The organism is Capnocytophaga sp. oral taxon 336 str. F0502 (assembly GCF_000411575.1).
GTDB lineage: Bacteria > Bacteroidota > Bacteroidia > Flavobacteriales > Flavobacteriaceae > Capnocytophaga > Capnocytophaga ochracea.
The window spans coordinates 524043-581713 of record NZ_KE150488.1 but is presented as its reverse complement, the minus strand read 5'-3'; the positions used below and the strand labels follow the sequence as shown (position 1 = coordinate 581713).

42 protein-coding genes (2 of these 42 cut by a window edge) are annotated in these 57671 nt (G+C 39.7%); 29 read left to right on the top strand and 13 right to left on the bottom strand.

Annotation, left to right across the window (positions count from 1 at the left end; translation table 11 throughout):
• From HMPREF1528_RS02525 to HMPREF1528_RS02495, 7 genes are all read right to left on the bottom strand, one after another.
• On the bottom strand, positions 1-2726 hold the 5' portion of the coding sequence (locus HMPREF1528_RS02525) for a triple tyrosine motif-containing protein (RefSeq protein ID WP_034567774.1). It extends 79 nt beyond the left edge of the window; 2726 of the gene's 2805 nt are visible here — the first part of the coding sequence; it begins with the start codon at positions 2724-2726; the stop codon falls past the left edge of the window.
• A gap of 310 nt (positions 2727-3036) precedes the next feature.
• Positions 3037-4419 (bottom strand): glucoamylase family protein, encoded by a 1383-nt coding sequence (locus tag HMPREF1528_RS02520; RefSeq protein WP_016478516.1) that lies wholly within the window; start codon positions 4417-4419, stop codon positions 3037-3039.
• Between the two features lie 727 nt (positions 4420-5146).
• Positions 5147-5920 carry a prolyl oligopeptidase family serine peptidase gene (locus HMPREF1528_RS02515; protein WP_016478515.1) on the bottom strand — a complete coding sequence of 258 codons (774 nt, stop codon included), beginning with the start codon at positions 5918-5920 and terminating at the stop codon, positions 5147-5149.
• Positions 5910-6746, bottom strand: coding sequence for a LamG domain-containing protein (locus HMPREF1528_RS02510; protein WP_016478514.1), 837 nt, complete (start codon positions 6744-6746; stop codon positions 5910-5912). The genes HMPREF1528_RS02515 and HMPREF1528_RS02510 overlap by 11 nt, the downstream gene beginning before the upstream one ends.
• A gap of 71 nt (positions 6747-6817) precedes the next feature.
• The gene (locus HMPREF1528_RS02505) at positions 6818-8353 is read right to left on the bottom strand and encodes a RagB/SusD family nutrient uptake outer membrane protein (RefSeq protein ID WP_016478513.1); all 1536 of its coding nucleotides are present in this window, start codon (positions 8351-8353) and stop codon (positions 6818-6820) included.
• Between the two features lie 9 nt (positions 8354-8362).
• A complete protein-coding gene (locus HMPREF1528_RS02500; protein ID WP_034567772.1) occupies positions 8363-11374 on the bottom strand; it encodes a SusC/RagA family TonB-linked outer membrane protein in 3012 nt (1003 codons plus the stop codon).
• 719 nt (positions 11375-12093) lie between these two features.
• The gene (locus HMPREF1528_RS02495) at positions 12094-13491 is read right to left on the bottom strand and encodes an alginate export family protein (protein ID WP_016478511.1); all 1398 of its coding nucleotides are present in this window, start codon (positions 13489-13491) and stop codon (positions 12094-12096) included.
• 185 nt (positions 13492-13676) lie between these two features.
• Between HMPREF1528_RS02495 and nrfH the strand changes: the two genes are divergently transcribed.
• The 22 genes from nrfH to HMPREF1528_RS02385 all read left to right on the top strand — a co-directional run bounded on the left by nrfH (position 13677) and on the right by HMPREF1528_RS02385 (position 42508).
• The gene (gene nrfH, locus HMPREF1528_RS02490; RefSeq protein WP_016478510.1) at positions 13677-14294 is read left to right on the top strand and encodes a cytochrome c nitrite reductase small subunit; all 618 of its coding nucleotides are present in this window, start codon (positions 13677-13679) and stop codon (positions 14292-14294) included.
• 28 nt (positions 14295-14322) lie between these two features.
• Entirely contained in the window at positions 14323-15789 is a 1467-nt protein-coding gene (nrfA, locus tag HMPREF1528_RS02485; RefSeq protein WP_016478509.1) for an ammonia-forming cytochrome c nitrite reductase, read from the top strand.
• A gap of 83 nt (positions 15790-15872) precedes the next feature.
• Complete coding sequence (locus tag HMPREF1528_RS02480; protein WP_016478508.1) at positions 15873-17087, top strand: cytochrome c biogenesis protein ResB; 1215 nt, start codon at positions 15873-15875, stop codon at positions 17085-17087.
• A gap of 46 nt (positions 17088-17133) precedes the next feature.
• Complete coding sequence (ccsA, locus tag HMPREF1528_RS02475) at positions 17134-17928, top strand: cytochrome c biogenesis protein CcsA (RefSeq protein WP_016478507.1); 795 nt, start codon at positions 17134-17136, stop codon at positions 17926-17928.
• Between the two features lie 478 nt (positions 17929-18406).
• A complete protein-coding gene (locus HMPREF1528_RS02470; RefSeq protein ID WP_016478506.1) occupies positions 18407-19819 on the top strand; it encodes a lipopolysaccharide biosynthesis protein in 1413 nt (470 codons plus the stop codon).
• Positions 19816-20937 (top strand): EpsG family protein, encoded by a 1122-nt coding sequence (locus HMPREF1528_RS02465; protein ID WP_016478505.1) that lies wholly within the window; start codon positions 19816-19818, stop codon positions 20935-20937. Before HMPREF1528_RS02470 ends, HMPREF1528_RS02465 begins: the two co-directional genes overlap by 4 nt.
• Positions 20938-21768: a glycosyltransferase family 2 protein gene (locus HMPREF1528_RS02460; protein WP_016478504.1), complete on the top strand. Its 831-nt coding sequence runs from the start codon at positions 20938-20940 to the stop codon at positions 21766-21768.
• Entirely contained in the window at positions 21749-22918 is a 1170-nt protein-coding gene (locus tag HMPREF1528_RS02455) for a glycosyltransferase family 4 protein (protein ID WP_016478503.1), read from the top strand. Before HMPREF1528_RS02460 ends, HMPREF1528_RS02455 begins: the two co-directional genes overlap by 20 nt.
• Before the next feature lie 46 nt (positions 22919-22964).
• Entirely contained in the window at positions 22965-24335 is a 1371-nt protein-coding gene (locus HMPREF1528_RS02450) for a DUF262 domain-containing protein (RefSeq protein WP_016478502.1), read from the top strand.
• Positions 24332-25396 carry a DUF3696 domain-containing protein gene (locus HMPREF1528_RS02445; protein ID WP_016478501.1) on the top strand — a complete coding sequence of 355 codons (1065 nt, stop codon included), beginning with the start codon at positions 24332-24334 and terminating at the stop codon, positions 25394-25396. Before HMPREF1528_RS02450 ends, HMPREF1528_RS02445 begins: the two co-directional genes overlap by 4 nt.
• Positions 25393-26205 carry a hypothetical protein gene (locus HMPREF1528_RS02440; RefSeq protein WP_016478500.1) on the top strand — a complete coding sequence of 271 codons (813 nt, stop codon included), beginning with the start codon at positions 25393-25395 and terminating at the stop codon, positions 26203-26205. The genes HMPREF1528_RS02445 and HMPREF1528_RS02440 overlap by 4 nt, the downstream gene beginning before the upstream one ends.
• Before the next feature lie 23 nt (positions 26206-26228).
• Complete coding sequence (locus tag HMPREF1528_RS02435) at positions 26229-28472, top strand: GH92 family glycosyl hydrolase (protein ID WP_016478499.1); 2244 nt, start codon at positions 26229-26231, stop codon at positions 28470-28472.
• 201 nt (positions 28473-28673) lie between these two features.
• A complete protein-coding gene (locus tag HMPREF1528_RS02430; protein ID WP_016478498.1) occupies positions 28674-29453 on the top strand; it encodes a hypothetical protein in 780 nt (259 codons plus the stop codon).
• 87 nt (positions 29454-29540) lie between these two features.
• Complete coding sequence (locus HMPREF1528_RS02425; protein ID WP_016478497.1) at positions 29541-31697, top strand: PepSY domain-containing protein; 2157 nt, start codon at positions 29541-29543, stop codon at positions 31695-31697.
• A gap of 11 nt (positions 31698-31708) precedes the next feature.
• A complete protein-coding gene (locus tag HMPREF1528_RS02420) occupies positions 31709-32356 on the top strand; it encodes a CBS domain-containing protein (protein ID WP_016478496.1) in 648 nt (215 codons plus the stop codon).
• A 38-nt stretch (positions 32357-32394) separates the two neighbouring features.
• Positions 32395-33183 carry a porin family protein gene (locus HMPREF1528_RS02415; RefSeq protein ID WP_016478495.1) on the top strand — a complete coding sequence of 263 codons (789 nt, stop codon included), beginning with the start codon at positions 32395-32397 and terminating at the stop codon, positions 33181-33183.
• Between the two features lie 17 nt (positions 33184-33200).
• The gene (locus HMPREF1528_RS02410) at positions 33201-33965 is read left to right on the top strand and encodes a porin family protein (protein WP_016478494.1); all 765 of its coding nucleotides are present in this window, start codon (positions 33201-33203) and stop codon (positions 33963-33965) included.
• Positions 33966-34542: 577 nt separating this feature from the next.
• The gene (locus tag HMPREF1528_RS02405) at positions 34543-35679 is read left to right on the top strand and encodes a hypothetical protein (protein ID WP_016478493.1); all 1137 of its coding nucleotides are present in this window, start codon (positions 34543-34545) and stop codon (positions 35677-35679) included.
• A 9-nt stretch (positions 35680-35688) separates the two neighbouring features.
• On the top strand, positions 35689-37125 hold the full coding sequence (locus HMPREF1528_RS02400) for a glycosyltransferase family 2 protein (RefSeq protein WP_016478492.1): 1437 nt from the start codon (positions 35689-35691) through the stop codon (positions 37123-37125).
• A 12-nt stretch (positions 37126-37137) separates the two neighbouring features.
• A complete protein-coding gene (locus tag HMPREF1528_RS02395) occupies positions 37138-39894 on the top strand; it encodes a tetratricopeptide repeat protein (protein WP_016478491.1) in 2757 nt (918 codons plus the stop codon).
• Positions 39881-42019 (top strand): DUF4838 domain-containing protein, encoded by a 2139-nt coding sequence (locus tag HMPREF1528_RS02390; protein WP_016478490.1) that lies wholly within the window; start codon positions 39881-39883, stop codon positions 42017-42019. The genes HMPREF1528_RS02395 and HMPREF1528_RS02390 overlap by 14 nt, the downstream gene beginning before the upstream one ends.
• Positions 42020-42031: 12 nt before the next feature.
• The gene (locus tag HMPREF1528_RS02385; RefSeq protein WP_002674963.1) at positions 42032-42508 is read left to right on the top strand and encodes a DUF1573 domain-containing protein; all 477 of its coding nucleotides are present in this window, start codon (positions 42032-42034) and stop codon (positions 42506-42508) included.
• Positions 42509-42588: 80 nt separating this feature from the next.
• Here the strand turns inward: HMPREF1528_RS02385 and HMPREF1528_RS02380 are convergent, their stop codons facing one another.
• From HMPREF1528_RS02380 to polA, 4 genes are all read right to left on the bottom strand, one after another.
• Positions 42589-43635 (bottom strand): endonuclease/exonuclease/phosphatase family protein, encoded by a 1047-nt coding sequence (locus tag HMPREF1528_RS02380; RefSeq protein ID WP_016478489.1) that lies wholly within the window; start codon positions 43633-43635, stop codon positions 42589-42591.
• A gap of 139 nt (positions 43636-43774) precedes the next feature.
• The gene (locus HMPREF1528_RS02375; RefSeq protein WP_016478488.1) at positions 43775-46498 is read right to left on the bottom strand and encodes a penicillin-binding protein 1A; all 2724 of its coding nucleotides are present in this window, start codon (positions 46496-46498) and stop codon (positions 43775-43777) included.
• 877 nt (positions 46499-47375) lie between these two features.
• Positions 47376-47894: a class I SAM-dependent methyltransferase gene (locus HMPREF1528_RS02370; protein ID WP_009422277.1), complete on the bottom strand. Its 519-nt coding sequence runs from the start codon at positions 47892-47894 to the stop codon at positions 47376-47378.
• Between the two features lie 149 nt (positions 47895-48043).
• Complete coding sequence (polA, locus tag HMPREF1528_RS02365; RefSeq protein ID WP_016478487.1) at positions 48044-50842, bottom strand: DNA polymerase I; 2799 nt, start codon at positions 50840-50842, stop codon at positions 48044-48046.
• Positions 50843-51095: 253 nt separating this feature from the next.
• Between polA and HMPREF1528_RS02360 the strand changes: the two genes are divergently transcribed.
• From HMPREF1528_RS02360 to tsaB, 7 genes are all read left to right on the top strand, one after another.
• Complete coding sequence (locus HMPREF1528_RS02360; protein ID WP_002674885.1) at positions 51096-51356, top strand: thiamine-binding protein; 261 nt, start codon at positions 51096-51098, stop codon at positions 51354-51356.
• 36 nt (positions 51357-51392) lie between these two features.
• Positions 51393-52064 carry a nicotinamide riboside transporter PnuC gene (gene pnuC, locus HMPREF1528_RS02355; RefSeq protein ID WP_009410835.1) on the top strand — a complete coding sequence of 224 codons (672 nt, stop codon included), beginning with the start codon at positions 51393-51395 and terminating at the stop codon, positions 52062-52064.
• On the top strand, positions 52028-52576 hold the full coding sequence (locus HMPREF1528_RS02350; RefSeq protein ID WP_016478486.1) for an AAA family ATPase: 549 nt from the start codon (positions 52028-52030) through the stop codon (positions 52574-52576). The genes pnuC and HMPREF1528_RS02350 overlap by 37 nt, the downstream gene beginning before the upstream one ends.
• Positions 52577-53578: 1002 nt before the next feature.
• On the top strand, positions 53579-54469 hold the full coding sequence (locus HMPREF1528_RS02345) for a fructose bisphosphate aldolase (RefSeq protein WP_016478485.1): 891 nt from the start codon (positions 53579-53581) through the stop codon (positions 54467-54469).
• Between the two features lie 119 nt (positions 54470-54588).
• Positions 54589-55461 carry a hypothetical protein gene (locus HMPREF1528_RS02340; protein ID WP_016478484.1) on the top strand — a complete coding sequence of 291 codons (873 nt, stop codon included), beginning with the start codon at positions 54589-54591 and terminating at the stop codon, positions 55459-55461.
• Positions 55461-56138: a 16S rRNA (cytidine(1402)-2'-O)-methyltransferase gene (rsmI, locus tag HMPREF1528_RS02335; RefSeq protein ID WP_016478483.1), complete on the top strand. Its 678-nt coding sequence runs from the start codon at positions 55461-55463 to the stop codon at positions 56136-56138. The genes HMPREF1528_RS02340 and rsmI overlap by 1 nt, the downstream gene beginning before the upstream one ends.
• Before the next feature lie 51 nt (positions 56139-56189).
• Entirely contained in the window at positions 56190-56825 is a 636-nt protein-coding gene (tsaB, locus tag HMPREF1528_RS02330) for a tRNA (adenosine(37)-N6)-threonylcarbamoyltransferase complex dimerization subunit type 1 TsaB (RefSeq protein ID WP_016478482.1), read from the top strand.
• A 9-nt stretch (positions 56826-56834) separates the two neighbouring features.
• Here tsaB and HMPREF1528_RS02325 read toward each other — a convergent pair whose 3' ends face one another.
• Together HMPREF1528_RS02325 and HMPREF1528_RS02320 are read right to left on the bottom strand one after the other, a co-directional pair.
• Positions 56835-57554 (bottom strand): 3'-5' exonuclease, encoded by a 720-nt coding sequence (locus tag HMPREF1528_RS02325; RefSeq protein ID WP_009421820.1) that lies wholly within the window; start codon positions 57552-57554, stop codon positions 56835-56837.
• Positions 57555-57597: 43 nt separating this feature from the next.
• Positions 57598-57671, bottom strand: the 3' end of a protein-coding gene (locus HMPREF1528_RS02320; protein ID WP_016478481.1) for a serine hydrolase domain-containing protein. Its footprint extends 1081 nt past the window's final position; the window shows 74 of its 1155 coding nt (coding positions 1082-1155); its start codon lies off the right edge, out of view; it ends in the stop codon at positions 57598-57600.

Genomic DNA, 57671 nt, shown 5'->3' with positions numbered 1-57671 from the left:
TCTATACTTTGGGTAGAGATGTTCAGTAGTGGAGCAATTTCTTTACTCGAAAGGTTCAAACGCAGGTAAATACACAGTTTAATATCATTAGGAGTAAGGTCAGGGTGAAGTGATTTAAGCCGATTAAGGAAGTCGCGGTCAGTTTGATTAAAGATTTCTTGAAAATGCTCCCAGTCACCTTCGCTGTTAATATTATCTTCCACAATATGCAATACCTGTTTGCTATTACCACTGCTCAAAAGTGCCTCTTTGATGCTCATTAGCAGTTCATTCTTGCGCACGATGTTCATCGTAGTCACCGCCAACTCGCGGTTCTTGCTCTCCACTTCACTATGGAGCTTATCGTTTTGGAGTTTCATTACCGTGCGGTCATTTTCTAATTGCAATAGGGCGAGTTCTTTCTCTTTTTCTTGTTCTACCTTCTTCTTATGACGCTTGTAATGAACTCTATACACTCGGTGAATTATAAAAAGCAAAAGCAGTAAGAGTCCTATATAGGTAGCTATCATCACATTAGTGGCATACCAAGGCTTTTCAATTACAAAGTGAAAAGTACACGTATTGGTCGAAACAGCATTTCCCACTCTGGCTCTTACCAAAAAGGTATAATCACCCGCAGGCAGATTATCAAACTGCACACTTGCCTCCTTGCTCCAGTCGCTCCAGTGCTCGTAAAGTCCTTCCAATTTATATTGATATACAGTTTGAAACATCGCATTATAGGCAGGTACACTATAGCTAAAACGCAGATTGTTTTGGTTATGTGCCCAGCGGTTATCAGTACTATTAAGAGCAATAGGTTGCCATACGCCTTCCACTTTGCTTTTATCTATATGGTCTATATGCACCTCATAAGCGGTATGGTGCGACGGATTAAACACAAAATCCATAAAGCCGGTGCTCGTACCTAAAAGGCAATCACCTTCTCGGTACTCATTGAGGTTCTCAAAACCTACCAAATCCTTGCGAAAAGTAGCCGAGAGAGGCATCTTTTTCAGCTGAAGCGCCTTGTCTAACTTACCCTGACTCACCTTCACTATATTGTATTGGGTAAAAAACCACAATCCGTCCTCTTTACCCCGTAACATAGTGCCCGATAAGTAGGCATCTTGGTCGAATAGCCGATGGGTAAGGCTTTCATCTTGCACAAACTTACGTGCGGTAATATCATATTTAAACAAGCCTTTTTCAGTAAAATACCAAATCTCATTGCGGTATTTAGCAATCGCCGACTTGCGCCCCATTGGAGCAGAAGTCTCTTTGTGCACTTGGAGTACTCTGGTAAAATCAGGGGAGAGTTGCAACCGGAACACGCCTTTGTACTCGTGGCTTACCAATAGTTCAGTAGGCGAAATAAACTCAAAAAACCTACTCGATACGTTGAATCCTGTTATCTTATTGCGGTATTGCCAACACCCTTCTTTCAGTTCCAAAAGGTATAAACCTTCATAATTGCCTTGCAAGAGCCAATTAGGGTGTCTTTCCACAGGTTTAATATCCCAAGTACCCAAAAGATTACACACCAACTGTGCACGATGGTTGTTTATCACAAACGTACCTGAATTATGCCCACAAAACAAAGTGCCTTGTAGTTCTTTCAGTTGCCACACTTGCCCTTTAGTCCCTTCAACCAACTGAAATGGCTGACCTGCTTTCAAAGGAAAGGACGCATAAAAAAGCCCCTGATTGGTACCCAAATACAAATCACCTTGGTAAACAATAGAGGTATAAACGGCTCCTAGCACTCCTTCGTTATCTTTATACTGGCGGAAAGGCGAAAAGAAATTCACCATACTAATGCCATTGTCTAAGCCTAACCACACATTGTGTTCTTTGTCCTCGAAGATAGAAAGCACCGTGTTGTTTTGCAAGCCTTGTTTCTGATGAAGGTGCTCCCACAGTTGTCCTTCTGGCGATAATCGGTATACACCATTGGCAATCGTCCCCAGCAAGATAGAACCGTCAGAGAGTTGTTCGCAACTATAGATATTTAAAGAAGAAGTAAGCGCCCCAGTACTCACTTGCCAAGGTCTCACCTCAGCAGGTGTTCCTTCGTAAATGCCTTTGTCTTGGGTAACAAATAGAAACTTACCTTTATAGGGGAAGATATTAATAACAATATGCTCACGGAAAAGAGATGCTCCCGAACGCAACTCTTCTTTACCATTCACAAGAGCAAAAAGCCCCTCATTCATCTTTTGAAAGAAGATATGCTCGCCCACTTTGAAGATTTTAGGTAGGTTGTTTTGCGAATGCACAATGTGAAAGCGGTCGTGCTGAGAGTCGTAAATATAAAGTTTGTGCAACGACTGGAAGAGTACCCAATGGTCAAAAAAAACAATTTTCCATACCTCTTCGTCTTCTATATCCTTAGACGGCAAGCGTTTACTTAGTGAAGTGTATTGCAAACGGTTGAAAGCATCTGCTTGCCAATAACCAAATTCAGCAAAACCTCCCGTATAGATAGTGTTACCTTTGGCGTTTACGGCGCGCACTATAGCTCCATTGGGCAAGGGGTAATGTTGCCATACCACCCCATTGAACTCCAATAGACCTATATTGTTAGCAAAATATATCTTTTGATTTATCGCTTGACATATTTTCCAATTCTGACTCTCACCCGAGTATACCGAAGGAGCGTAGTTATAGATAGGTGGCAATAACTGAGCGTGTATCGTCCCTACAAACCACCCCATCAAAACACACAGAAAAACACGCATACGCATAAGGTATTAAAGTTTAGTTGCTGGCAAAGATAACTATTTTATTTTGAATATTCCAAAAAACATCCTCTATTTTCAATGAAAGTCTCTTTTCGCATATTTCTCCCTCATCATTCGTCTCTGAATTGGTATTATTAGCATTTTTGGTATTATTGTATTAAAATTGGTATTCTTTATTTTTAGTCATTAATCAAACAAAGGGCGATGTTCACACATCGCCCTTTGTTAAAACCCAATTTTCAAAACACTGTTAGTAATAAACTTCTGGTTAGGTTAGATATAAGATAATGCTGGGCTTTACCTTTTATCTTTTTTACTGCACCTTAAAATTTAGTTTTTTGAGTCCTTGTTGTACTTCGGGGCAACTCATAAACAGTTTCCAAATGAGACCCGTGCGGTGGTTTTCTATCATCGGGGCAATAGTGAGCTGGTCGATAGCCAAATAACGCTTAGGATACCATACCGCTTGCTGGCTGAAAGCGTCGTAAAAGCCGTATTTACCCCAAATAGTATCGCCCAAATCGTAATAGAAATGCTTGAGCGCAGCCATAGATTCTTGGGGCGTATAAGGGAAACTGGAAAGTGCAGCGGTAGGTGCTATCACCCCTAAATCGTTACTAGGGCTGTGGGCTGAGTACCCTTTCACTGAATAACTGGCGGTAAGTCCCCAGCAGTTCGCCCCATAACCTTTATAACCTTTGGGGTTTTCTAGGCAATATTTGTAGTTGATAAGGGTGTGATTGCGATTCAAATCCCAATAATTGGCATAATCATCACTGAGCCCTTTGGGGTTCAACCCTATGTACGAATAATGTGCCCAAAATAGCGGACCTCCGTATTGTTCTGCTCCGTTGTGTTTGAGAATCAATGGCAAATTGTAAGTTACTTGAGTGCTTTTAATAGCTCCTCCGCGTGCCCAACCGTTGTGATAAGCCGAAGCAGGAATGGTGTGGGTTGGCGAAGAAGCTGCCAAAATATAGGTAATCAGGCACTCGTTATAACCTTTCAGAGGAAAATTCATCTGCCAAGCATAATCAGGACTCCAATGCCAATAGAGCACATCTTGTCCGTTTAAGTACCAATCCCATTCCATTTCACGCCACAGTTTATCAATGCGCTGGGCTAAGGCTTTTTCGGTATCGTTGCCATCTTTGAAATACTGACGTACACAAAGCAATCCTTGCATCAAGAAAGCACTTTCTACAAGGTCTCCCCCATTGTCTTTTTGTCCGAAAGGTTTGGTTTTACCCGTACGCCCGTCTATCCAATGCGACCATACACCGTGATAACGGTCGGCTTTCTCCAAGAACGTTACGATTTTAGTAAATCTCTCTACTGCTTGTGCACGAGGGATAAAACCGCGTTCTACCCCTACCAATAGCCCTGCAATACCAAAGCCCGACCCCCCCGTAGTGATGATATGAGCATCATCGGAAGGCACGTCCATATGATTGCGCTCAGGGGCTAACCCCGAGTTAGGTTCGGCTCCGTCCCACATATAGTTGAGGTGCGAACGCTGAATATAATCCAAGAAAGCATCGTCGGAAGCAAATTCCATTGGACGGTTCTTTTCAACAGGTGGTTTAGGGGTAGGCGTATTACCCCCTTTCTTACTGTCCTTACTGCAACTGCACGACGCGCAGAATGCAATAAGAAGCACAAAAAATGTTCTGTTTATCTGTTTGAAATGCTTCATATTTTGTATATTTTTCTATTTTAACATCAATTCAATATAATATTAATACTGATTTACAGTTATATTTATATTGCAATCTGTGCAATTTAGCAACATCAGCTACTTATCTCCCCGCTAGCGCAAGCTTGTAGCTCGTGCTCCTATCCATCACTAATTTCCCCCTTTGAAGGTATCCAGCGACAGCTGGGTATGTACCCCACAAGAGCGGAGTATGTGAGTAGGGGGAGGTTTGTCTCCTTTTACAGCTTGTCCCCTTTCGGGGGTTCGGAGGCTTACCAAATAAATGACTCGTCACATTCCCCCTCATTGAAGGGGCTAGGAGGAGGTTTCTTTTGATTTTCCGTCGCCACATTCCCCCTTTGAAGGGGGCTAGGGGGATGTTTTCCCCTAGTGCCTATGGCCTAAGGCCTATCACCTATTCCTCTTTCTTTCGCCTCGAAACCCCGTTTTTAACATTTTTTACATCGCTGTATTATACTATGAGTCAATAACTTATATACCCTTCCTATACCAATCGTCCAAGATTCGTATAAGCTTCCTATAAGCTCTCTATAAGCTAACCCCACCCTCCTTACAGCCTTTTTTCGCCAAAATCTCTCTTAACTCTCTTCCGAACTTTTCCGTTTCCTTCCGATAGCTCATATATGTCACTTTTAAGGATATACACTTTGCCAAAGTTTTTACCCGTGTAGCTCACACTGCCTGTGTGGCTCGCACCTCATTTCCCTTACCTAAAACTCCATTCTAAAAAGTCTTTGGTGTTAAAAGCAGGGTGCCAAGCGTTGTGATTAGCTCCGTAGAACTCTATGTATTCTACTTTCTTGCCAGTGCTTTTCAACGCCTCATAGGCTTCGCGCGAGTAAGTCACCGGTATCACATCGTCAATATCACCGTGATAGAAACGGAATTTTGTCTTCCCTTTGAACTCACGCATACGCTCTATATTAGTCGCCCCACATATAGAAACAGCTTTGTCAAACGTATCGGGGAAGCGATACACCATATCCAAAGTAGCAATCGCACCCATCGAAATGCCCATAATGTACACTCGTTTAGGGTCGATAGGATATGTAGCCAAAGTCTCGTCTAAAAGTTCCTTCACCAACCGCAAATGACTGGTAATAGGAGCGTCCTTTGGTAGAGGATTACCGCTTTTGTAACCTTTTTCAGGACGCTTTTCAAGCGACCAGTAGGCACCCTCAGGGCACTGCGGAAAGAGCACAAAACAAGGGTATTTATCTCGGTTTGCAGGATTGCTAAACACTGTACCCCCATTGCGCAACTGACTTTCATTATCGTTCCCTCTTTCGCCAGCTCCGTGCAAGAAGAGCACCAAAGGGTATTTCTTGCCTTTCTCCATTTTTTTAGGTTGAAGAAAGCGATAAGGCATACTGTTCTTTTGCTTATCCACATATACGCCTTTGGTATACGCCTCATTCTGAGCACTGATACTGATGCTGTAAAGAAAGATGATAAAAATTATTAAATATCTATTTTTCACTTGCTAATGTTTTTATCTGAACATCATTAATAGGTTCATTAAAGAAATAAAACTGGTCTAACTGACCTTTGTAGAATCCTGCCCATCCTTGTGCACCAGCTCCAGTGGTGAGCGGAGGAGTAGTTTGAAAAGGAAGCGTTCCTATTACAAGAGTACCTAAGTTGGGGCACGCTATGCCTCCCAAAGTCTTAAACTCTTGCGAATGTACCTCTGCTCCATTCCGAAAAATAGTAAACTTACCTGTGGTAGCATCATAACGAAAGACCAAATGTACCCATTTGCCTAATGTTTCTGGGATTATCTTATCTACCCAACCATCTTTGGTACCGTTGCTCAAATGCAGTTTAAAACGTCCATTGGTTTGTGTTGAATTACCTGGCTCCATAAATAGGTCTATATAACTCCAAAAACCTTTGTTATTAGTTAAAGAAAATAATCCTGTTGCCTTAGTAGGTTTTTCGGCATTCATCCAAAAAGCGATAGAAAAACTACCTAAGTTACCCAATACATCGTGCAACGATTTACCACCATTAAGTGGAGTAGTAGGAGGCGTGATAAGTATATAGCTATTATCAGCTCCTTGATAAGCTTTCTTTACTTTTCCTTGTGTATAAGAAGCATTTCCTACTACTTGAGTAGTTGCTTTATACACACTCATATCCTCACTATTATCTTCAAAAGTAAAAGCTAATTTAGGCTTTACATAGTCTAAGATAGGAGGTTGCTTTGGATAATCAAACGCAGGGTCTTGGTCTAAGTCTTGGAAACAGCTGGTAAGGGCTGTCAGACTCACCATAAAACTGATATATAATACATATTTTTTCATTGTAGTAAATTTTAGATTTTCAACTTAGCCGAAGTTTGAAACTTTGGCTAAGTTTAGACCTGTTATCTCAATTAATAATTAGGGTTTTGAACGAGTACTCCATTAGAACGGTCTATCTGTGTTTGTGGTAAAGGAAACAAACGATGTTTTACTTGATAAGAGGCTTTTCCTGCATTATGAAGAGTTTCTACATCTATATCCCAACGTACTAAGTCATAAAAGCGGTCAAACTCCATACCCAGTTCTACACGGCGCTCGTGACGAATAGCCTTACGCAAATCACTTTGATTGGTGGTAGTAACAGCAGGAAGCACAGGGGTGCTACTAGTTCGTCTTGCACGGGCGCGCACTTGTTCCAAGTAGGTAAGGGCTTCGGCGCTGTTGCCAAGCTCATTAGCTGCTTCGGCAGCCATTAAGAGTACATCGGAATAACGAATAAGGCGAATATTGAACCAATAACCAAACTTGCTATTGGTGCGACGCAAAGCAGGATCAGTATATACTTTCTTGTTGTAATACTTATTCACTACATCATTATTAGCGATAGGCTTTTCGCCATAGGGTGTATTAGGCTGCATAGCGTTAGCTTCTGCTATATTTTTAGCAAAATAAAGCAAGGTTTCATCTTTGCGAGGGTCACCTGCTTCAAAAGCATCAGCTAAGTATTGAGTAGGACAGTTGAAACCCCAACCGAAATCCCATTGTCCAGAACCGCGTACTCCTTGTACTTGGGCAAAAGTACTTCCTACTTGTTCTGCTCCGTATGCCTTATCAAAAGTGCATTGCAATTCAAAAATAGAACCGGGTCCATTCTCGCCTGTCTCACGGAAAATCTTATTGTAATCGGCACTTAGATTATACAATCCTGAGTTAATTACATCCACAGAAGCGGTATACATTTCTTGCCAATTACTACGCATCATATAGGTGCGAGCGTGCAGGGCGCGAGCAGCTCCCCAAGTAAGGCGTCCTACAAACATCGTAGGCCACATACGCGGTAAATCGCGCTCGGCAATAGCGAGGTCAGCATCAATTTGTGCGTAAATGTTTTCTAGTGATGCTTTTGGTTTATTGGCTTCATCTCTACTTTTCACCGAGAAGTTAATAAGAGGTACTTCACCAAAGGCGCGCACCAAATTGAAAAAAGCATAAGCACGGAAGAAATGAGCTTCTCCTCTGTTAACTTTATCTGTTTCTGCCAAAGAGGCTTGATTGGCATTATTAATCTTATCAATTACGGTATTGGCTGCGAAAATCAATTCATAGTTTCCGTCGTAATACAGTGATACAAGAGCATTGGTAGCTACGTAATTGAATTCGTCTACATTCTTAGAATCAGCTGAGTCTCCTGCGTTAGAGCCTTTTTCGGCATCTTCACTGCGGAAGCTGTGTACCGCCAAAGCTGGCAATCCTGACGTGATAGAAGAAGCTCGTATTTTACCATACATCCCGAATACTTCGGCTTCATAAGTACCAGCTGCTCCTTTTTGTTCTCCTTCATACCATTCGCCTTGAGGCTCTTGGTCGAACTTGTTGCAATGGGTGAAGAGGGCAACACTTGTTACCATTAATCCTATTGCTATAATATGGTTTATTTTCTTTTTCATAATTGTTAATTAAAAAGTGATATTTACACCGTAAGTAATAATCATTGGCATAGGGTAGGTACCCGTATCGATACCAAAAGATAAGGCACTACCTCCTATTTCAGGAACATAGCCTGTGTTTTTATGCCAAGTTTTAAGGTTTTGCATATTGGCATAGAAGCGCAATTTCTGTACTCTTAGACGTTGTAATACGTCTTGTGGCAAGCTATAGCCTAACTGCACATTGCGCAAGCGGAAAAAGCTACCATCTTCTATATAGTATGAAGAGTTCATACGATTGATGGGGCGACTGTTATCTACAATAGGCTCCCAGTTAGAAGTACCTTCGCCGTGCCAACGGTTCAAGCGGTGTGCTTGGTAGTTAAGAGTCGCATAACCACTTTCGCCCCAACCGCGATAAATTTCGTTGCCATAAGCTCCCATAAACTCTGCTGAAAGGTCGAAGCCTTTGTAGCCGAGATTGAGACTGAAACCATAGGTAAGGTCTGGGGTAGGGTTACCTATCATCTCACGGTCTTTGGTGTTTATCACGCCATCACCGTTGAGATCGGCAAATTTAAGGTCACCAGGTTTAGCTCCAAAAGAATTTACTGGAGAATTGGCAATGTCCTGATAATTTTGATATACACCAATCACTCTGTAGCCGTAAAAATGACCAATAGGATAACCTTCCAAGCTACGCGCTACGTCGTTTGGACCACTATAAACGGCATACTCAGCATTACGACCTAATGAAAGCACTTTGTTATCAATAGTGGTAATATTGGCACTTACACCATAACTAAATCCGCTTTCTTTGAGTTGGTCTTGCCAAGAGGCTGAAATCTCCCAACCTTTATTCTCTATCTCTCCGAGGTTCTCCAAAGAGTTTTGTGTACCTGCAAGGCTAGGCAGATTTACAATAAGGTCTTTAGTTTTCTTATGATAGTAGACAGACTCTACACTGAGACGATTACCTAAGAAACGAAACTCGGCACCGGCTTCCCACGCATAGGTCTTTTCCCAACCTAAGTTTTGTACTAAATAGGCAGGTACATAGCCTGTAATAATACGGTCGCCAAAAACAGCACTACTTGAACTTACTAATCTAGGGTAAAGAGGGTAGTCATTGCCTGTGTTTTGGTTACCCAGGACGCCCCAAGAACCTTTTAGTTTGAGATAATCTGCTACTTTTTGTTTTTTCATAAAGGCTTCTTCACTGAGTACCCAACCTGCCCCAAAGGAGTAGAAGTTGTCCCACGTATTACCCAAGCGATGAAATACTGAAGCTCCATCACGGCGATAAGAAGCGTTGAGCAAATAACGATTGTCGTAATTATAAAGAGCTCTAAGAAGGTAAGACATAGTAAAACGTCTGTTTTGTGAAGAACCATTAGAAGAATTCTTAGCTCCAAAAGAAGAAAGCCACCATTTATCGGTATTGCCGTTAGGAGAAAAGATAATATCGTCCATATGCTGACTACGCGCTCCATTTAACTTAGAATATTCTTTATAATCAGTAGTAAGCCCTGTCATTGCATTGAGGTTGTGTTTTCCCCATTGCTTTTTAAATGAAAGTATGTAATCTTGCTGAGTGCGCAAAGTGGTTGCCTTAGATTGTGAAAGGGTTTCATACTGTCCTCCTATGTGTTTTTTATCGCGAGTTAAAGGACTATACACATAGGTAAGAGGGTCGAATCTGCGTTCTTCGTGCACGTTATAATCGGCGGAGAAAGTGGCTTTGAAAGTAAAGTCTTTCAAGAACTTCAATTCTCCATAGATGTTCCCTGTTAAACGGTGAATAGAAGCTTTGGCATTATTAGCTTGTTCTTCTACACGTATCATAGGATTGTATACCTGTGCATTTTGGAAGTTAGGCATATCGTAAAACAAACCTGTATTTTCATCTTTCACAGGGGCAATAGGAACCGCTTTGAGCGCTGCTTCTACACCGCGTCCGTCGGCAGGGAGGATACGTGAGCCGTTAGCTTGGAAACCAAAGCGCAGAAAGTCGGTTACGTTGTAATCGCTGCTGAGGTTGAGGGTGAGTTTAGAGAGCTTTTCGTGCTTGATAGAGCCTTCTTCATCGGTATAGCCTGCCCCCATATAAAAGCGCCCCTTCTCGCCTGAGCTAGCTACGCTCACGTTATGATTGGACACCCACGCACGGCGGAAGATTTCATCTTGCCAATCGGTATTAGCTTGCCAATGGGTATAATCAAACGGATTGGCGCCTTTATTGGCTAACTCTTCGTCATAAAGAGTTTTAAAGCCTTCGGCATCAGTCATTGCAACACGGTCGTTGATGATTTTTAATCCTACGGAAGAATTGATATTTACGATGGTTTGTCCTTTTTTGGCTTTCTTGGTAGTAATGATAATCACCCCATTGGCACCACGAACCCCGAAGATTGCGAGGGACGAAGGGTCTTTGAGGATTTCCATAGACTCGATATCCTGCGGGTTGAGGTAGTTGATATTATCGGTAAAGAGCCCATCGACTACGTACAGAGGTGTATAGCCGTTGATAGAGTTTGTACCGCGGATACGAATTTCGGGGTCTTGTCCTGCACGCCCTGTATTGACGATTTGCACCCCAGCTACCTTCCCTTGGATAGAGGCTAAGGGGTTGGTAGACGGACGGTCAGCAAATTCATCGGTTTTAAGACTGACAATAGAACCTGTAAGGTCTCGTTTCTGAGCTGCCCCATACCCAATCACTACTACTTCTTTGAGCTCTTGGGTATTTTCTCTTAAAGTAACATTAATGCGGGAGCGTCCTGCTACTTTTACATTTTGGGTCTGCATACCTACGAAGCTGACTTCTAAGACGGCATTGGAGGGCACATTGGGAAGTGTATAGTGCCCTTCGAAGTCGGTAGAAGTACCCTGGGTAGTACCCTTTACAATTACGTTTGCTCCTGGAATGGGGTTTTTAGTCCCTTCTTCATAAACGGTACCTTGTACGGTAATTTGCTGAGCGTGCAGGGTAACGGTTAGAGAAAACATCAGGAAGAAAAACAATATTTTCTTTATTTCCATATGTTGTTGATTTTTTTTCACCGCAAAATTGCTAAAAGTTTCTTTTGTCTCCAAAAAAAGAGCTACGTCAAAACTACTACAATGAAAAATTAACGAAATGACGTACTACGTCAAAAGTACTACAAGAAAATGCAATATTTTGATTGTTAGATATTTCTGAGAGTAAAAAAGAATAAAAAATTGAGGGAATTAGAAAATGAGAGAATTAGAAAATGGGTAGTGATAAAAAAGGTTTTTGACAGGTCTGGCTTGTCAGACAAATTGGACTGGTTAGGATTTTCGGAAGGAAACGGAAATTTTCAGAAGGAGACTAAGGGGTCTTTTGATGAAAAAAGGCTGTAAGGAGGGTGGGGTTAGCTTATAGAGAGCTTATAGGAAGCTTATACGAATCTTGGACGATTGGTATAGGAAGAGTGTATAAGTAGTTGACTCATAGTATAATACAGCGAGTATAAAAATGGTAAAAACAGGGTTTCGAGGCGAAAGAAAGAGGAAGAGGCACTAGGACTTAGGCCATAGGCAATAGGGGGGATATGACGGAAAAGAGAACGAATGACGAGGAACGAATAACGAATGACGGAGGTAATAGGGGAATGTAGCGACGGAAAGGTAAAAAGTAAAGCGAAGGTAGGAGAGAGATGTAGTGAACAATATAGCAAAAAAGAAGAGGTAAGAATGCTATGGCAATTCTTACCTCTTTTTATTATAGTTCAATACAATTAAAATATCGCAGAGAACAATTTAGGATTGATGTTTAGGCTACACCAGAACCAGTCTTGGTACCCGCGTTGGTTAGCAGTACCTTTGAGGGCTTTAGTGCCATCGTTAGCAAAATAAGTAGAGTAACCTACTTGTAACCCTATAAAAGGTTGTACTTTTAAGTTGTACACCAAGTCGATTTCACTACCGAGACTACTATGTTTCTTATCAGTTTCGAACTTAGCAGCGGGTGCAAAGAAGTGATAAGTAGCGCTGAGGTTGCTCTTTTCGCCAGTGCGCACATTGGCAGTGAGATAAGGATTGAGCAAACCTACAGAAGGAGTGAAACCTACATAGTAATAATCCATAAAGCCGTAGAACTTGTGGTTGGTACCGCTGAATGGATTAAATACCTTATCCTTACCCGAAGTGTCATCAGAGGCGTTGCCACTGAGGTAGTCTACACCAGCGGTTAAGCCAAAGATAGGAGAGAACTTGTAGCCTGCGTTCACTGCAAACATATAAGCGCTTTTATCGGCTCCTGTAGCATTTTTACCGGTTTGCATATAAGCAGAAGCTCCATAGGTCAACTGGTTACTTTTGCCAGTGTAGTGCGCACCGAAAGTTTGCATATTTTGGTCAGCACTATCATTAGTACGGTAACCTAAGTTAGCAAACAAGAGCGACAATTGGTGTGCTTCACTGATGTTGTAGTGTGCGTGAAGGGCTTGCAAGTGTTGATAATCCTGACCCAATCCTGGAGTAAAATTCTGTCCGCTGGGAGTATTTACATTTAGCGTAGGGGTCGTGGTACTTCCCGATTGGTTATAAGCAAAGAAACCGCGAAGTGTCCACTTTTCAGAAGGTGTCCAATTGAGGTTCACTGCATCGTGGCTACGTCCGGCAGGGTGCCAATCGAGAGAGCCGAAAATACGGTCGTCGTCCAACGCAATCACTTGTCTACCTACTTTTGCGCTAAGGGTATTCACAAGAGGGAATTCGGCGTAAGCCTCGAAAACTGACATACCGCCTGTTTTATCGACGGCTTGTATTTGTTGCGCTTGCCCCCAAACGTTCACGTTTTGGAGAGAAACGTACAAATGTAGACGGTCGCTATGCTTATAGTCGAAGTTTAAACGCACGCGGTTGTTGGTGAGGATAGCAGGCGATTCTCCTTCTACTAAAGGGCGATATGCCCCATTGCGGTACTCAAAACGCGGACGAATTTGTGCTGATAGCGTGAACTCGTTATCGGCAGGTGGCGGAGGAGGAGGTGTCATCATCTCTCCCATAGGAGGTTGAGGAGGAGGAACACCTTCATTAGGGGCAGGAGGATTTTCTACCTGCGCAGTTGCTAAAGAGGGGTACAAAACGAAAGCGGTACCCAAAGCAAAAAATGATAATAAATGTTTTTTCATTGGTATAGTGTTTTTAAAATGTTTTACGTTTAAAATAGGTTAAAATGCTGAAAATAAGACATAAGAGCAAGGTTTCTTATTTAGAATAACAATAAAATAAGGATATATCTTTATTTTCTTTTGCAAATGTAAGGAAACATTTTACATTTGCAACGAAAAGCAACGAAAAAAATATTTTTTATATAATGGCGACAACAGATAACAACACCCCATCTACTAAAAAAGGACGATGGTTTCGTTTCTTAATTCCCTCGTTAGTAGGGATACTGATAGGGCTTTGTGGGTATATTTTTTATATATCCAAAGCGCATTCCTATCTGTCTGACGACCCTAAGGCGTGTGTGAACTGCCATATTATGGAGCCTGAGTACGCTACGTGGATGCACTCTTCGCACGGTCGCAATACCGTGTGTAACGATTGTCACGTGCCTCACGACAACGTTTTTCGCAAATATTATTTTAAAGCGAACGACGGTCTGCGTCACGCCACGATGTTCACCTTCCGTATGGAACCACAAGTGATTAAGATGCATTCTCCAGGGCAAAGAGTGGTACAAGAAAATTGTATTCGTTGCCATAGTACTTTGGTAAGTGAAGTGCAAGCGGGCAAGGTGACTGCTAAAATGGCACACGCTGATAACGGTAAATTGTGCTGGGACTGCCACCGCGAAGTACCTCACAGCCGTGTGAGAGGGCTTAATGCTGCTCCTCATTCGCCTGTGCCTATTGTGGACAATATGCCGAACAACACTCCCGATTGGCTTGACAAAATGGTGAAAAACAGAGAAAAATCAAATAATTAAAAAAAAACGAAATATAATTTATACAGCGATGAAAAAGAAACATTGGTTAATTGCAGGTTTATTAGCAATAGTTACCTTCTTATTAGGTCTATTGGCTAATTCGATAATGAACAGATCAACAGAAGCTCAGTTAATAGCTAAAGGTGGTAATAACCTTAAAGAAGGTGAATGCCGCAATGAGCTTTACGAACCGTTCTATCCTCGTGAATACGCTTCGTGGGCAGCTACTGCCGACACTACTTTCCGCTCTAAGTATATGAGTAGTAACGATGATGATCTGCTTGAGCTACGTCCAGAAATGGTAATCCTTTGGGCTGGTTATTCTTTCTCTAAGGGATACAACGCTCCACGCGGACACATGCACGCTATTGAAGACGTTACTAAAATTCTTCGTACAGGCGCTCCTACTGATTCAACTCACTCTCCCCAACCAGGTACTTGCTGGACTTGTAAAAGCCCTGATGTGCCTCGCTTAATCAAAGAAGTAGGTGCTGAAACTTATTACAGCGCTCCTTGGGATCAATGGGGTAGCCAAATCGTAAACCCTATCGGTTGCGCTACTTGCCACGATACTAAAACTATGAAATTGCAAGTAAGTCAATTGGCTTTACAAGAAGCCTTCAAACGTCAAGGTCGCGATATCAATAAAGCTACTCATCAAGAGATGCGTTCTCTCGTCTGTGCGCAATGCCACGTAGAGTACTACTTCAAAGGTGATAAAAAATATCTTACTTTCCCTTGGGATAAAGGTATGACTATTGAAAAGATGGAAGAGTACTACGATGCAGAAGGTTGGACTGACTATGTACACCCACTTAGCCGTGCCCCTATCCTTAAAGCACAACACCCTGACTATGAACTTTCTCAACTCGGTATCCACGGACAACGCGGCGTTTCTTGTGCCGATTGCCATATGCCTTACAAAACTGATGGTGCTGTGAAATTCACCGATCACCAAATCAGTAGCCCTTTGCGTAACGTATCAGCAAGCTGCCAAACTTGTCACCGCCAAAGTGAAGAAGAATTGGTGAAAAACGTATACGATCGCCAAGATGCTGTATATGGTATGCGTATGAAACTCGAAAAACAATTAGCAAAAGTACACTTCAAAGCTAAATTCTTGTGGGATAACGGCGCTACTGAAGAACAAATGAAACCTACTTTGGCACTTATCCGCAAATCACAATGGCGTTGGGATATGGTACACTCTTCGCACGGTGCCGCTTTCCACGCTCCTATCGAATCTGAACGCCTCCTTAGCGATGGTCTTATCTATGCTTATCAAGCTGAAAATAATTTAGATGTGCTTAAAGAAAAACTAAACATCAAAACAGCTTTCGTAATGCCTGATATCAGCACTAAAGCTAAAGCCCAAAAAGAAATTGGTTTGGATATCCCTAAAGAAGAAGCTGCTAAGAAAAGATTCTTAGAAACTATCGTTCCTAAATGGATTAAAGAAGCTAAAGAAAAAGGACGCTTAGTAACCCAAAAGTAATTTAACGAATTACGAAAGACAAATAACGAGTAGGGGCGAATGTAATTCGCCCCTATTTCTTACCTCTTATCTCTTACCTAACTATGAAACAATATCCCTTCGCTATTCTCGTAGCGTGCTTATCCCTTATCATAGGGCTGATACTACAACTTACCTTAGGAAGTATCAGCAAAAGCTGGTTTAGCTTTCCTTACAATGTAATAGGAGGCTTTGCCTTTGTGGTACTCACTACAGCTGTATATTTTATTTTTAGAAAAACGAATTTTATCGTGCGCTTTTCATCAGCGCCTTTTGCTATTGTTACGGTCGTAACCCTTGGGGTACTCACCATTGGTTTGGGGAGCATCAACGTAAATCCTCAAGAGGTAGCTCATAGCTTTGTGGGCAAATTGGGCTTAGACGACCTTACCAAAACTTGGTACTTTGGTATTATCTTCGTATTGGCACTGATGAATCTTTGGTTTTCTATCCTCAAACGCTCGATGGTCTACCAACGCAAAAACATACCTTTCCTTCTCAACCACTTTGGCTTATGGCTTACAATGTTCGCTGGCGTATTAGGTCAGGGAGATATTATACGTCTGAAAATGAACCTCTATAAGGATAAACTCGAATGGCGCGCTACTACTGAAGATAATCAGATGGTAGAACTCCCCATTGCAATGGAACTCAAAGAGTTCAGTATTGATATTTATCCTAACAAACTATTTGTGATTGATAGTACAGGTTCAGCACTACCTCACGAAAAACCTCAAGGCTTTATGCTGGAGAAAGAAGGTGACTATGCAACCCTGCTGAACTGGAAAATCACCTTTCACCAATATCTTGAAAAAGCTATTCCTGATAGCGATAGTACTTACATCAATCACACAATGTGGGGTGCTACCAATGCAGCCAAGGTAACAGTGGAAGACCTTCGTACTCACAAAAAGAAAACCGATTGGATTTCTGCAGGTAACTTCCAATTTTCGCCTCGTGCCATTCATTTAGACGATGAGCATACCTTGGTAATGGCTCCTGCCGAAGCACGCAAATTCCAATCTGAGGTATTAGTATACCAAAAAGGAAAACAAGAAGTTTTAGAAGAAAAAATAGAGGTCAATCACCCTATCAGTATAGGCGGTTGGCGTATTTACCAATTGAGTTATGACGATCGTATGGGACGTTGGTCAGAGCTTAGTGTGGTAGAACTCATTTCCGACCCTTGGTTACCTGTCGTTTATGTAGGAATTTTCTTACTACTTGCTGGCGGTATTGCTCTACTCTTTGAAGTAAAAACTAAAACAGCTAACAAGTAACAGCTAACGCTGTTGTTAATTATTAATTGTCAATTGTTAATTAAAAATGTGGCATTATTTTAATCTTATAACATATATCACAGTAGCTTTGTGGCTACTTTCAGGTACGCTTATCTACAGCAAGAGCAAAGCACTTAGAGGAGTGAGTATTGCAACTCACTTGGTAGCTACCCTAACCATAGGAGGTTTTATTGTTGCCTTATGGCAAAACTTAGACCGTCCGCCATTGCGCACTCTTGCCGAAACGCGTATTTGGTATGCCTTTTTTATGGGGCTCATAGGCTGTGCTATCTATTGGCTCTATCGTCAAAAGTGGATGCTTAGCTATTCAGCAGTAATGGGTATTGTATTTGTAGTGCTTACCTACACTCACCCCGATACGATGAACAAAGCCCTGATGCCTGCCTTACAGAGCGTGTGGTTCGTGCCTCACGTAATCGTGTATATCTTTGCTTATGCGATGTTGGGTATGGCTTCACTTACCGCTTTCTATGGCATTTATCGCTATAAAAAAGGACGAGAAGTACAATCAATCTTTACTGTTATCGACCAACTCGTAAAAATAGGTTATGTATTTCTCACTTTTGGATTGCTTTTTGGAGCTCTTTGGGCAAAAGAAGCGTGGGGACACTATTGGACCTGGGACCCTAAAGAAACTTGGGCGTTTATCACTTGGCTCGGCTATTTGGTATATCTCCACCACAAGTACAATCACAAGGAAAAGAAACCTTTTCAGAGTTTCATCATTGTAGGACTTGCATTTATACTATTGCTCATCTGCTGGTTTGGCGTTAACTACTTGCCAACGGCACAAATGAGTGTACACACGTATTCAGGATAAATAATAAAAAAAGCTGTTAAGCGGGGGCTTAACAGCTTTTTTACTTGTTGTGCTACGATTTTTGCCGAAAGTTATAACTGCCCGTGTAGCTTATTCCCCCCTAGTGCCTATGGCCTAAGGTCTAGTGCCTTTTCTCTTTCTTTCGCCTCGAAACCCCGTTTTTAACATTTTTAGTGCTGTTGTATTACAGTATGAATCAACTACTTACACACCCTTTCTATACCAATCGTCCAAGATTCGTATAAGCTTCCTATAAGCTCTCTATAAGCTAACCCCACCCTCCTAACACCCTTTTTTCACCAAATTTTCTCTCAGCCCTATTCCGATTTCTTCTGTTTCCTTCCGATATACTCAAACTCTCTCTGAGAAGTTGTTTATCAATACTCAAAAAATAAAAATACGTCCTTTTTGTTGTTTTTTTTCGGCAGAGTTGCTACTTTTGCAATTTAACTACTTAATGTAGAGAATCATTTTTTTAATGTTACAAAGCAATTCTTTTAGGCATTTATTTTGGAGTTCAGTAGATAATTTCCTACAGCAAATATTGAATTTTGTAGTAGGGATTATTTTGGCTCGTATCCTCGTGCCTGAAGATTTTGGTCTTATTGGTATTGCTACCTTCTTCATTACTGTAACAAATGTTTTGGTAGAAGGTGGTTTTGGAGCAGCACTTATCAATAAAAAGAATACTACACAAACCGATTATAGCACTATCTTCTTTATAAACATAGGTTTTTCAGTCTTTTTATACCTACTCCTCTATGTCTCATCAGCAGGGATAGCCTCTTTTTTTGGTAACCCTCCTATTCAGCCTCTATTAAAGTTATTAGGACTTAACATTGTACTAGTTTCTTTTGAGCTCATACATCGCACTATACTTATAAAAGAATTAGCTTTCAGAAAGATTGCTGTTGTTTCCTTCATTTCTGTAACTATCAGTGCCGTTTGCGCTATCGTAATGGCAAAAAGAGGTTGGGGTGTGTACAGTTTGGTGTATAGAGTGCTTATTGGAGAAGCTATTACAGTAGTACTTTTTTGGATTTTAAATAAATGGCGGCCCAGTTGGTTGTTCTCTTGGCAATCATTTAAACAGTTGTTTTTGTATGGAGGGAATTTGCTGTTTTCAAACCTGCTAAATATCCTCCAAACTAATATTTACTACGTGTTTATTGGTAAGTTTTTTAGTGCAAGTGCTTTGGGTTATTACACTCGTGCAGTAACCTTTCGCGATTTGTTTTCTTCCAATATTTCTACGATTGTAAAAAAAGTAAGTTTCTCAACTCTTTCTAAGGAAGAAAATCTCAAAGCCAAAAGTGATAAGTTCTTCTTTTTTGAAAAAGTTACTTTCTTATTAGTGAGTTTTGTGAGTTGTGTACTATTTTTTGCTTCAAAGGAGATAATAATTATTATATTATCAGAAAAATGGACAGAAAGTATCCCGATATTACAAATCCTTTCCCTTTCAGGAGTCTTTATAGTGCTTTACAACTTAAATATCGATTATTTTGCGGTATTAGGTGACACTAACCAATATTTACGGATAGAACTCATCGGGAAACTGCTCATTATTCCCGTTCTTTTAATTGCCTACTGCGGAAGTTTTCAGTGGGTGCTCTACGGAATTGTAATCCACAGTGTGATAATGTTCCTTTGGGTGAGTTTCTCTCTTGATAAAGTACTCAAAGGAATTTTAAAGCATCAGTTATGGAATCTGCTGAAAGTAGCCATTATATTTGTAGGGCTATTATTGATAGCCTATTTTACCCGAGCTATTGAATTTCAAAATTTATACTTCTCTTTTGTGTTAAAATGTTTAGTGATAGGGTCGCTTTTTGCTGTGTTTTATGCAAAGGAAGTGAAACAAACTATGTATAAAAATAAAGAACTATGATTACACCATTAGGAATTTCAGAAGCGTATTTTAAGCTATTGTATAACGTTGGTTATGCACTAATGGCTATTATAGCCCTCGTTTGGGCATACCAAATGGATAGAGGTAATGAAGATAAATTACCCTCTTTTATTTCAAAACAGGCTTTACCTTTCTTTGTGCTTTATTTTATTGCGATTGTAGGGTTTAGAGACGTGAGTGTAGGTACAGACACGGTAAATTATCACTACTGGATGGCAGGCGATGTACCTCCGATTGTAAAAATAGAGGTAATGTTCAGCTGGTTGATGGCAGGATTAAGTAGTATAGGCGCTCCTTTTTCGGTATTTTTACTAATAGTTGCAGGACTTTTCTACGGAATCATAGCCTATGCTTTGAAAAACTTAAGTAACAAATACCAAGCAAATGCTTTTTTTGTTTTTTTCTCCTTCGTGTCATTGTTTTTTGCAGAGAGTTTAGCCATTAATATTATCAGACAAGGACTTTCTTTAGTTTTTTTAATATTTGCTTATAGTTTATGGGAAAGAAAGCAATACACAGCTTATTTATTTCTATTATTAGCCTTTATTACTCATACCACTGTAATAATTCCTATTGTTGTATTTCTGCTATTGCAATTAATAGCTAAAAGAATTCCATTGTACTATTTTTTAGCCTTATACGTATTGGGGATTGTTTTAGCCTATCTAAATATAGGGCTGTTAAATATTGCTTCGGTTATGGAAGTTATCTTGCGGAAAGACCCAGGGCGATTTAGTACTTATTTTCTAAATGATGATGGTTTATATCAAGTGGGATTCAAGCCACAATTTGTAGCTTTTACCACGCTATTTCTGGGGATAGGGCTCTATATGCGTAGGCAATCGTTTATGGTAGCGAGTACTTGGAGCACCTCTTACGACCAGCTTTTAAAATACTTTGTAAGCGTAAGTTTTCTGTTTTTTATGGCATTCCAGATTCCGTATTCCGACCGTTGGGGACTTTTTGCTTGGATAGCAATTCCGTTTATTGTACAGCCTTGTTTTTCAAAAGACTTTAAACCTAAGACCGCCGTGATTGCTTTTTTCATTTTGCTATACGCTTTTTTCACTTTGTACAACACTTTAAAACACGCATAGATGGTAACCATTGGACTCCCTTTTTACAATGCCGAAAAGTATTTAGCTTTAGCCATTGAATCGGTATTACAACAGACCTATACCGATTGGGAATTGTTGCTATTGGACGATGGAAGCACTGACAATTCTTTATCTATTGCTGAAAGCTATGCTCAGAAAGACAGTCGTATAAGAGTGTTATCAGATAGCAAAAATAGAAAATCGGGTTATAGACATAATCAAGCTGCTCAATTAACAAAAACTAAATATCTTGCTAAAATGGACGCCGATGATATAATGCACCCTAACCGTATTGCTCGACAAGTAGAGATATTAGAAACACACTCCGAAATAGATGTATTAGGTACCAATGCATATATCATCAATGATGATAACAAAGTGATAGGAACGCGATACCCCGTTGACTCTGAAGAAAGACTGGAACAAGTGAAGGATTTTATGCAACCTACTATAATGGCAAAGACTGAATGGTTTTTAGCAAATCCTTACGATATCGAGGCTATTCGCTTAGAAGATGCTGAACTGTGGTATCGCACCCACTCAAAATACCATTTTGTGCGTTTAAATGAGCCTTTGATGTTTTATAGAGAAGTAGGCAATAACTATTACAAGAAGTATTTTTTAGCTCAGCAAAGCAAAGCTTACATTTTTAGTAAATATCCTAATGAAGGCTATTGGAAACAGTATTTTAGATCAAACTTTCTCAAAGGTATTGTATATAGAATAGCTCATATTTTTGGTATGGAGCAATGGCTTGTGAATAGGCGCAATATAAAAATCACCCCTGTAAAACCTTATACAGCTTATCAAGATGAAAATAAAACTATTTAGAACCGCCACTGTACCCTCATCTTTAAACTCACTGCTAAAAGGGCAGTTAAAGTTCTTGAACGAGACTTTTGAGGTAACTGCTATTTCGGGTGAAGGAGAAGACTTGGAAGAGGTAAAGAGGCGAGAAGGGGTAAATACCTTTGCTATTGCAATGTCGCGCCCTATTGCTCCCTTGAAAGATTTGAGCTCTCTGCTGAAACTTTACCGCTTGTTTAAGAGCGAAAAACCTACTATAGTACATTCCATTACTCCAAAAGCAGGCTTACTGAGTATGCTGGCTGCAAAAATGGCAGGAGTACCTATCAGGATACATACTTTTACCGGACTCATTTTTCCCACTCGCAAAGGTTTAATGCAACGGCTACTCATAGCGATGGATAAGCTACTATGTTGGTCGGCTACCAATATATATCCCGAAGGTGAAGGAGTAAAAAGAGATTTACAGCGATTTCATATTACAGCAAAACCCTTAAAAGTATTGGCTAATGGAAATATCAACGGGATAGATACCGACTATTTTTCTAAAACACATTTTTCGGCTACTTATAAAGCTACTTTACGAGCATCCTTAGGCATAGGAGCCGATGATTTTGTATACGTATTTGTGGGAAGATTAGTAGGCGATAAGGGAATAAATGAATTAGTTACCGCTTTTCAAGCACTGAAACAGCAAACTATATCTCCTATAAAACTGCTATTAGTAGGCAAACAAGAAGCTCATTTAGACCCCTTGAAAACTAAAACATTAAATGCCATAAATACAGACCCTGATATTATATCCGTAAGAGAGCAAAAAGACGTACGCCCTTATTTGGTAATAGCCGACTGTTTTGTATTCCCAAGTTATCGCGAAGGCTTCCCCAATGTAGTATTAGAGGCAGGTGCTATGGAATTACCTTGTATCGTAACCGATATCAACGGTAGTAACGAAATTATTATAGAAAACAAAAACGGACTTATCGTTTCTCCTAAAAATGCAGAAGCTTTTCAAAAAGCAATGACGTTATTATTAGATGATAAGCTGTTGTATCATAAGTTAAAGAGTAATAGCAGATCTTTGATAGAACAACGATATCACAGGGAGATGGTATGGCAAGCCTTGATAGAAACGTATAATAAGTTATTAAGTGTTGCTTCTTCTAAAAAATAGTTGTACATTTGCACGACAATTTAATTCATAAAAAACTTATCTACAAATGAATATAAAAGTTAAAATAAATGACAATTTTGAGACAGTTGACTTTTCTATTGTAAAAAAGGAAGAAACAGATAACCGTTATCATTTTGTCAACAAAGAGAATGATCAGGTTTTATTGGAAGTAGAGACTGATTTAGAAAATAAAACACTTAGAATAGTTTCAAAAACAGTAGATATTGATGAGGAAGAATTCAATGAAATTAAAGGAGATGCTTTTGTTAAGATTATAGAATTGGATCAATCGGGGATTAATAATTCTGAAGGAGGTATTAGTTCTGAATACAAACCTTATGACCCTGAAAAAATAAAAGTACGTACTGATAAAATCTCGCTTGCACAAATAAGTGCGATGATAGATAATGGCGATATAGACCTTACCCCTGCTTTTCAGCGCAATTTTGTATGGGACTCTTTTAGAAAGTCAAGACTTATAGAATCTATCTTGCTACGCATTCCCTTACCAATGTTTTATTTTTCAGAGGATTTGGAAGGGCGCCTTACCATAATTGATGGTTTGCAACGTATTTCAACCATTAAAGAGTTTATGGAAAATAAATTCCCCTTAAAGAATTTGCAATACTTAGAAAATTGCGAGGGGAGATATTTTAAAGAGGAAGACAATAAGAAAGGCTTAGAAACTAAATATGTACGTTGGTTTAATCTTACTAATATTTCAGCAAACATTATAGACCCTATTTCTCCCCTTGAAGTAAAATACGATATTTTTAGGCGTATCAATACGGGTGGAAAACCACTAAATAACCAAGAGATTAGAAACTGTTTTGCAGAACAAGGATTGCGCGATACACTTAAAGCAATGGTAAGTACTGCTGAATTTAAAACAGCGACAGATAGTAGTGTGAGAAGCACTCGTATGGATGATCAGGAAATAGCCTTACGTTTTTTAGCTTTTGAGGAGCTTTTTAGTCGTGATGGTAATATCAATGATTATAGTGGCTATATGGAGAGCTTTTTAGATGATTATACAGAACGCCATAAAAAAGATACACCACAAGATTTTGAGGATAAAGTACAGTTATTTGTTAATGCAATGAAGAATGCAACTTATCTGATAGGTGGTAGATATGCTTTTAGAAAAATACTACCCGAAAGTATAAACCCTAATGCTAGAAAACAAATACTAAACAAAGCTCTTTTTGTAGTAACTTCTCTATTGCTTTCACAATATCCTTATGGGGAAGTAATTATCTATAACAAAGAAGGACAACTTACAGAAATTATTGCTGATACTATAGTTGAAGATGATCAGCTATACAATTATCTCTCATATAGCACCAACTCAAAAGCCAATATGCTATATATTTTCAAAATATTTAACGAATTATTTATTAAACATATATCAATATGATAACTCTATGTATCCAAAATTTTAAATGCTTTGAAAAGGCTGAGGTACCCATCAATCAACTGACAGTATTAGCAGGAGGAAATGGGAATGGTAAGAGTTCTGTTATTCAAGCACTTTTGTTATTGAGAAGAACTCTTGAGAAAAAAGAGGAAAATATTGAACTAAATGGAGTGTATTGCCTAAACTTGGGAAATAGTGCCAATTTAACTTCTGAATCAGAAGTAATATTTATACTAAAAGAAAATAATAAAAAAATTGAAGTATCATATAATGTTGATAAAGTGAGAGTTACTTTTAGTATAGTTCCTAATATTTTAGAAGATACCTACCAAGATAATTCATTGTCTTTTAGAGAGTTTTATTATCTTAATGCAGAGAGAATAGGTCCTAGAATTTCTCAGCCACTCAATACTTTAATTTTTCCTAATACAGGATTTCAAGGAGAGTATACAGCACAGGTTATTAAAGAGCTTGATAGATTTATAGTAGATGAAGAGCGTATTTTTACAAAAACAAATTATGGAATTAATTTCTTCCAACGTGTGAATGCTTGGTTAGCATATATATTAGAGGGGACTACCATTGAGGCTGATATTGATGAAAAGACCCATACAGCACGTATAGAAGTGACAAATACTTTTGGGAAAGCCACATTCCCTACTAATACTGGTTTTGGGATTAGTTATGTTTTACCTATTATTGTAACTTGTTTATTGGCTGAAAAAGATAGATGGGTAATCATAGAGAACCCTGAAGCGCATTTACACCCTGCGGCACAATCTAAGATAGGGTATTTCTTAGCTAAAATGGCAAGTGCTGGGTTGCGCATAGTAGTAGAAACCCATAGCGACCATATTATCAATGGTATACAGCTAGCGGTAGCTAAAAAAGAAATAGAAAGTAGTTCTATTACTATTAATTATTTTGATAAAGGAGAACTACAGCCAGAAGTACACCCTATCTCAATGAATGAGAAAGGAGAACTTGATAAATGGCCTAAGGGCTTTTTTGACCAAACAGAAATTGACTTTGCCGAACTTATAGAATTACGACGAAAATGAAATTTAACTTTTATTTAGCCAACATAGGGTATGAAAAAGCGAGTATTACTGAGTTAGAAGAGAGTTTTATAACTCTCAATAAAATAGCAGTAACGGAAGCTAAACCAGAAGACACTTTTTTAAAAAGCAAAACTTTTTTTGAAATAAATACTTCTGAGGGTAGTTTGTCTGAGATACTATTTAGTCAAGATTCAAAGTTTAAAAATAAAGAACTTTCAAAATGGGTACTCCCTAAAATGTTAGGTAAAATAAATGAGATTGAAGCAAGTTTTGAAACTCTTAATGAAATAGACATACATTGTCCTGATGAATACAATGCTTTTTGGGGAGCGTGCTTTGAAGAAGAAAATGAGCGACATATTGACGCAGAAGAGAAATATCACTCATTTAAAGAGCAAAAAGTACAAGAAATAACGAAGGGGATTGAGATTTGGGAAAGACGGTCGTTGCTTTTTAAAAGAATAGAGTTATGTCCAGGAGTAAAAACTCAATTGAAAAGTATAGGATATACAGAACAAATATTGGAAAAACTACGGATATTAGATAAGTATTGTCAGGATTATTGGATAGGAGGAAGTTTTATTTATAATGATGCTAATCAGCGAGTAGCCTTAAAGATTTCACCTGAATCAGATCCTACAATGAATGATGCTAAGAAGAAACAAATGCGGATGTTCAAACTACCTAATGGTAAAACAGAATGTTTTGAATTGCATATAAAAACAGGTGATTTGCGCTTTCATTTTTTTCCTGATAATAATAGTCTCAAAATATACATAGGTTATATAGGAACTCATTTACCAACATAAACCATAAAAAATACATTATTAAAATGATAAAAAAATATATAACTCTTTTAGGGCTCTGCTTTACTGCATCACTACACGCACAACAACAACCTGTGGATTATATCAATCCGCTTATTGGTACTTCTAATTTTGGTGCTACGCACCCTGGGGCTATTGCTCCGCGCGGTATGCTTAGCATTTCGCCCTTTAACGTGGCTTTCGATACTACAGGGGTAAAAGCTCCGCTCGAAAAAGATAGTCGCTGGCTTTCCAACCCTTATGTAAATGAAAATAAATTCTTCACGGGGCTTACTCACGTGAACCTCAGCGGGGTGGGCTGTCCTGAACTGGGGGTGATTATCGCAATGCCTACCACTGGCAAATTGGAGGTAAATCACTTAAAATACGGCTCATCCTACCAAAATGAGGTGGCTAAAGCAGGCTATTACAGCAATTTCCTCACCAAATATAATATCAAAACCGAAGCTACTGCCACCACCCGCGCAGGTATCACTCGCTATCACTTCCCAAAAGGAGAAGCTAATTTGCTCATCAATCTCGGACTCGGACTCACCAACGAAAAGGGTGCGATGCTCAAATTCGTATCGCCTACCGAGGTGGAAGGAATGCGTATGGTAGGGACTTTCTGCTATAACAGTCCGGAGCTAGCATATCCAGTATATTTTGTAGCCAAAGTAAACAAAGTAGCCCCTTCTTATGGCGTTTGGCATCAGCCAGAAAAACATCAAGGGGTGGAAGCTCAATGGATGTGGTATAACGGCGAAACTCGCCTCAAAGAACAATTCGCCCGCGAGGTAGTAGGCGATAGTATAGGGGCGTATTTCCGCTATAAATTTGATAAAGATGAAGTCGTGGAACTCAAAGTGGGTATTTCGTACGTGAGCATAGTCAACGCCCGTGAAAACCTTGAAAAAGAGATAGGCAACCGCACTTTCGACGAGGTGTATGCCACCACACGCCAAACCTGGAACGATGCTCTCCACGCTACTGTAGAAGGCGGTACCGACGACCAAAAAACGATATTCTACACAGCGCTCTATCACGCGCTTATTCACCCCAACCTACTGAACGATGTGAATGGCGATTACCCTGAGAGCAAGACTAACAAAATAGGCAAAAATCACCAGCGTTATACGGTGTTCTCATTGTGGGATACCTATCGCAATTACCACCAATTGCTCACCCTGCTCTATCCCGAACAGCAACTGCAAATGGTGCGCACGATGCTCGATATCTACAAAGAAAGCGGTTGGCTGCCCAAATGGGAACTCAATTCAACCGAAACCTTTACGATGGTAGGCGACCCTGCCAGCATAGTATTAGCAGATACTTACCTGCGCGGTCTCACCGATTTTGACATACAAACTGCCTACGAGGCGATGCTCAAAGGAGCGAATACGCTTGAAAACAACCCTATACGCCCAGGGGTGAAAGAGTATTGGAAACTGGGCTACCTGAGTGTAGATGGAGGTGTAAAAGGCCCCGTATCAACTACCCAAGAGTACAACGCAGCTGACTTTGCTATTGCGCAAATAGCTAAGAAGTTAGGCAAAAAAGCCGATTACGAGAAGTTTAACAAACAAGCCTATTCGTATAGAAAATTATTCGACAAAGAAACCCATTTATTGCGTCCGCGTCACGCCAATGGCAAATGGTATGCGCCTTTCAATCCCGAAAGTGGGGCTAACTTTGAAGAAAATGTAGGCTATATCGAAGGCAATGCGTGGCAATACGTATATATGGTAACCCACGATGTAAAAGGAATGATTAAGCTAATGGGCGGTGAAAAACCTTTTGAAAAGCAACTCGACCATATTTTCGACAGTAAACAATACGATATGGCAAACGAACCCGATATTGCCTATCCGTATCTCTACAACTTCCTAAAAGGCAAGGAGTGGAAGACCCAACAGAAAGTAGACCAACTCATCAATGAGTATTTTCAAAACAAACCTGCGGGACTCCCAGGCAATGAAGATACAGGGGTAATGTCGGCTTGGCTCATTTATGGAATGGCAGGCTTCTACCCTATTACCCCCGCTGAGCCTAACTACACTTTCACCTCGCCTAAGTTTACTAAAATCACCCTCAAACGCGACCCACAGTACTATCCTGCTGGTGATTTAGTAATAGAAAGTAATGCTTCGCCTGAAAACATTTACATTAAGAACATTTACATCGACGACAAGCCTTACAAATCCTATTTTATCAGTCACGAGGCGCTAAAAAATGCAAAGAAAATACGATTTGAGTTAGGTAAGAGATAAGAGGTAAGAGGTAAGAAAAGCGTCACTACACTTTGCCAAAGTCTGAAACTTTGGCAAAGTTAAAAATGAAGAATTGTACAAAAATAGGTTTAAGATTGAACAAGTCAATGATTGGCTTGATGGATATAAAGGTTTGATAATGAGATATAGGGTTTATCTCCAAGTTCCTCAAAAAAGTTTAAACACGTTTTGATAACAATAATGATCATACAAAAATTCCTTTATAGATATATTATATACCTAGTTTCAGTATTTTTTATATCTTGCAATAACCAAAATAAGAATACTCACACAAATAATCAAAATAATTCTTTACAAAAGCTGAAAGATACTATCATATTAGATGGCTCAACAGAAGGAGAACAAATCTATTTATATATCAATAAAATCACTCTTGATTCTATTATAGAGAGTGAAATTTTAGGTGAAACAGGAAAGGAGAGGTATTCATTTACCTTCAATAATCAACTAAAAAAAGCTAATCATATTCTTTATTCTTATGAAAAACCTATATACCTTTCAAAGAATATAAAACTTAAGGTGAGTAAAGAAGAAGATTTATATTCTTCTAAAGAAGTAAAACAAAAATTAAATAAAAAATTTATGTTATATCATAATATCTTTTTCCGAAAAAAGATAGATTGTAAATGGTTTGGAAAATACACTTTAACACTCAATCAAAATAATGATGATTGGAGAGAAATTTATGATATTAAGATTGATATCTCAAAAGATTCTATAGTTTATGAAGCAAAAGGATACCAATTATATCAGAGATTTCTATTATCTGGAATCTCGAAAAAAGATACTTTATTTTTGTATATTAGCAATATAGAGGACAATATAGGAGGTGTTAATTTTGACGAAGAATCCAAAATTATAATGAAGGGAGAACAATTCTTTATAAAAAATGCGTATATTAATTCCTTATCAAAAAAAACTAATTCATCTTATAAATTGGAAAAAGAGAGACATAAGTAATTCGCCGCTGGCGCGATCTTATAACTTGTGCCAAACAAATTAACACATCAACAAATCGTCATTCGTCACTCGTAATTCGTAATTATTATGCGTAAACTTCATTTAATTCTTTCCCTGATAGCAGGGGTATTCATACTGCTGGGAGCTCTTACGGGGGGCATCTTGGCGAGTGAATCGGTGTATAACCAAACGTTACCTTACAAAAGTGCAGCGTTTGAAAGCACTACCCTTGCCCAAACAATTGCCGTTTTAAAGGAAAAGAATATAGACGTCCTTAAACTCTCTATCGACCGCAATCACTTTGTGCAAATAGAGACGGCTGAGGGCGAAAAACTCTTTATCCATCCGCAATCGGGAGAGGTTATCAAAGGGAATTACAAACCCTCGAAGTTTATACAGTTCGTCAAAACGCTACACCGCTCGCTCTATATGGGCAAAACGGGACGAGTGATTATGGGGCTTACAGCCTTGTGTTTGTGTGTAGTAGCCTTGTCGGGTATATGGCTCATCGCCCGCAAACAGCAACGCTGGGGCAGGTTCTTCCACAAGCTTCCACAAGAGAAATTCTACAATCATTACCACAGTGCGCTGGGGCGCTGGGCGCTCGTGCCTATCTTTATTATTGCCCTCACAGGGGTGTATATGATGCTTGAAACGGTGGGAGTGTTTCCTAAATTCAAAGCCGAACACAATTACGATGTTAGCACACTACAAGAAACGCCCGCAAAACCTGCTAAAGACTTCCCCGTTTTCCAAGTACCTCTCGCCGAAGTGCGTCAAGTAGAATTTCCTGCTTTTGAAGATGTAGAAGAGGTCTATAAAGTAGATTTCATCGATAAAAATATAGTAGTCAATCAGTTTACGGGCGAGGTGATTAGCACCTCCACTTCTCCTTATAAAGGCTTGGCGTATTTGGTGCGCACCCTGCACATTGGCAAAGGGCATTATCTCTGGGCGACCGTCTTGTTGCTCTCGTGTATGGCGCTGTTGTTCTTCCTCTACTCTGGCTTTGCGATGACCATCAGAAAACGAAAGAAAGGCATCAACAATCCGTTTGATAAAAGCGAATGTGAATACATCGTGTTAGTAGGCACCGAAGGGGGCACCACCCGCAAGTTTGCTATCCTTTTCCATAACGAACTCCTCCGTTTGGGCAAGCGTTCCTACCTGACCGATATGAATGCCTACACTCGTTTTGCTAAAGCAGAGCAACTCATTGTATTTACTTGCACTTATGGCGATGGCGAGGCGCCTATCAATGCGACTCACTTTGCACACTTATGGGCGAAATATCCCCCCGCACAACCTTTGGCGTATAGCGTACTCGGTTTTGGTTCTGACTCTTACCCCGATTTCTGCAAATATGCCAAAGAAGTAGACCAACTTTTGTCGGCTACTGCACAAGCAGAGTGTGCACTGTCTTTGCATACCGTAAACGACCAAGACTTTGGTCAGTTTAAAGCGTGGGCAACGGCTTGGGCTATCGCGCAAAAGCTCTCTTTGGCTTTGCCCGATGATTTCAGTGTACAGCCTCAGCGCAAACCGCTCACTTTTACGGTAACGGAGAAAATACCCGTAATGGACGACGATATTTTCCTAATAGCGCTACGCCCGTCCCAAAAAAGTAGTTTTGTCTCCGGAGACCTCTTGGGCATTACTCCTGAAGATGGACGTGAACGACTCTATTCGGTTGCTAAATATCAAGGAGATGTGTGGTTGAGCGTAAAGCTACATTCACAAGGGGTGGTATCTAACCTGCTGAACAATTTGCAAATAGGCGATACATTGCAAGCTGCTTTGGTAGCCAACAAACATTTCCATTTTCCTAAAAAAGCACCTCAAGTGGTGTGTATTGCCAATGGTTCGGGGATGGCGCCTTTTATGGGAATGATAGCCGAAAATACCCAAAAGAAACCTATCACCCTGATATGGGGTTGTCGCCGTGAAGCCTCTTTGGAAATCTATCGTCCTTATATAGAACAGTTTACTCGCGAAGGAAAGATAGCCAACTATTGGCAAGCCCTCTCGCGTGAAGGTGATAAATTCTATGTGCAAGACATCTTGCAAAGAGAAGCTTCTTTCTTTGCTGAACTCCTCAAAAACAAAGGAATTATAATGATATGCGGGTCAGTTGCGATGGAGAAAGCAGTTACTGAAGTCTTAGAGGCGATTTGTAGAGAGCATTTAGAAAAACCGCTGAGCTACTACCAAAACAAAGGACAAATCAAAACAGACTGCTATTAACAAGTAACAATATGACAACCCATTCTTTACATATTACGCTTACAACTTCCATAAAAGAGGTACAGTTGCTTTTTGAGGCGCATTTGCTTTCAGCTCTGACTGTTTGTGAGGGAGATACTTTTATAGGGGTACTCCGCAAAGAAGTGGTGGAAGGTGTAGCTAAGGAAGCTTTAGTAGTCGATTATCAGTATGCGTTAGAACGCTTTTTTGTACCGATAACTGCTACGTGGGATACCGTAATAGAGGCTTTCGCTTCCTATCACACCGATATGCTCCCCGTAATAAATGAGAATCAGCAATTTATAGGTTATTACTACTTGGGAGACTTTATACAACAACTCACCAAAACGCCTTTTATACAAGAAGCGGGTCGGATACTCATCTTAGAGAAAAGTGCTCACAATTATTCTTTTACTGAAATCAGTAGGATAGTGAAAGAAAATGGAGGTAAGGTATTAGGGATTTACCTCTCTAATCGCACGGAAGACAATGTGCATATTACGCTCAAACTCATCACCAACCGACTCTCGGATATACTACAGGACTTCCGTCGTTATGGCTATGGTATCCTTACCGAGAAAGACGACGATCACTACCGCCAAGAACTCAAAGACATTGCTGATTACTTTGAAAAATACTTAGACTTAGGCAATAAGTAATAGATAAGAGGTAATAATAATCTTTAACTAAATATATTATGAAACGTTTTTTAATCACTGCTATGCTTTTAAGCATTTCGGCATTTAGCTATAGCCAAATAGCCGTAGGGGTGAAAGTTGCTAATCCGTTTGTAGCAGTTAATGTAATGAAACATCAAATTGCAAATACACCTAAGGGGATTAGAAACGGAGGAGGTATTTTTGGTGAGTTTTATATAGGGGCTTTTAATATAGGAGCTTTTATGCGAATACCTCTAAAAACACATTGGGCGCTAGAAACCGAAGCGTTGTTCAAGCGTGAGGGGGTTTGGTTTTTTCATCAAGAGGAAACAATAGAAGAACTTCTCTCTGATCGCGGAGTATATAAATTTTGGTATGCTGAGGTCCCTATCCTGTTACAATGGGAAGGAAAGCGCACCGTAAGAGGGTTTGCTCAATTAGGAGTGTCTCCTAAATTCTTAACTTCAGCAAAGTACTCTGCTGTTTTAGAAAAAGGCGACTATAATGTTACGAGCTCTTTTAATAGGGTTGTTCTCAATTTAAATGTTGGGGGAGGTGTTTTATGGAACAGAAGAGATTGGGTTTTTACTGCTGATGGAAGACTCTCTACTAATCTTACACCACTTACCTCTAAAAAGAACACCCCTGATATTGATTTCAGTAAGGCACAAAGCTATTATTTTGCGTTTTCATTAGGAGCAGGTTACAAGCCTTTTAAAAAGAAAGTATTGCCTTTAGAAAGGGCTATTCCCCAAGAAGAGCTCCCAACAATTACTAATGATAGTATTCCTGCTGAGGTGAATACATCACAAGAACAATATTTTTAATTTTTAACACATACATTATGAAACATTTTTTAATCATCATCGTTTTTTTGAGTGTTGCTACACTCGGTTTTTCTCAGACAGCCATAGGAGTAAAACTTAATAATCCTTTGGCAACGGTAAGCGTTATAACTCCTAAAACAGCCAATGAAAGCTATAATATAGAGTATTTTGGGCATTCAGGAGTTTTTAATACAGGCGTATTCTTCCGCCTTCCGCTCAAGACCCATTGGGTATTCTTACCCGAAGTAATGTACAAACGCGAAGCTATTCCTTTTCGTCCCGAAGGTTCTGATTTAAAACTATCCGACCGTCATTTTATTCGTTTTGATTGCTTGGAAGTACCTATTTTACTACAAATAGAAGGTAAAAAGAAATTTAGGGGCTTTGGACAAATAGGAGTAGCTCCTAAATTCTTACTTTTAGCCTCTTATTCCGAGAAACAATACAGTGAAAAGTATGATATCACCTCACATTTCAATACTGTTGTGATGAATTTGCATTTAGGAGGAGGTGTGATGTGGGAATTTCCTAAAATCATACTTGCGGTAGACGGTCGTTTTTCTACCAATCTATCGCCTCTCACCAATCAAGAACCTACACCTTATCTAAACTTTAAAGACTCTCAAAGTTATTACTTTGCCATTTCGGTAGGTGTAGGGTTTAAATTTTCTAAAAACAGACCTTTGCAGGAGCAAGAGCCTCCTGTCATTGCACCTCAGCCTGAGAGTACAGCACCTGTAGAAGCACCTACTGAGGAGACAACAGAGGTGAGAGAAGAATAGAAAAGTGCGAACCGTACGGGCAGTGTGAGCTACATCGGCAGTTTTTAGGAGAAATGAGCATAGGAATTTTTAAACAGAAAACAGGTATCTTATACAAATCTTGGACGATAGTTATAGGATAAAAGGAGCTATTTTAGGAGGAAAAATTCTGTAAAAAGGGGTTTAGGCAGAAAAACACTATATATATTAGTAAGGAGAGAAATAGAAAAAGAAAAAAGTACTTTTAGTGAAGAAAAGAGGGAATGTTGTAGAATGGTGATAAAGGGATTTAGAAGGTCTCGGAGAGGTTTGTAGAGAGCTGAAAAGAAGAGTGTAGCGATTAGGGAGAGTTAGAAGTAGGAAGGAATGTTGTAGAGGAAATGAAGGGAGCTAAAAGTAGTTATTATAGAAAGGAATTAGGTGTGATGTGGATGTAATAAGCAATAATATTTTGTATTAAACAAACGTTAAATAAAAGATTTAACAAAAAATTATATATAATACTAAATCTTTAATTAGAAAAAAACTGTACTTTTGCAAAATAATAGCTAAATGCGGCTCTTTAGATAACTACTATCACGAAAGTAAAAGTTAATAAATGGAAAAAGTTTTAATGAACTTAGAGTATTACTATGAGTTATTCCAGCTCAATAGTTTATTCTTAAAGATACTATACACCCTAATTTTTCTTCTGTTGTGTATAGTGATTTACAATCTCTTCTTTTTAATAAAGAAGCACTTTAAACGTGTGAAAACTCAAAAGCGGCAAGCTTATCTTCGCCGAGAGTATTATGATAGAATAAAGGAAATTCTGTTTACTGAAAAAGTATACAACAGCAATGAGTTTCACGATCATTTGGGGATAAGCTCTTATGACGGGAGTTTTAAAAGAGAGCTGACAAATTTGATATTGGAAATTATCGATAAGAACCCATCGGTGAACCAGAAGAATTACGAATTACTGATGGACGACCTCAAGTTGAAGAAGTTCTGGGAAATGGAATTGCAAACAGGCTCGAAGAAGCACAAGGAAAGGGCTTTGCGCAAGATTAAGGGGCTTAACTTGGTAATAGCAGAATCGGTATTGATACCGATGACAACTATACAGAACTCTATTTTGCGTAGGAAAGCGCGCAGTTTGTATATTTACATTAGTAAAAACAATCCGTTTAAGTTTTTTGATGAGGATTTTGACGATCAATTCTCGGAATGGGATAATATTGAAATACATGAGATATTGAGTAAGAAGCCTGAGAATACGATTCCGAATTTTATTCAATGGGTGCAAGAGCACTCGGCTGGAGAGGGACTAAAGTCGTTTCTTGTGTATGAGATGGGCTGTTATGAGCAAAAGGATGCTTCGTCTTATTTGTTAAAAATGATAGAGAGCAGTGGGGTGAAGTTACGCCAGAGAATTATTAAAACACTAGCAATATTGGACTATAAACAGGCTTCGCCTTTTTTAATAGGGATTTATCCTGTACAACCTTCGTTCATTCAAGATGAAATACTTAAGGCGCTTGGAGTATTTTCCTTAGAGGAAGATTTGCCTTTTATAGAGAATACGGTTGTAAATACACACAATGTGGAAACTAAGATGCAAGGGCTGTATACGCTATTGAGTTTTGGCAATAAAGGAAGGGCTGTTTTTGAGAAACTGAAAGCGCAAGCGAAACCTGAAGAGCTATTAGCCTTCCAGCACGTAGAAAACCCTTTAAACCGAAGAGCATCATAAATAAAAGTAATGGAATTATTATCAAATATTTTTCAAATAGCGGTATTCATTTACTCGATAATGATATTGGTGTGCATAGGAGCACAAGTGATATTGGCGCGTTATAACTTGCGTAGTAGTAAATGGAAATATACTGAGTTAGACCTTACGACTCTTAAGAACTCGCCTTTGGCGCCAGGTATTTCGATTGTAGCGCCTGCTTATAACGAGCAAACTACTATTATCTCGAATGTAAACTCATTACTTTCATTAGATTACCCTAAATATGAAGTGGTGATAGTGAATGATGGTAGCAAGGATAGGACTCTTGAATTGCTTATAGAGGAATATGAATTAGAGGAGACTCCTTTTATATACATAGAGCGCATTAAAGCATCGCCGGTAAAGCGCATTTTCAAATCTAAGAACCCGAAATATGCTAAGCTTACGGTAGTAGACAAGGTGAATGGGGGAACGAAAGCTGATGCCTCGAACGCAGGGGTAAATGCCTGTATGTACCCTTATATGTTGAATACTGATGTAGACTGTGTGCTTGCTAAAGATGCATTACTGAAAATGATTATGCCTTTCTTGAAGTCATCGGTAAGAGTAATAGGAGTGGGAGCTACTTTGAGAATGAGCAATGGTTGTGAGATGGAAGATGGGAAGTTGGTGCGTGTGAGTCCGCCAAAAACATTTTTTCCAGCTTTTCAAGAGATAGAATACTTGCGTTCTTATTTGGTGGGGAAGATGGGCTGGTCGGTAATTAATGGGGTTCCTAACATTTCGGGAGGATTAGGATTATTCGATAAAGAGGTGCTTATTAATGCGGGGGGATATGACCCAGCGTCGTTTGCTGAAGATATGGATATGGTTACCCGTATGATAGTATATATGAAGGATTTTAACTATGATTACCGAATAGTAGAAATTCCTGATACTTGTTGTTGGACGGAAGGACCTCCGAATTACTCAGTAATGTACAAGCAACGTACTCGCTGGGCACGAGGGTTGTTTCAGTTTTTTATGATTTATCGCAAATACTTGTGGAATTACAAGTATGGACGTTTGGGACTCGTAACAATGCCTTATATGTTCTTGTTTGAGTTTTTGGCACCTATTATAGAAACAATAGGGATTAGCTTACTCATTTATATGCTTTTTACGGGTGGAATTAGCTACATAAACGCCATAGTTGTATTTGCTACTATTTACCTTTTTGGTTTAATGGTATCGTCTTCAGCGATTGTGTTTGACTATGTTACCCAACAGCATTACCGGAAGCTTAGGGAATATTTTCGCCTGCTACTTATCACCCTTATTGAACCGTTTACTTATCACTTATTGATAGTATACTTTAGTATTAGGGGGTATATCAGCTTCTTGGCTAAGAAGAACTTTGAATGGGGAGAAATGACTCGACAAGGTATTGACAAGAAGAAACAAAAGCCTATTGCACAAAGTTAAAACACAAAGAAGATGAAGAAATTAAAGATATATAGTACCTTGTTGTTTTTACTGTTTTGCGGGAATCTTACTGCGCAGGATAAACAAGTGGTAAAGCAAATAAACGACTTTTTCAACACTGGACAGTATGACAGAGCAAAAAAGTTATTGGACAAGAATTTGGCAGAGTATTCTAAGAACTCTGATCTTCTGTTTTTGATGGGGAAGTATTACTACCAAAAAAAGCAGTATGACAAGGCACGTTATCATCTGTTGAGAACTTTGGATGAAGTACCAAAACACACGGCTGCTAAAGAGATACTTTCTAATCTTGAAATAGCAACAAAACACTATTCGAGTGCGATATGTTATATCAATGAGTTGTTAGAGGTAAGTCCGTATGATGCGGAGTTATGGCGCAAAAAGATAGCCGTTTATCGTCAGCAGGGGAATGATATAGAAGCGAATCAACTTTTGAAACGTATTCGAGTTATTTATCCACAAGATCAGCAGTTCAAGAAGGACTATGTGTATTCACTACAAATGCAGTCAGCTCAAGAGAAAAAGAAAGGTAATATAGACGAGGCAATAAGGATGCAGGAGGAGACCCTACGCTTAAATCCTAAGAATGAAGAAGCGTATACGACCCTTATCAACAGCTATTTGCTATCAGGAGATAAGGAAAAAGCACTGACCTATACCAATCGAGGATTGCAAAACTTACCCAACAATCAAGAACTTATCAATCGTAAGATAGGTATTTTAACTGAAATGAACCGCTATGTGGATGCGGTGGAGTTTGCGCAGCAAGAGATGCGAAAGGGGAATAAATCGCCCCAAATGATGAAAAACTACAATGATTTGCTTAATCAGGCGGCTCTATATCAAAATCAGTCAGACCCTTATGTGTTGTATGGGAAGTTGTATGAGAGTAATCCATCGAACCAAGAAGCCTTAGATTACTTGATTAATAACTCGATTACCAAAGGTTATTATACTGATGCAGCTATGTATATTGAAAAAGGTATCAAGAGCAAAGGGCATACAAAGGAACTACTATCGAAGAAATACAGCCTTTTGTTACTTACTAACCAAGAAAAAGAAGCTTATAATGTATTGGAAGAACTCTATACAAAATTTCCTAACGATTCCGATATTAAGAATAACTATTTGCAATATCGTTATAATAGAGGACAACAGTTGGCGCAAGAGGGGCGTTATACAGAGGCAATACCCGATTTACAATTTGTAGCTTCACAAACAGACCTTAATTGGCGAGAAAATGCTATTAGTGCCTTGTATGGGGCTTATTTACAAAATAAAGAATACGATAAAGCCTTAGAGCAGGCTAATGTCCTTACAGAACTATACCCCAAAAGCAAGAGTGGTTTTGTGAAGAAAGCAACAGCACTTGCAGGACTTGAGAAATATGACGAGGCTCTTGCTATTTATAAAAAACTTATAGAAGAGAGTACTCCCGAAGAGAATGATATTTATGTGAATGGTTATGAGGAAACAGCTTTGGCTTATATTAAATATTTAAATGAAAAAGGAGATGCCAACATTGCTTATGAGCAACAGAAAAAACTCATAGCTCTTAAAGAAAACAGTAATCAAGGGTTAAAATACCTTATAGGAACCTCATCGTTATTGAAAAAGGACAATGAAGTAATCAGTTATACACAAAAAGGGAAGGAGCTTTATCCTGAAGATTTTTACTTTGTAGAACAAGAAGCTTATGCTTATACACGTACAGATAAGCCACAAGAAGCTATAAATGCTTTAAATCCTTACTTGGAGAAATATTCGTATAACAAAGACCTTTCTAAAGCCTATACTGAAGCTTCGGAGAAACAGGCAAAACAAGAGTATAAGGAAAGGAATTATGATAGGGCACAAAACACCTTGCAGAGAGCTTTAAAGTATGATCCTTTGAATAAGAACTTACAGTACGAACGCGGGCGTGTATTTGAGGGGCAAAAGCAATATGACAGTGCTTATTATTATCAGCGTAGCTTTCAGCCTTCATTAGTAGAGTTGAGCGATTTTAAAAGGCATTTAAACTATTTGAAATACAAAACTTACAAGAATGAAATGCAGTTTTTCTACCAGCAAAATGAACTAAAAGATAAAAAACTGCCAGGTATATTTACAGCCATCTACAACAGATACCAACCTAAGAATGGCTACTCAGTAGGGATAGCTTCATCAGGGAGAGCTGATAAACGTGCTTTTCAGGGGCAGTTGAGCTGGACACATATTCTGAACTACAAATGGTACTTTGATATGAATGCAGCACTTTCAAACCATTATTTCCCTGAGTATATGGGAAATTTAACATTTCATAAAGATTTGCGCAATGAATGGGAAACCGAAATTGGTGTTGGTTATAAAAAACTTCGCACTAATGACGACCCCAACCTCATCCAAGCTCATTTAGGCGCTACCAAAGTATTAGACGACTTTACTTTTAACGCTAAACTTACTGGAGTGTCATCCAATAGCAATTTCTATTACAACACCTTTGCAAAAGTACAATACGACTTGTTAGACAAACGCAGTTTCTTAGCTATCTTTGGAGGGATAGGTTCGGCTCCTGTTGATGAGATTCTCAACTATCAGCTTTATGGGCAATTCTCAACTACCAATGCCAATTTTGGAGGAATGGGGCAGTATATGCTCACTGATAAATTAGCTTTATCGCTCTCAGGTGTTTGGTATAACTACTATAATGGTTTAGAATATAGTGATTTGTATAACTTAATCTTTGGAATATATGTTTCGTTTTAGTATATTAGCTCTTCATTTTCTTCTTTTAGGAATGTGCCAGAGCAATGCCGAGAGAATTACAAGTACTCAAGTCTCTCTACTTTCAAAAGGGTATAACATTAGTGCGCAACCTAATGCTTCGAAAATAGACGAGAAATGGGCTAAGTATTTTTATGACCATCTAAAAAACAGAGTGAAGGATACCCAGAGGATAGTACTCAATGGGCAAAATGCAAACTATCTAAGCCTGAAAGTAAAAGTAGATAATAGTCTTGCTAATGATTATTGCATAAAAAACGAAAATAAACAGTGGTTTATTACTGCCAAAACAGAACGCACTATAAAATGGCTCATCTATCAGTTTATAAAGAAGATTAGTGAGGATGACATTTCAGTACAGGCTCCTGATTTAAATCCCTCTATTATTAATTTAAACAAAGGATGTACAAACTTTGCTTTTGCTTATCGTGAACCTCACTTCTCGCCTAATTTAAATGAAGATTACAATCAAATTTATAACACTCATAATATTGAAATAGACTGGGGATTGTGGGGGCATAACCTTTCTAAAGTAATAGATAAAAGCAATAAAGCTATCTTTGCTACGGTAGAGGGAAAACACAATGAATCACAATTAGATTTTACCTCTGATGCTCTTTATAAAGAGATAGAAGATTATATTATTGACAACTTTGGAACTGAAAAGCCAATGAAGTTTATGATAATGCCAAATGATAATGCAATAGTCAGCGATAGTCCTAAAAATAAATCGTTAGGAAGTACTGCAACTAATGCTACTCCATCAGTGTGTTTTATGATAAATAGGCTAGCTAAACGCTTTCCTAAACATACATTTTTTACCTCTAGCTATCTCACTACCAAAACACCTCCTGTACAAAAATTAGCTAATAATACAGGAGTAATCATAAGTACAATAGATTTACCTAAAGGAATAGCTCTTAACAATCATAAGACTACAAAAGAGTTCTATAATACACTTCAGCAATGGGAGCCAAAAACAAGTGAGGTATACCTATGGGATTACGCTTGTGATTTTGATGATTATTTTACCCCCTACCCTATCCTCAAAGGATTCCAAAAACAACTGAAATCTTTTAAAGAAAAAGGTGTTAAAGGAGTGTTTATCAACGGTAGTGGTTATGATTATAGTTCTTTTAACGATGTACAAACCTTCGTAATGACATCATTACTGATAGATGAAACCCTCTCGGTAGACGATTTGGTAACCAGATTTTTCAAACAGTATTACCCTATATCAGGCTCACTACTTACTGAATACTATCTTTCGCTAGAAAATGCACAACAGCAAAAAAACAAACCTTTGCAACCTTATGGGAATTTTACTAATGCATTACAAACTTACCTCTCAGCAGAGCAGTTTGTAAGTTTTTACGATAAATTGGGGGCAATACTTCCTAAAACACAAGAAGAGGAACACAAAGCATTAGAAAAATTATATAGCGCTCTTAGCTTTACTCGTTTACAGTTGGCTTATACTAATAGTTATAATAACTACGGTTTTGCTTTACGTAAAAACAATAGTTTACAGCTACGACCACAAGTACAACAATGGATAGAAGCCTTAAGCAAAAGTACTAAGTACAAGGAGATGGCTCGTTACCAAGAAGAAGAAAAAGGTACTGTAAAGGGGTATATAGGTCAATGGAATGCTTTACTTACACGTACTAATTTTCAAAATCTTATATTAGGAGAGCAACTCATCGCCAAAAGCACCTTAGATGAGGATTACCAAAACCTTTCTGTACTCACCGATGGTCTAGAAGGATTTCCTTTAGATTATCACATCGGTTGGGTGATTAGCTCTATAGATGATTTAAAAGTCCTACTCCCTTCACAAAGCCAAACTAAGAAAGCTAAAAAAATAGCCATTAGCTTTCTACAAAATGAAGAAGGACGTTTTTATATGCCTACAAAAATAGAAATTTATAAAAACGACAAACTCTATAAAACAATGGTTCCTCCTGTACAAAAAGGAATAATGAATAGAATAATTACAACCGATGTAGACCTATCAGATAGTAATAAAACTGAAATACATATTTATAGAAACACCTCCAAAAAGCGTAACTTGATGGCTACTTCCGAAATTCGTTTAATACCTTAATAATTTTTTACAATGAAATCTCTATTTACTTTTTTACTAGCAAGCCTCTTTTTAGTGAGTTGCCGCGATGCTTCTGAATTATACCCACCTACTACTATCAAAATTACTGACCCTATCCGTCACTATTATCCTGTGGTACAGGGCGAACAGTTTGAAATAAATATCTCTATTAAGAACACAGGAGAAAATTTTCTTAAGATTACCGATATACAGACCTCTTGCGGTTGTATGGCTGTTGATAAAAACTCTATGGGCCTTGTGAGAGCTGGAGAAACGGGATATATTAAAATTATAAACGATAGTAAAAAGAATATAGGCTATGTAAAACACTTTATCAAAATATATGGCAATATCCCTAATGGAGAAGCTGAAATGATATTCGATTACAATGTAGTACCTGATGCTCTGTATACCCCCGATTATGAAGAGATTTATAGCAAAGAAAACAAATCTAACGAAGTACGCCGACAAAAGTATTACGTAGATTAATAAATTACTTGTATGAAAATAAAGGGCAATTACTATATAGAAATTGTCTCTTAAATAATTAACACTTCAACGTTATTTCCTTATTTCAGTTCTCTGATAAGGTACATATACACCGGGAAGTGGTCAGAATATCCCCAAGTGTAATTGCCATTGCTCATACTGCGGAAAGGATATCCCTTATAGCGTCCTTTGGGGTTAGCCAAATACGAGCGATTGAATATCCCCGTTTTCCAATAGCGGTAACTACTCTTGTCTTCTTTTAGCAAATCATAAGTAAAGTAAAACTGGTCAAAAAGATTCCAGCCGTCCTGATAGGCTAACGTTCCCATTCCTTTTTTCAGCATAGCCTCCATTGGGTTAAATAACTCTCCTTGTTTTACATCTTCTTTTTTGTCTTTGGTTTTTAACACATTCTTAAAGCCTGAGTTAATAGGGTCATCGTTAAAGTCACCCATTGCTATCACCTTAGCATTAGGGTCTTTGCTGAGGAGTGAATCTATAATTTTCTTGTTCAAAGCTGCCGCTTTTTCACGACTGGGTCTACTTTTAGCTTCCCCTCCCAAACGCGAAGGCCAGTGGTTTACTATAAAATGAATCATTTCACCGTCCAATTCACCACTTACTAACAGTTGGTCGCGAGTGTAAAGAGGCTTCCCGTCATCTTTGGTGAGGTATAAAGGGTGTGGAAATGAAGCAGTGGGTTTAAACACGCTTTTCTTGTAGATGAGGGCTACATCCACCCCACGAGCGTCCGGTGATTCGTAATGTACAATCCCATAATTATATTTCTTCAAATATTCGGTATTGATAAGGTCTCTCACTACCGCTTCGTTTTCTATTTCGGCAAGACCTACTATATCGGGGGCGTGTTTGGTAACATCACTTCCTATCTCCGAAATTACTTTGGCTATCTTGTGTACGTGGTCGTTATACACTTTACTCGTCCAGCGGTCAGCTCCCTCAGGAGTGCGGTCATCATCAAACTTATGAGGGTCATTAATCGTGTCGAAAAGGTTCTCAACGTTGTAAAAAGCAACGGTTCTCACAGCAAACTTCTTTTTTTCTTGTGCGTTTATGTAAGGTGTCATCAAGATGAACGACACCATTAAAAATACTATTCTTTTCATCTATATTAGTTTTAATTTGTTAGTCTTTAGTTATCTCAATATTTTATTGTCTCTCTTAAAATCTTATCCTTCCTCATTTCCTCATTTGCTAATTTTCTCATTCCCTAATTTCCTTATTCAATTGTCTGTCGTGCTACGACTAATCGCCTGTCGTGCTACGACTAAAAATCCTATCCAAAAGCCCTTTTTTCTTTTCTTTTCCCTCCTGTGTAGCTGTTTGAGTGCTTGGTGCTGGCGCAGGTGCATTTGCAGGATTTACCACATCGTCTACCGATATATCTTCCTCATCTTCCACATTGTGTAGCTTACCTTTGCGCTCATAAATCCGATAATGCACATCTCCTGCTCTTATGGTATCTTTGGCAGTACTGCTCAAAAGGCGGTCAAAGAAACCTTCGCGTACAGTAGGCTCACATTCAGTTACCTCCGTACGTATCTCTTCGCTTACCTTAAAAGTAGCTCGCGTTAAGTCTTTATACTTGCTGTTGCGGTTCAGTTGCGATACAAACAAGGCAGCAATAGGCAATGCCGAGTTAGCTCCTTGTCCCAAACGCGTACTTTTAAAACCTATCTGCTGGTCGTTACCCACCCACGTAATCATCACAAGGTTGGGGAGCATTCCCGCAAACCAACCGTCTTTATTGTCTTGGGTCGTACCTGTTTTACCCGCAAGGTCATTGGTAAGTCCGTATTGCCCACGCATACGTGATGCAGTACCTTCGTTCACGGTTGAGCGCATCATCTGTATCATTATTTGGGCAGTGCGTTCACTCAGTGCAGGAGCTAAAACCTTAGGTTTGCGTTCCCATATTACTTCCCCTTTTTTGTTCTCTATTCGGGTGATAAAATAAGGCTCTACAGGCACCCCTTTGTTCGCAAAAGCCGTATAAGCCTTAGCTACTTCTATCACCGATAGTTCAGCCGAACCCAATGCTATCGAAGGCACATTCGGTAGGGTAGAGGTGATGCCTAACTGTCGTGTTTTCTTTATCACATTCTTTAGCCCCGCATAAAAGAGCGTTTGTACTGCTATGGTGTTCAACGATTCTCGTAATCCCTTGCATACTGAGTAATATATGTTAGGGTCATCGTCAGTCTTAGAAGCGTTGCGTGGCGACCAATATTCGTAATCAGCATAGGTCAAAGGCAAGGGCGAAAAGTGCGTGCACACAGGCATTCCCATCTCTAAGGCAGTAGCGTATACTATCGGTTTAAAAACTGAGCCCACTTGGCGACGGCTTTGTAGGATATGGTCGTACTTAAAGTAGCGGAAGTCTGCCCCACCCACATAAGTTTTAATTGCCCCTGTTTGAGGCTCTACACTCACAAATCCCGTGTTTAATATGCGTATAAAACGCGACAAACTGTCCAATGTACTATGCTTTTTGATACTGTCTTCGGTATAGAAAGATAAATCCATCGGCTTCTTCTCACTCAGCTTCGCCCATATCTTCGCTTCCGAGAGTTTTTGCTCTTCAAGTTCTTTATAAGCGGGCAACTTCTTCACTTCCTCCTTAAACCAGTCACTGTCCAAGTTCCAAGGAGCACGTTTGCCATAAGTCTGTTCAAAATCTTGTTGTAACGATGTTAAATGCTTTTCCACTGCTTTCTCAGCATATTCCTGCATTGTCTTGTCAATGGTCGTATAGATGCGCAATCCATCTTTATAGATATTATAAGCCGAACCGTCTGGCTTCTTCACGTCTTTCAGCAGTTCAGGTAATAATAAGCGTATTTGTTCTACAAGATAAGGCGCTACACCATCTTTTTCAGCCGTAGTTGCCGTAGTTTTAAGAGTGTCTCTTGTATGAACTTTAAAGTCGTCTTCGGTCAGCAAGTTGTTTTTCTTCATCTGTGCCAACACCACATTCCGACGCTCTTCACTGCGCTTGGGTGAGGTACGCGGATTATAGCTATTCGTCGCTTTAAGCGTACCGATAAGCGTAGCCGCTTCATTAAGCGTAAGGTCTCTCGCCGATTTGTCAAAGAATCGTTGCGCCGCACTTTCTATCCCGTAAGTATTATCGCTGAAAGGCACAGTATTGAGGTAAAGCGTCAAGATTTCCTCCTTGCTGTATACCTTTTCTATGCGTCTGGCTATAATCATCTCTTTGATTTTGTGTATAGGCATCGAAAGTTTCCCGTAGCGCTGTCCACGCCCATAAATATTTTTAGCCAACTGCATTGTAACAGTACTTCCCCCTCCCGATGAGTCGTCTTGCAAAAGCAGTGATTTAAAGAAAACCCTAAACAAACTCTTCGTGTCTACCCCTTTGTGCAAGTAAAAACGCTCGTCTTCGGTAGCGATAAGTGCGTTGATAAGATAAGGAGGAAAGTCCTTGTATTCTATTTTAGTACGGTCGAAGATATAAAATTTCCCTATCAATTGGTTCTCGTAATCGTAAACAAGACTCGCTTCCGATTGGCGCAACTCTTTCAAATCCTCCTCTGAGGGTAACTTGCCAAAAGCCCCAAAGTAAATTAACAAGATGAGCAACAGTATACCTGCTACGCCTATCCCAATCGGTATACCTATGCATTTGAGGTAAAACTGATAAGGTTTAGCCCGCAACCATTGCCAACTGCGGTGGAATATGTTGCCCGTATATACTATCTGTTCCTGTTCCTTTTTCGGAGCGTTTTTTCTATTCTTATATACTTGGTAAAGTCTAAAAATACCATAAGGAATTATAAGCAAAGCGAAGATAAATACCGCCCAGAGCACTTTTAAGGCATAACGTAGTAATTTATATACCATCGAAGCCAAAGCGATACAGCCTTCTAACAACCGTGATAGCAGGGTAGCAAGCGCAAGACCGCCTTGTGTAAGTAGCTTCTTAAACGATATATTTTTCAGATTCATACTTAGTTTTAATGATGTTTAAAGTACAAAAGTACGATATAATTTTCAATTAACAAAGAATCCCACCGTTTTTCTTATTCCACTTTATAGCAATTTAGGCTCTAGTCCCTTAATAAGTTTCTCTCACCGCTTACACCTTTCCTGAGCCTCTCCGAAATTCTTAACCTTTTTTCCATTTGCTAATTTCCAAATTTGCCAATTTGCTAATTCTCTTTTCCATCATACTCCCCCTAGTGCCTATGGACTAAGGCCTATTGCCTATTCCTCTTTCTTTCGCCTCGAAACCCTGTTTTTAACATTTTTTGCGTTGTCGTATCACAGTATGAATCAACTACTTATATACCCTTTCTATACCAATCGTCCAAGATTCGTATAAGCTTCCTATAAGCTCTCTATAAGCTAACCCCACCCTCCTTACACCCTTTTTTCATCAAAAACTCTCCCTCCCCTCTTCCGAACTCCTCCGTTTCCTTCCGAACCCCTCAACGCTTCCTCATTTGCTAATTTTTCCTCGCCTGCCGTGCTATGGCTGCCTGTGTGGCTCGCACCTTTGCCAAAGTTAATTGTACACTGTCTGTCGTACTACGACCTCGCATTTCTGAGTCTCTCCGAAATTCTCTAATTCCTATTAAAAAGCCGGTTCAATCCTAATATAATTTAACGTCAGTTCGATATATACAATATTGATTTACAATTGCCTTTTCATTACTGTTCCGTGAAATTCCTCAGCTAAAGCTGAGCCAATCCGTGGAACAATGATGTTTTACAAAAGAATCATCTGTGCTAAATCCGTCTAGCTAGCTCCTATCTGTCTTGCTACAGCTTGTTTGATTTGTTGCAATTTGTTTAATTTCTCTCCCGAAGGCAGATTAAACCATTATTTTCTCTCTGCAACCACGGCATAGTATCTATTCGTAAAATATCGCAATAACGGACGTAAACCTAACTTCTTCACAGGGTGTGTCCATTTCTCTCTATAAATAATACGAAAGCCCGCTTTCTCTACCAGCATATCCAATTGCCAATCTTCAAACTCGTGATAATGACAGTCGCGGGGGTCAGACGTATTGCGGTAGGCTTTGGCAAACCAAAGGCGCAAGGGCACAGTAATGAGTACTCTTTTAGTAGGGAGATTCTGCAAAACTGCCAAAGGGTTTACCAAGTGCTCTAAAATTTCCAAAGCCACTGTAAAATCAGCCTTAAAGGCTTGTAGGGTGTGTGATTCAAAATCCAAATCCTGCCCCGTAGTGTTGAGCACAGTATAGCCTTCTTGTTGCATTACTGCCGAAAAAGGATTCTCCACCCCCACATCGAGGATAGTGCTACCCTGAGGGGTATATTGTTTGAGAATACTCAAAGTTTTTTGATAGCGTTTTTTAGGAAATATCTTGTACATAATTTACATTGACAATTAACAAGGAGATGACTCTTTTGAGCCACAACCTTTACCAAAGTTTGTGTCGCCTCACCTTTTACCTTTTATTCACATACCCAGCTGTGAGCCCTCGCTGGCTTTACCTTTTACCTCTTACCTCTTACCTGATTCTAGTGTGCATCGAGCCAGTTATCCCCTACCCCTAAGTCTGCCACAAGGGGAACTGCAAGGTTAAAAGCGCTCTCCATTGCTTCTTTAATGAGAGGTTTAACGATATTGAGCTCTGTTTTAGGTACGTCGAACACTAACTCATCGTGCACCTGCAAGAGCATACGGGTTTGAAGTTGTTGGCGAATCAACTCGTGCTGTATGCGTATCATCGCAATTTTGATGATATCCGCAGCCGAGCCCTGTATCGGGGCATTCACAGCGTTGCGCTCAGCTGCTCCGCGCACTACTTGGTTACGAGAGTGAATATCGGGTAGATAGCGACGCCTTCCTAATACGGTCTCTACATAGCCGTGTTCTTGAGCAAATTGTATTTGCTTACTGATATAGTTTCGCAGATTGGGATACGTAGCGTAATAAGTATCTATCAATTCCTTACTCTCTGAACGACTCAAATTGGTTTGAGCCGAGAGCCCAAATGCCGATACACCATAGATAATCCCGAAGTTCACTGTCTTGGCGTGACTACGCTGTTCGCGAGTTACCTCTTCCAAAGGCACGTGAAACACTTTGGCAGCTGTGGAACGGTGAATATCCTCATTGCGGAGGAATGAGTCAATCATATTGTGTTCTTCGCTCAGGGCAGCGATGATGCGAAGCTCTATTTGCGAATAGTCGGCAGAGAGAAGCACATAATCAGGATTGCGTGCGATGAACGCCTTGCGCACCTGCTGACCGCGAGGAGTGCGGATAGGAATATTCTGCAAGTTAGGATTGTTACTGCTCAATCTACCCGTCGCAGCTACCGTTTGCATATAGGTAGTGTGTACACGACCGGTGAGTTTGTTCACCTCCAAAGGCAAGGCATCTACATAAGTAGATTTCAGCTTCTGTACTTGTCGCCATTCAAGTATATCGGCTACTATCTTATGCTTAGAAGCAAAGGGAGCTAATACTTCTTCGGAAGTGGCATACTGACCTGTTTTTGTCTTCTTAGGTTTACTGTCAATTTTCAGTTTTTCAAAAAGAATATCTCCTAGCTGTTTCGGCGATGCCAAATTGAAGCTCTCTCCTGCCTGCTCGGCTATAGTGGCTTCGAGTTGTGCAATATCAGCATCTAAGGTCTTAGCGTATTCTTTTAAGAAGGGTACATCGAGGTTCACTCCTTCGCGTTCCATAGCAGCTAACACTTTTATCAAAGGCGCTTCCAAATCAGTATAGATTTTCTCGGCGTTCACTTTGGGCATTTCTTCCTTAAATACGTTTTTGAGTTGCCACGTAACATCAGCATCTTCCACGGCGTATTCCTTCACTTGGTCGAGTGGAACGGTACGCATAGAGCGTTGTGCCTTACCTTTACCTATCAAACTCTCAATAGCAATAGGGGTATAGTTCAAATAGGTTTCACTGAGGATATCCATATTATGGCGCATATCTGGATTCAGCAAATAGTGGGCTACCATCGTATCGAAGAGTGCGCCTCGCACCTCAATGTTGTAGTTTTGCAATACTTTAAGGTCGTATTTCAAATTCTGACCTACCTTACCAATACGCTCATTTTCAAAGAACGGACGGAAAGTTTCAAGCAGTTTTGTTGCTTCTGCTTTATCAGTAGGGAAAGGTACGTAATAACCTTTGTGAGCCGACCAGCAGAAGGAAATCCCTACCAATTCGGCTTCCAGGGCGTTCACACTGGTCGTTTCGGTATCAAAACACACTTCGGTTTGTTGCAATAAATTCTGCAAGAGCAGTTGTTGCGCCATTGGGGTATCGGCTAATTGGTAGAAGTGAGGTGTTTTAGCGCTGTTCTTCTTCTCGCTCATTACCTGCGGTTGGGCAAATAGGTCGCCTTGCGTAAAGAGACTTAACTGTCCCTCTGTGGGCTTATTCCCTGTAAGTGGCGGGGGTGTTGTTGCCATCTGGGGCTGATACGTTCTGAGAAAGTTTTGCAATAACTGACGAAATTCTAACTCTTCAAATATCCTCCCTACCGCTTCAAAATCGGGTTCGGACATCGCAAAGTCTTCTTCATCAAATGTTACAGGCACGTCCAGCATAATGGTAGCCAACTGTTTAGAGAGGATTCCTTTTTCCTTGTTGCTCTCTATATTCTCGCGTAGTTTGCCTTTCAGCTGGTCAGTATGGGCGAGAAGGTTTTCCATAGAGCCAAAGTCGGCAAGTAGCTTTTTAGCGGTCTTCTCGCCTACTCCCGGGAGTCCAGGTATATTGTCTACCGCATCACCCATCATTCCGAGGAAGTCTATTACCTGCAAAGGATTTTGTACCTCAAATTTCTCTTGTACTTCTTTTACGCCCCAAATCTCCACATCGTTACCTCCGCGCGAAGGTCGGTATATAAAGATATTATCACTCACAAGTTGTGCATAGTCCTTATCGGGTGTTACCATATACACTTGGTAGTTCTGCTTTTCAGCTTGTTTAGAGAGTGTCCCGATGATATCGTCAGCCTCATAACCCTCTTTTTCGATGATAGGAATATGCAAGGCTTTCAAGATTTCGTGAATATACGGGATTGCTAACCGAATGGCTTCGGGCGTTTCCTCCCGATTGGCTTTATAGTCGGCAAAGAGTTCCGTGCGCTCCACACTTCCTCCCTTGTCGAAAGCCACAGCAAGGTGGTCGGGCTTTTCTTTTTTAATTACTTCTAAAAGAGAGTTCATAAAGCCCAAAATAGCCGACGTGTTCAACCCTTTGGAGTTGATACGCGGGTTCTTGATAAAAGCGTAATAACCCCTAAAAATAAGGGCATAAGCATCGAGTAGGAAAAGCCGTTTTTTCATTCATTAAATAATTTATCCTCCATTAAGCCAAAAACATCAAGCATACTCCCTCTTAAATTCGCTAATTCCCTCTTCGAAGGGTGTTTTTAGTTCTTTTTATCTTCACTCAATATAGGTAAAAAGGGGGTTACTCTTTTGGCTGAAAGAGATACATATTTTTGCGCAAAGGTAGTAAAATAATTGTAATTTCCCATTTTATTTGTACTTTTGTCCCGAATATAAATTAACCTTTAATAATTAATCATTCACCATTATGAAAGTATCTGTTGAACTTACTTTTAGCCCGTTGCAAGACGATTACGAGCGTCCTATCATTCACTTTATTAAGAAACTGCGCGCCTCTGGGCTCATCGTACAAGAAAACCCTCTCAGTACCCAAGTCTATGGCGAATATACCCAAGTGATGAATGTTCTCACCACCGAGATAGAAGAAGCCCTCGACTTAGTAGAACGCGGACTGATGTACGTGAAAATCGTAAAGTCCGACCGCCACGAGTATAAACCTTTCTTCTAAGTAAAGCCAACGAGCAAGCGTAACTGAGTATCTGATATGGAAGCGTTTTTCAATTGGTTTTTTAGTCAGTATCAAGGAGTCCCTACCCATTTAGTGGTTTTAGAAATTATAGGTGTGTTCTTTGGGTTCCTCAGTGTTTGGCTGGCTAAAAAAGGAAATATATGGGTATACCCTACGGGTATCATCAGCACGGTGTTATTTGTATACCTGCTATGGCACTACGTGCTGTGGGGCGATATGCTTATCAATGCCTATTATACAGCGATGAGTATCTACGGATGGATACTATGGGCAAAGAACGCCCAAGACAATGTGATTACTATCTCCGCTACCACCCGTCGCGATTGGCAAATCTGTACTCTTTTAGGTGTTTTTAGCTTGGTTTTTGTCACTGCGGTATACTACCTGAAACCTTACATCAAAAACAACTTTTCTATGCAGGGAATCTCCTTAGGATTTCACAACTTCCTCCCTACCGAATATGTCGATGTCTTTACCACCTCCATTTTCTTGATAGGAATGTGGCTAATGGCAAAACGCAAAGTAGAAAACTGGGTCTTTTGGATTCTCGGCGACCTCATTTCAGTACCCCTCTACCTCAAAAAAGGAATGTTATTCACCTCCTTTCAGTACTTTTTATTCACCATTATTGCCATTATGGGCTATAGAGAATGGAAACAACACTTGCGCAACGAGACAGCCCGATAAAGCGTATCGCCTTTGTAGGCCCTGAGTGCACCGGCAAAACCACTCTTAGTCGTACTCTTGCCCAGCAGTTCCAAACCGTATGGGCTGAGGAGTATATGCGCACTTACCTGCAACACAAGTGGGACACTCAGCATCTCACCTGCACGTGGGACGACCTCCTTCCTATCGCTCACGGACAAGTTTCTCTCGAAAACAAACGTATCCAGCAAGCCAATGAATATTTGTTCTGCGACACCTGTCTGCTCGAACTAATGGTCTATTCTTACCTTTACTATGGCAAATGCAACCCACAAATAGAGTGCGCAGCCCTCACACATCATTATCACACCCTTTTTCTCACTTATGTAGATGTCCCTTGGCAACCCGATGACCTCCGCGATAAACCCCACGAGCGCGAGAGCGTATTTGCTTTTTTTGAGCAACATCTGAACGCTCACGGCATACAACACCATATCCTAAAAGGCTCCTTAGAGGAACGCATCGCCCAATGCACCAAAATGCTAACCGCATAACATCTTCTCACAAGCCCCCTCTATCCGACCCCCTTCCTACGAGTCCTCCCCACCAAACAACTATTTTTGTCCCTACATTCCTCTTTTTTCCCTATTACTACATTCCCCATTTAAAGCGAGTTATAGAGATGTTTGTTATCACTATACTTTGGCAAAGTTTAAAACTTTGCCAAAGTTAATATAGCTCTCTTTGTCTTTGGTTCTCCCTTTTTGAGCCTCTCCGACCCCCCCGATAGCTTCCCTTTGGTTGCCACATTTCTCCTTTGAAGATGTTTTTCCCTTATTGCCTATGCCCTAAGCCCTCACACTTTCCCATTTACTAATTTTCTAATTTGCCAATTCTCTAATTATCCCTTCTTCTTTCCGTCGCTATATCCCCCCCTCTCCTTGGGAGAGGGACGGGGTGAGGATTCTCTTTTCTTTCGCCTCGAAACCCCGTTTTTACCATTTTTTGTATCGCTGTATTATACTATTATTCAATTATTTACACACCCTTTCTATACCAATCGTCCAAGATTCGTATAAGCTTCCTATAAGCTCTCTATAAGCTAACCCCACCCTCCTTATAGTCTTTTTTCGTCAAAACCCCTCCCTCCCTTCTTCCGAACTTCTCCGTTTCCTTCCGAATCCTCCTAACAGACCCCAACACATCGCTTTTTCATCTCAAACTTTGGCAAAGTTAATAGCCCGTCGTGCTACGACTGCCTGTGTGGCTCGCTCCTTTGCCAAAGTTGAATAAACTGACAATATTTCCGCTGGTTTACAAGGCGTAGCCTTGATTTTGTTTAAAATTTGTTTAATTTCTGAGGCACAGCCTCATTTCTCTAATACAACCTCACACTCCATTTTCTCATTTCCTCATTCTCTCATTTTCTAATTTGCTAATTTTCTAATTTTTCCTCGCCCGTGTAGCTCGCATCTTTCGCATTTCCAGTATTATTAATTTTTGTCAATTAAAAAATATTTCGTACCTTTGTACTATCTTTTAAACAGTAACACACTATGAAAAAAGAACAACTCAAACAAATGAAAGATGGCAAGGGCTTTATCGCAGCCCTCGACCAAAGTGGCGGTAGTACCCCAAAAGCCCTTAAACTTTACGGTGTGAATGAAGACCAATATAGCAATGAAGACCAAATGTTTGACCTCATTCACCAAATGCGTACCCGCATCATCAAAAGCCCCGCTTTTAACAGCCATAAAATTATCGGTGCTATCCTTTTCGAACAGACAATGGATAGAAAAATCGACGGTAAATATACCGCCGATTATCTCTGGGAAGAAAAACATATAGTTCCCTTCCTAAAAGTCGATAAAGGCTTAGAAAGCTTAGACGCCGATGGCGTTCAACTGATGAAACCTATTGGCGGTCTTACAGAACTCTTAGAGCGTGCCAATGAGCGTCATATCTTCGGCACCAAAATGCGCTCAGTCATTAAAAAAGCCTCTCCTGACGGTATTGCACGAGTGGTAAAACAGCAGTTTGAGATAGCCAAACAAATCGTAAAAGCAGGACTCGTGCCTATTATAGAGCCCGAAGTAGATATCAATATCCCCGATAAATCACCTGCCGAAGCTATCTTGCGCGACGAGATAAGAAAACACCTCGATGCCCTCCCCGATACTTTCAATGTGATGCTCAAACTCTCTTTGCCAACTATTAACAATCTCTACAAAGAGTTCACCAAGCACCCTCGTGTAGTGCGTGTAGTCGCCCTTTCAGGAGGTTACCCAAGAGAGAAAGCCAATGATATCCTTGCCGAAAATAAAGGCGTAATCGCCAGTTTCTCAAGAGCACTTACCGAAGGACTCTCAGCTCAGCAAACCGATGCTCAGTTCAACGATACTTTAACTCACACTATCGAAGGTATTTACGAAGCTTCAATTAAGTAATCTAAAGAAAACAGACTGCTTCAAAAAGATTTTCTGGGGCAGTCTGTTTTTTTGTTATTTCTTTATTATTCAAAAATATTTTATATCTTTGCCACATCTTAACTAAAGAATAGCAATCTATGAAAGAAGAATTAGAACAAAGTTTAGTAGCTCTCGCTACCGAAATTATTGCTAAACAAGGGAAACTTAACCTCATAGAACTCAATAGACAGGCTCATAAATTAGCTGAAAAAATCACTATATTGAGTTTCGTTGATAAATATTATCAAGACTTAGGTGCTAATGAAAACCGAAAAAACTCAATGATGAAAAAAGTATCTAATTTCATTGATGAAAATCAAGAAAAAGATATTTTCGACATCAACGTAGAAGCTACCGAAGTGCACCCTATTGCTCCTAAAGGACAAACAAAAGAAAAAACTTCGTTTGTAGCAATGGAACCAAAACCCGTTCAAAAACAAACTACAAAAATAGCGCAACCCCAAGTAGAAGTACATCAGCCCGAACCTGAATGGGCAGTACCTGTGGAACAACCCAAAAGAGTAGAAACATCTCAAATAGATTTTGCTATCGAGCAACCTCAGCAAGTAACACAGCCCGAACAGTTTATTGAGCAACCTCAGTACACCGATGAACAACGTATCTTAAAGCAATCCCCTTCCTTAGAAGAATATATCTCTCAGTCTAAGAACACAGTATTCGATAGAAAAGAAACTGATGAGAATATAAAACCCGTACAATCTCTTAACGATAAGTTAGGTAAAAATGCTCAAATAGGTTTGAATGATAAATTGGCTTTTGTACAAAAACTCTTCCTTGGTAGTGAAAGCGAATATAACAAAGTTGTAAAACATATCGGAGAACTCAATACAATGCAAGATGCTGTTTTATACTTAGAACAAGAAATAAAACCTACTTACAACTATTGGAAAGACAAAGAGGAATACGAAGAACGCTTCCTTTCTCTCCTCCTCAAACGCTTTGAAGTGTAATGAGCAAACTCTATCTCATTCCTACCCCCATAGGCAATCTCGAAGATATAACCTTGCGAGCACTCCGTTTGCTCAAAGAGGTTGATATCATCTTAGCCGAAGATACGCGCACCAGTAGTAAGCTTCTCAAACACTACGATATCCATACCCCTATGCAAAGTTACCACCTGTTCAACGAGCACAAAGTGGTAGACGGTTGGGTACAGCGCATCAAAGGGGGTACTACCGTAGCACTCATCACCGATGCAGGAACACCTGCCATTTCCGATCCCGGCTTCTTGCTTACACGTGCTTGCCTTACTGAGGGAGTAGATGTAGAATGCTTACCAGGAGCTACAGCCTTTGTGCCTGCCTTGGTAAACAGTGGTCTGCCTAACGACCGTTTTACCTTCGAAGGTTTCCTCCCCGATAAAAAAGGACGACAAACGCGCCTCTCTCGGCTCACAACTGAAACCAAAACGATGATTTTCTACATCTCCCCGCATAAATTGCTCAAAACCCTCACTGACTTTATCACCACTTTCGGTACCGACCGTCCTGCGAGTCTCTCACGTGAGCTCACTAAGCTACACGAAGAGACCCAACGTGGCACCCTCCAACAACTTTTAGACTATTATAAAGATAAGAATATTAAAGGAGAAATAGTTCTTATTGTTTCTGGGAAAAGTGAAAAATAAACAGTCGCTTTTGCGTCACACATTCCCCCTAAGTTGAAAAATACAACAAAAATGATTATCCTTCACATAGAAACTTCAGGACTCAATTGCTCGGTAGCCCTATCAAAAGACAATCATATTATAGCTGAAAAATCTGAGAATGCAGGCAAGTTTACCCATTCTGAAAACTTACATCTCTTCATTGAAGACGTAATGCAACAAGCCTCCTTGTCCCTTTCTGCGGTTGATGCTATAGCCGTAAGTGCTGGTGCAGGCTCTTATACAGGTTTGCGCATTGGTATTGCTACTGCCAAGGGTCTTTGCTTTGCTTTGGAGAAACCCTTAATTGCTATTCCTACCTTGCAAATCCTCGCTCACCAAGCTCAGGGTAATTGCATTATCCCTATGCTCGATGCACGCCGTATGGAGGTGTATAGCGCCGTGTTTAATAGTGCTTATCAGTTTGTGAGTCCTACTGAAGCTAAAATCCTCGATGAGCATAGTTATCAAGAAGAACTAAATAGGGGTAAAGTAACTTTTTTAGGTGATGGTAGTACGAAGTTTGCTACTATCTGTAAGCATCCTAATGCTGTATTTATACCCAATGCCTTCCCTGAGGCAAAAGATATGCTTCCGTTTGCTATAGAAAAATATACAAAACAAGACTTTGAAGATATTGCTTATTTTGAACCTCAGTATTTAAAATAGAAGTAAAAGTTAATGCCCTACAATTAGAATTTCATCATCGGTTAGAAGCTCTTCGTTGCGGAAACGTAGTAGTATTTGGGCTACTGTAATAGTATCTTTTTCACAATAAGTAGCAATGCGGTCTACATCACCTTCATTGTAGAACACATCACGCACTTCGCTACCATTAATATCGTCTTTAGGCGAAGGAATGCCCAAAATATGAGCCAAGAGCTTCAGCGAAGTGAAGTGTTTATAATCACCAAATTTCCATAGTTCAAGAGTATCGAGATGCGGAATTTCCCAAGGTTTCTTGCCAAAGAGTTGTAGTTTTTGAGGAATAGGAATACCATTGATAATCATACGTCGCGAAAGGTAAGGAAAGTCAAACTCTTTGCCGTTATGAGCACAAAACAATTTATTAGCGCGTGAAAAGTGTTCTTCTACCAAACGCACAAAATCTTTTAACAATACTTCTTCCTCTCCCACAAACGAGGTAACCCTAAAAGTGCGTTGCTGATGCCGAAAAGAAAAGTAGCCTACTGATATACATACAATCTTCCCAAACTCCGCCCAAATACCTGCACGGTCGTAAAATTCTTCAGCAGTAAACTCATCTTTCCGCTGATAACGTGTCTTTTCCTCCCACAGTTCTTGTTCTAAAGCCGAAAGCTCAGCGTGTTGTTCATAGAGTGGTACCGTTTCTATGTCTAAGAAGAGAATATCTTCAAGATTAATCTTGTTAAGCATTTTTACTGAAATTCAACTATTAATTTAAAGTCTCATTACTCTACTACCCTCTAACACCTAAAACTTTATATGCCTCATCTATATAGTCATAAATGTCTTGAGTAAACTTACTGCCTT

Coding starts and splice junctions, on each gene's coding strand:
- HMPREF1528_RS02520 (WP_016478516.1), bottom strand. CDS start 4,419: ATGAAGCATTTCAAACAGATAAACAGAACATTTTTTGTGCTTCTTATT.
- HMPREF1528_RS02510 (WP_016478514.1), bottom strand. CDS start 6,746: ATGAAAAAATATGTATTATATATCAGTTTTATGGTGAGTCTGACAGCC.
- HMPREF1528_RS02505 (WP_016478513.1), bottom strand. CDS start 8,353: ATGAAAAAGAAAATAAACCATATTATAGCAATAGGATTAATGGTAACA.
- HMPREF1528_RS02500 (WP_034567772.1), bottom strand. CDS start 11,374: ATGGAAATAAAGAAAATATTGTTTTTCTTCCTGATGTTTTCTCTAACC.
- HMPREF1528_RS02495 (WP_016478511.1), bottom strand. CDS start 13,491: ATGAAAAAACATTTATTATCATTTTTTGCTTTGGGTACCGCTTTCGTT.
- nrfH (WP_016478510.1), top strand. CDS start 13,677: ATGGCGACAACAGATAACAACACCCCATCTACTAAAAAAGGACGATGG.
- nrfA (WP_016478509.1), top strand. CDS start 14,323: ATGAAAAAGAAACATTGGTTAATTGCAGGTTTATTAGCAATAGTTACC.
- HMPREF1528_RS02480 (WP_016478508.1), top strand. CDS start 15,873: ATGAAACAATATCCCTTCGCTATTCTCGTAGCGTGCTTATCCCTTATC.
- ccsA (WP_016478507.1), top strand. CDS start 17,134: ATGTGGCATTATTTTAATCTTATAACATATATCACAGTAGCTTTGTGG.
- HMPREF1528_RS02470 (WP_016478506.1), top strand. CDS start 18,407: ATGTTACAAAGCAATTCTTTTAGGCATTTATTTTGGAGTTCAGTAGAT.
- HMPREF1528_RS02465 (WP_016478505.1), top strand. CDS start 19,816: ATGATTACACCATTAGGAATTTCAGAAGCGTATTTTAAGCTATTGTAT.
- HMPREF1528_RS02460 (WP_016478504.1), top strand. CDS start 20,938: ATGGTAACCATTGGACTCCCTTTTTACAATGCCGAAAAGTATTTAGCT.
- HMPREF1528_RS02455 (WP_016478503.1), top strand. CDS start 21,749: ATGAAAATAAAACTATTTAGAACCGCCACTGTACCCTCATCTTTAAAC.
- HMPREF1528_RS02450 (WP_016478502.1), top strand. CDS start 22,965: ATGAATATAAAAGTTAAAATAAATGACAATTTTGAGACAGTTGACTTT.
- HMPREF1528_RS02445 (WP_016478501.1), top strand. CDS start 24,332: ATGATAACTCTATGTATCCAAAATTTTAAATGCTTTGAAAAGGCTGAG.
- HMPREF1528_RS02440 (WP_016478500.1), top strand. CDS start 25,393: ATGAAATTTAACTTTTATTTAGCCAACATAGGGTATGAAAAAGCGAGT.
- HMPREF1528_RS02435 (WP_016478499.1), top strand. CDS start 26,229: ATGATAAAAAAATATATAACTCTTTTAGGGCTCTGCTTTACTGCATCA.
- HMPREF1528_RS02430 (WP_016478498.1), top strand. CDS start 28,674: ATGATCATACAAAAATTCCTTTATAGATATATTATATACCTAGTTTCA.
- HMPREF1528_RS02425 (WP_016478497.1), top strand. CDS start 29,541: ATGCGTAAACTTCATTTAATTCTTTCCCTGATAGCAGGGGTATTCATA.
- HMPREF1528_RS02420 (WP_016478496.1), top strand. CDS start 31,709: ATGACAACCCATTCTTTACATATTACGCTTACAACTTCCATAAAAGAG.
- HMPREF1528_RS02415 (WP_016478495.1), top strand. CDS start 32,395: ATGAAACGTTTTTTAATCACTGCTATGCTTTTAAGCATTTCGGCATTT.
- HMPREF1528_RS02410 (WP_016478494.1), top strand. CDS start 33,201: ATGAAACATTTTTTAATCATCATCGTTTTTTTGAGTGTTGCTACACTC.
- HMPREF1528_RS02405 (WP_016478493.1), top strand. CDS start 34,543: ATGGAAAAAGTTTTAATGAACTTAGAGTATTACTATGAGTTATTCCAG.
- HMPREF1528_RS02400 (WP_016478492.1), top strand. CDS start 35,689: ATGGAATTATTATCAAATATTTTTCAAATAGCGGTATTCATTTACTCG.
- HMPREF1528_RS02395 (WP_016478491.1), top strand. CDS start 37,138: ATGAAGAAATTAAAGATATATAGTACCTTGTTGTTTTTACTGTTTTGC.
- HMPREF1528_RS02390 (WP_016478490.1), top strand. CDS start 39,881: ATGTTTCGTTTTAGTATATTAGCTCTTCATTTTCTTCTTTTAGGAATG.
- HMPREF1528_RS02385 (WP_002674963.1), top strand. CDS start 42,032: ATGAAATCTCTATTTACTTTTTTACTAGCAAGCCTCTTTTTAGTGAGT.
- HMPREF1528_RS02380 (WP_016478489.1), bottom strand. CDS start 43,635: ATGAAAAGAATAGTATTTTTAATGGTGTCGTTCATCTTGATGACACCT.
- HMPREF1528_RS02375 (WP_016478488.1), bottom strand. CDS start 46,498: ATGAATCTGAAAAATATATCGTTTAAGAAGCTACTTACACAAGGCGGT.
- HMPREF1528_RS02370 (WP_009422277.1), bottom strand. CDS start 47,894: ATGTACAAGATATTTCCTAAAAAACGCTATCAAAAAACTTTGAGTATT.
- polA (WP_016478487.1), bottom strand. CDS start 50,842: ATGAAAAAACGGCTTTTCCTACTCGATGCTTATGCCCTTATTTTTAGG.
- HMPREF1528_RS02360 (WP_002674885.1), top strand. CDS start 51,096: ATGAAAGTATCTGTTGAACTTACTTTTAGCCCGTTGCAAGACGATTAC.
- pnuC (WP_009410835.1), top strand. CDS start 51,393: ATGGAAGCGTTTTTCAATTGGTTTTTTAGTCAGTATCAAGGAGTCCCT.
- HMPREF1528_RS02350 (WP_016478486.1), top strand. CDS start 52,028: ATGGAAACAACACTTGCGCAACGAGACAGCCCGATAAAGCGTATCGCC.
- HMPREF1528_RS02345 (WP_016478485.1), top strand. CDS start 53,579: ATGAAAAAAGAACAACTCAAACAAATGAAAGATGGCAAGGGCTTTATC.
- HMPREF1528_RS02340 (WP_016478484.1), top strand. CDS start 54,589: ATGAAAGAAGAATTAGAACAAAGTTTAGTAGCTCTCGCTACCGAAATT.
- rsmI (WP_016478483.1), top strand. CDS start 55,461: ATGAGCAAACTCTATCTCATTCCTACCCCCATAGGCAATCTCGAAGAT.
- tsaB (WP_016478482.1), top strand. CDS start 56,190: ATGATTATCCTTCACATAGAAACTTCAGGACTCAATTGCTCGGTAGCC.
- HMPREF1528_RS02325 (WP_009421820.1), bottom strand. CDS start 57,554: ATGCTTAACAAGATTAATCTTGAAGATATTCTCTTCTTAGACATAGAA.